Here is a 57,671-nt window from a genome sequence, read left to right as displayed (position 1 = left end):
AGCACCTGTGTAGGTGCTCTGCTGCAGCAAGGCTCCATCCGAAGTGGAAGCGTTTGCCACTTCAATCGCTTTATTGCTGTTCACGTTGATGATACTCCAGTACCCGTTACCAAGATCGTTGACCTTAAAATGCTGAGCGGTTGTGTTCAGATTGCTCATGAGTTGAACCGCTTCCCCATTGGTGAGGGTACCGTTGCGAATATCGATGACTTTGTCCGGTGAGTTCACACTTGTCAGTGTATAGTTGCCGCTACCGATCGAGGTCAGAACCCACTTCTGAGGGTTACCGCCCAGATCACTCCACTGCTGGAGCTGAAGATTATTTTCATTTTGACCACCAGGAACATCAACAACTTTGTTGGAATGCCGGGCTACGATTTTATAAGTTGCACCGGATACAAGACCCGTTGTCGGTCCGCCGCCTTGTCCACTGCCCGGGTAAGTCTGAGCACGTTCATGGTACCAGTTGAACAGGAATCGTCCCATGGCACTCCGTGAAGCATCTCCATCCCATTTCAGTCCAGCCGTTGGGTCGGCAAAGGAGCTTCGTGGTCCTTCACTTAGAATGAATCCGTTCATATGAGCTGCAATGCTGACATTACCTGATGCGTTGAAAATCGTTTTGGTATTGGTGCCAAAACCTTCATTGCTACCATTAAACAAGTTCCAATAGGCCGAATCGCCAGGTTTGTTTTTGAACCAGGTTACCTCGGTAATATTAATCGGATATTTGTCAGCAGCTGCCTTCACGTTGGTATTCCACTGGTCTTGCAGGATAGAGAAGTTGTCATATGCGCCATAACCAGGGTACCAGTGAACCGCATATCCATAGTTATTGAGCGGATCAGTCAATGGATGGCTTGCCGTCAAGCTGTAAAATTGGTTGTATCCCAGACCTGCCGCCCAGATGACGTTGTCCGCACCTTTGCTACGAATTGTTGAAATCATGGAATTTTGGAAATTACGCAAGTCATTCCAGTGATCCACAAAGTCATTTTCCCCGTTGTATCCACCCCAATGTCCATTGGCATAGGATTTCACCGGTTCGTTGATCAGTTCGAAGTGAACGTTGTCTGCACTTTTGATCTCCGGGCGTGAAGCGAGATAACCCCAGATTTCGTTGAATTTTTGCAGGTTGGCAGGTGTTGTTGCCTGATCATCCTTCAGTGTGAAGTCCAGTCCCAGGACAACATAGACACCTTTTGTTTTGGCATATTGAATGTACGGAATAATTACATTTTGCGTAACGGTCTGCACACCGGCAAAGTTATATGTACCAGCAGCCACATCTCCCATGTCCTGACGATCGATGAACAGACGCACCTGATTCATATTCCAGCCATGATTGCTTCCGTACTTCGCGCTGGTGTCAGCAAAAGTATCGGTAATGTCTTTCAGATAAGCCAGTGTAGCTGCATGACGGTTATTGCCGTGCAGATTGAGATAATAATTGCTGTCCTGATATGTCCAGTAGGCACCTGAGGGTTGATGCCAACCGTTCAGTAGCACAGGCTGGTTGTTGCTGTTCACCAGGTTTTTGCCGTTTACGTGCAGCTTGCCCATCGGCATGCCCACCCATGCTTCGGCACGGCTGCCTCCCCATGGAGCAATTGTGATCAATAAAGCCAGAATGAGTACAAGTTTACAAGATGTCATGAACTTCTTCACTTTAATTCCTCCTGATCTGATATATTGCCTTGCAATAATGCGAGGTAAGTTCCGTCAGAGTATCTCTGATCAAACAGATCGCTCAGGGTCGGCGCCCGCTCCCGCAACCCGTTCCACACCAGCAGGGGGATCCTGCGCAGGGAAGGATCGCGGTTCTGCTGTGAGCAGACGTTCATGAGATCGTTACATGCCCCCTTTTCACAGATGGAATGTTGCATGAAGTTCCTCCTCCCTCTTCCAGTCTGATCCCACTCCAAACGTACAGAAGAACTTAACTTAACCGACGATTCCCGTACGCTCTACACTCTCTACGAAATATCGTTGCACAAACAAATAGATGATGATCAAAGGCAGAATGGCAAGAAGAATTCCTGTATCCTGGATCATGCTCAGATAGAACGGATCGGCCTGGGAAGCTGCACCGTCGGTAACCTGCTGGGCCAGATTATACGGAAGGGACGATAACTGGGTCGACATGACTTTACTTGAAGTCAGATAAGTCGTCGTATAAAAGCTGTCGTTCCACTGCCATACGAAGGAAAACAGCATGACTGTTACCATGGACGGAATGGCATTGGGCAGCATAATTCTTGAAAATGTTCGTCCGATGCCCGCGCCGTCCACATAGGCCGCCTCCTCCACTTCCTTCGGAATACCTCTGAAGAATTGCCGGAAGATAAAGATGTACAAGCCGGCCTTAAGTGAATTGGCCGTAATCGCCGTCAGAATAAACGGCCAATAGGTATTAAGCAAATTAACAGGTTTGCCGGCTATAAGCGTCATAAGCCCCATGAGATCAAAGCTTTTCAGATTCAGGTATACCGGAATGAGAATGGTCGTTGGCGGTACAAGAATCGTCAGAATTACACCAGCAAACAGCCAGTTGCTTCCCCTGAATTTCAGTCTGGCGAATCCGTATCCTGCAAGTGCACAGGATGCTGTAGTCAGCAGTGTAGTCGTTGCAGACAGGGCAAACGTATTAAACAGCGTTGCCCAGTAATCCATTACGCGTATCGCCTCTTTGAAATTGTCGATGGAGAAGTTCTGTGGAATCCACACCACCACTGCCGAATACAGATCACCTTTAGCTTTGATGGATGTGGAAACCTTCTGAAATATGGGAAACAGGATAACGAAGGAAAGCCCGGTAATCAGAACGAATCGGATCATGGCCCACAGCCAGCCTTTCCAATGCTCCAGCGATAATAATCGTGATGTTGTCACGTGGGACACCCTCCTTTCTAATCTTGATAGAAGACTCGCTTCGAGAAAATGATGTTTACGATAACCAGAATGATGGCAATGGCCAGAAAGTAGACCCATGCCATGGCAGAACTTAATCCAAAGTCAAATTTGACGAAGCCGGTATCCCGGATCAGTTCCGTCATGGCGTTATTGGCAAACGAATCAATGATTGTATAGATCGCATTGACAAAAATAAGCGGGCTGACCATTGGGAACGTAATTTTCCAAAAGGCTTCATAACCCGTTGCCCCTTCCATCTTCGAAGCCTCATACAGTTGAGGGGAAATCGTCTGGATCCCTGCCAAAAAGATCAAAATCTGTACACCGGATTGACTGACGATCTGATAGATCCGATCTACGGCGCTGCTCAGATACGTAACGATCCAATCGCTCACTCCGGCGTTAACCATCAGATTTTCGAGTTCAAATGTCCCGAGTGAGCTTCCACCTGTGCTACTCTGATTAACCGCTTCAATCAGGCTGGTGCTCTCCAGTGTCATAATCACTCCCGATGCCAGAATAACGGGCAGGAAAAAGATCGACCGCGCTACAGCCCGGCCCCTGAACTTCTGATTCAGGATGACGGCAAGGAACAGACTGAATATAACGATAAGCGGTACGTTGATGAGCACGTCTGTGATCGCCTCAATTAACGCACGGTTAAAGCTTGTATTGACGGTCAGCGCCTGAATATAATTGGCAACACCGTTGAACTGAATTGCTATGCCTTCCGCGTTAGCCTGAATTGTACTCATGCTGTATCGCAGAGAGGCTAACAGCGGAATGAAGAAAAACAACACAAAACCAATGAGCCAGGGAAGCACGTAGATTACGCCCCACATGGCTTTCTGCTGAGCATACGTACGACTTCCCCATTTCCATTTCAGGAGCGTCTTCAGAGCTGCTCACCACCAGTCACATAGCTTTGGGCTTCCACTGTATCGTTGTTAACTTCTACAGGGAAGTCGTTATAATTGACGATTACGAACCCGCCACCTTCATATGTTGTCCGGAAGACGCCCTCCTCCAGGGATTCATGGGACATCATGGAACGTCCGGCAAACGGCTGGTTCACCTGGTTCACCTCGTTGTAAATCTCGGCAGCCAGATCGATCCATTGTTCATAATTCGCCGCGTAGAGATCATCATAATCCGTTTCTTTCACAACATGGTTTGGCGCATTGAACCATGCAAAGTAAGGACTGGCTCCATATTCAATCAGCTTCAACACATATTGCCTTGCATTGGTATATGTGGAGAGATTGTATGGCGTCCCCGTATAACCGATGCTGCCGTGTACAACGAGCTGATAGAACGGAATCTCTTCATCCTCCAGCTTGAAACGACTGCTTTTCATTGGCGCATCTGTCAGACCAGTTACATACGGCAGGGCATAAGCGTTCCCACCTTCAGCAACAAGCGAGCCAGACTGCTGTCCGATCTGTTCAAGTGCCTTCTTCACGGAGCCAAGCGCTTGGGTTCGGTCCACCAGCTTTTTCGGATTCATATCGCTGTTTAACTGAGCTGCCAGATCATTCAGGCTTAGTGACAGTCCATCCTTTTGAAGGGACCTCAACTCATCTAACATGTCTGCCGTCACGTCCTCCAGCATGTTGGGCGAAAGCACATAGGATGGTGAACGATCCCGGTCCCGCCGCTGTATGGCCTGGTTCATCGGATATAAGACCGCCGGTTCCTGAGTTAATGTGCGTGAAGCTTCTTTGGACGGTTTAAACCCTTTTTTGGATTGCACATTCAGCAGAGCGATATCGGGATAGAAACCGATGCCCGCTTCTTGTGTATATGCGCTGAATTCCCGCAATCCCTTTTTCCCGCCTACCGCGCCGTCTACTTGGATGGAATCCGGCAGTCGATGATGGAGTCCGCCGTTAAGCCATCCCGCATAGCGCACCTGAATATTGGATACCTTCTTCTCCGTCAAGGCGGAAAGAATGTTTTTGGCTTCATCAAACGTGGTCAAAGCCTCCGTTGAATCATACGGTATGCCCAGCATATGCTGCCTTGTTGTCATGCCACCGAACAATTGCAGATAAAAGGGAACGTTACTCTGCTCCTTGCTGGCATTCAGCTCGGGAAGTCCGCCGTTTTGCACCAGATAATCCCGATAGAGTGATGCAAGTCCCGAGTACGAGGCTTTATCCGCCCCGACAAAAGCATATCGAACGACGAAATCAGACGCGGTCGGTTTCTTCTGGAATTTCGGAAGTGTACGAACCATATCACTTGCCTGAAGCGTCACATCGCTCTTATTCACTACATAGAAGCTTGGATATACGTTGTTGTAACTGTTCAGTTTGCCGCTGATATCGGCATTCACAACTGCAACGGCATCCCCTTCTTCAATAATGCCCAGGAAAGCTCCCTCTTTCCGAATCAGTCCAAATACCGGCAACCTGGCTCTGGCTTCATTCGAACTTGCTTCCCGTAGTTTCATGGTCATATCCGGTCCGTATATATCTTGTTGATAGGCAGGATACTGCAGCTTGCCATTGTTAAAATGGATCAACGCTCCCGAACCGTCCGGCACCAGTATGGAGCCCTCTTCTTCTGAACCCCCGGCCCCGAAGTAATCCATTACAGATATGCTGTTGATCGGATATTCCTCCGGAAAATGAATGCCTGAGGACGGAACACGCACGAGCAGATCCTCTCCATCCAGCTCATATTCCATCGTAAGCATAAACAGCCGTGGTCCACTTCGTTCCTCTTCAATGCCAAACTCGGCATGATCCTGAGCCAGATCCTCCGATGTGTAACCGGCTGTGTCAAAAGCCTTCAAGGCCCGGGACAATTGCAATCCTTGCATCGCCTTATCAATCCGGACGTAAGCGCCTTCATCCTTGTCTTCCGCATAGCCGACCTTCAAGGCCCGTTGCCCGGCCTTGTCTAGCTGTGCAAGCAGCCTTTGTTCGAATCGCTCCTTGCTGATCTTCATCGGCAAGTCTTCTATGGATCGCTCAGTGCTTCCAAACTGGTAGTGGACCCGCACGCCGCTTGGCAGCACCTCGTAGCTTATCTGCTTGTGTGCAACACTATCCGTGAAGGAATTCACGGTGCTGCTCTGTCCGAGGCTGTTGAAGAAGCTGAGCTTCGTCTGTGATGACAAAAGGTCTTTGTTTATCCCGGCAGCAACCCCATCCTGCTCACGATCTGCAGGATTGCTGCGCCAGATCTGGCCGCTCTGCGTGTGAATCACTGCAATTTCGGCAGTCTCTTCGTTAATGAACAACTGCAGCGCAGCATTCTGCGCAATACCTACCATGCCGGGAAGGCGGACATCGCTGAACGATGATTTCAGTTTCTCTCCGGGAGGCAGGGAGGGAAAGTCCGTCTGATCAGCGGCAGTCACTGTCTCGTGAGCGAGCGGTGTTGGCGAGAATTGACAACCGCCAAGAAGCAGACTGCCCGCGAGCAGCATTCCTGTTATTTTTTTGGCTACGGTATAATTCATAACAAATTCCTCCTCCCTTAGCCCCGAAGCACTAATTCCTGATAGATGGTTACGACAAACGTTACAATCTGCTGTACAAGACTGAAGAATAACAGGCACAGAAATGCCATAAACGCCATCGCTACAAGTGTCAGCAGCATCGTGAGCACCGTTTTGGCTGGTGTGTACTGATGAACCGTCATATTCCCCACAAATAACAGATATACCGTCCATACAACGGCGAGTGCATTGGAGAAATAATAAAAGGCAGTTTCCTGCGCAGAGATCACAAGACTCAGCCAGATCCATGGAAAATGAATGAGTAACAACGGTACCAGTGCAAAGCACGTTGACATGAAAATCTCGGAGAACTTGCCTTCCCCGTCCATCAATGTGGTTAACGACCAGTTAGCCACACACCAAAACAGTACCGGTATAATGACATATAACATTTCGAGCAGACTGTTCAGGTACTTTGGATTACTGAGATTAATGAGAAAACCGCTGTACTGGGCATGCAAAATTTTGGTGATGACCAGAAGCACCAGGATCATGAAAGCAATCAGCAGTGAGTTTCTCTGGTTCCGTTCATACTTCAATTCCCAGTATCCGTCAAACGGATGAAAAATCAGATGCAGCGGGTACTGGTATAGTTGCTTACTTGATGCCTGCATTCGTAGTCCTCCTTTTCTGCCTGCGAACGATGATGACGGTGACAATCGCAGCGACAGCCAGGAATATACCGGACATCATCCATGAAAAATGCTCACGCATCAGCTCTTTGCGGTACAAAAGAAAAGCTTTGGAATACCCTTTGGGCTCCATGCTGCGCTTGAAATATTTCGCAGACTCGGCGTATTCCTTCTGACGAAGCAATGCTTTGCCAATTCCCGCATACGCATATTCCAAGTTAGCGTTCATCTCGGCAGCTTGGGCAAACAGCACCGAAGATTGATCTTCATCACCGTTATAATAGCTGCGCACCGCTTCGTGGAGTGTACGTCCGTATTCAGTTGTTTGAAAGACGGTGATTTCACCCAGCGCTTTATCCAGAACTAACATCCGGTCTCCCGCACGTTCCAGGGCAACAGGTGTATTAAACTGGCCCAGCCGGTTCCCGATGCCCCCATAAATATGGAGCAGATATCCGTCTCCATTGTAGGTAAAGATTCGGCCCTTGCTGGAATCCAGTACGGAATACATGTCACTGTCACCCACATCCACATCAATCAGGCGGGATGGCCCTGCTTCTTGGGTATACAGCAAATCACCCTGCGGAGTCTGATAGCCTTCTCTGCGCAAAATGTCTGTACCCTGGGCATTCAGCTTCTTGACCGGATCTTTGCCACGATCCCCGCTAGTGGCGTAGATGAAGCCCTCTTCATCCATATCCAGATTGGTAAATTCCGTTGGAGTGAACATCACCATCTGGCTCCGCTGCTCCCGTGTTGCAAACCGTTTCCACAGATACTCCACCGGGTCCACCTGAACTCTGTTCGCTCCAATGAAGGAAGAGAACGTACCATCGGCGCTGAACTCCATGAATCCATCAAATACGCCTTCGGCCATGACGTAGATACGCTCCCCTTTGTCCATAACAATCCGCATCGGTTTAAACTGGAAGTCTTCTTTTAACAGATCCGATTTTGGTTCAGACACGATCTTGACCAGCTTCCCCTGTTCATCCAGATGCACCACCCGGTGATTATCCGAATCAGCGACCAGCAGATGGCCTTTTTCCGTGACGTACAATCCCTGTGGATTTTTAAAATGATCTTCCTTGCCTTCCTGCTCAAATGAATCAATCGTCCGTACCAGCTTGAAGTTGCGATCCATCTCAATGATGCGGCCATTGCCCGAATCGAGCACAAAGACGTGCTGATTGGCGGTAACATGCATGTCGCTTGGCTCTTTCATAGGAGTTGTGTTCAACTTCTTGCCGGTGATAATGGTTGTTGCCTCATATGCCGCGGGTGAAGGAACTGCGTCACCCCAGAAGGAATAATGATACGCATCCGTTTTACCGTCTGCACTCACATAGGGCGCCTCTTGAACGAACAACAGGAGGCAGATCATGCCCATGATGATCGATTTACGTTTTTTCCATGTGCTTCTCCGCACCTCGCTGCCTCCTTTCTATTCTTTCATGCCCGAAGTGGCCATCGTCTGCATAACACTGCTCTGAGAGATGATAAACAGAGTGATCGGTACGATCATCAGCAGCAAAGCAACAGCCGCACCTACACCAGCTCTTGCAATCCCTCCCTGCACAATCTGACTGAGCGCATAATGCAGCGTTTTGAGATTTTCACTGTAAATGAAACTTCCGCCATCCGTTCCCCATAACGCTGGAAACTGCAGGATCATGAGCGTGAGCCATGCCGGCTTCACATTGGGCATCACGATGCTCCAGAATATCCGGTATTCATTGGCTCCGTCGATTTTGGCTGCCTCCAGCAAAGCATCGGGAATCTGCTCCATGAACTGTTTCATCAGGAAAAGTCCCAGCGAGAACGCAAGTGATGGCACAATAATGGACGCATGAGTGTTAATCCAGCCTAGCCAGGACATGACCATGTAGTTCGGAATCGCCGTAACATGCGGCGAGAACATCAGGGACAGAATGACAATGGTGAACAACACTTTGGAACCCGGAAAACGATACTTCGCCAGCGGATAAGCCGCTGCAGATGCAAGAAGAATATGTCCCGCTGTGCCAAGTATCGTAATGAGCAATGTGTTGGCAATATAGCGGGATAACGGCACCCACGAATTGCCCATGAGATTGATCAGATCGGCAAAATTCTCCGTTGTCGGATTGTTCACCCAGAAGCGCGGCGGGAAAATAAACAGCTCATCCAGCGGCTTGAAAGCATTGTTGACAGCATAGATGAGCGGAAGCACCATAAAAGAGCCGAACACGCCCAGCAATGCAAATAACATCAGGCTGACGGTAAATGACCGATTAAGCCTTTTTGGCATGCCAAACACGGCACGTACTTTGCTGGTCATCGTCATTCACCTATCTTTCTAAGCATTTTTTGCGTGAAAACGTTTGTACCCAGCATCAGGGCAAACAGAACCGTTGCGATGGCCGAGGCATAGCCCATCTCGAAACGAATGGTTCCGAAGTCCATCAGATGTGTGACAACTGTGTGTGCCGCATAGTTTACGCTCGGGAAACCTGCCAGTGCGATGGAGATCTCAGCTACGGCGAAGGAAGCGGTAATCTGCATTACCGCACCAAACATCAGCTGCGGTCTCATCGAAGGCAAGGTGATGTACCAGAGCTCCTGCCAGCGGTTTTTGATCCCGTCTACGGTTCCTGCTTCAACCAAAGAACGATCAATGGTTTGCAGTCCTGCAATAAAGGCCAGGAAGCTGGTTCCCAGGCTCAGCCACAGCTGTACAATAATGACGATTGCCAGTACATACTTCTCGTCTGCGAGCCATTGGATCGGTTCCAGTACGACGCCAAGGCGCATCAGGAATCCGTTCATATACCCGTAGCTGTCACCCGAGAAGATGATCAGCCATATGAAAAAGACGTTGCCCGATATGGATGGGGCATAGAAAACCAGCGTCATAACCGCCCGAATTTTAGGAGACAGCTCATTGATGATCCACGCAAACAAAAAGCAGGCTATATAACTGAGAGGGCCTGTAATTACGGCAAAAAGCAGCGTGTTTTTGAGCGCGATCAGAAATACGTCATCGTTCAGGAAAAGCCGGGAATAGTTCTGCCAGCCGACAAATCGCGGCAGCTCCAGCATATTGAAGTGAAAAAAGCTGAGCCCGAGTGAAATGCCGACCGGAATGACAGTAAACATGAAAAAAATCAGCATAAACGGTGCCATCAATACGTAATAATGCCTGCTGAGATACAGATCCCGCTTCAATAGGGACCACCAGCCGACCTGGCGGGTATGGACGGCAGGAGCGGCGGCTGTCTTGGTAGTTTTAGCTTGCAACCGTTACCCTCCCTTTCCTCTATTTCAGATTAAATTCTTTGCGTTTCAACTCTATTTCATCATCAATGTACAAGACATAATCCGATAAGGCTTCACGCGGATTTTCATTAGCATTGACCACTTTGCGGAAGGCGTTGTCCAGATGTCGTCCCGTGAAATAACCTCCAGGAAGCTGTGGGATTCCCTGTACCCATTCCCATTGTTTCTCGAGATTTTGATAATCCTTCACAGGCCAAGGCAATTGCTTCAAGGCTTCGATATTGGCCGTCGGGTAACGGGCAGCCGCTCCCATAAGACCTTCCATTTCTCTCCCATATTCAATCTGGGTCTGCTCAGCAGTCCACCACTTCATGAACTTCCACGCCGCTTCCTTGTTGTCAGCATTTTCGAGCATCATCACCGCGCTCGTAGCGCTGGCCACTTCATGCCGTATGGACCCATCCGGAAGCTGTGTACCCGGAACAATCGTAAAGTCCCAGAGATTGCGGATTTCCGGAGCCATAACCGTCAGCATGTTATACGTGGTGTAATCAGCAATTCCGATCGGCATTTCCCCTGTACGGAAGCGGTTCGGAAAATCGGCTTTGAGCGGAAACTTGTAATTGGTATAAAATTGCGTCCAGCGTTTGAACGCGTCCATTGAAATCTCCGAATCCAGTGCACTTTTCTTCTGGTCTTCGGTGTAGAACGTTCCGTCATTCTGATATAACAACATCGCAAAGGTTGAATTCGGAACCAGGTTGGCATTGTTCAGCGTATCCTCTATTGGCAGATAAAACTCCATGTTATGCTTCTGCAGCACGGCGATGGCGTTATATACGTCTTGCCACGTTTTCGGCGGTTCGAGGCCCAGTTCATTCAGAATATCTTTGCGGTAAAAGAGCATTGGAAAATGCTGCTGCTCCGGAAGGGCATATACCCCGTCGTTGTACCGGTAAGGCGTCAACCCGCTTTCACGGAACCTGCCCGAAATTTCCTCGAAATCGGGGAATTGGCTCAGATCCGCTGTTGCATTCCTCATCGCATAGTTCACCGGAATGTCTTCGCCCATCTGCATGGCAACATCCGGTCCTTCTCCCGAGAGTGTTGCGGGCAGCAAAATATTCGGCGGAACGAGACGTAACTGCACAGATACATCCGTATCCGGGGTAAACGAATCGTCGATCATGCCTTTCAGTACTTGGGCCTGATCTCGTCCGGTTGTGATCCATACGGTGATGGCATCCTTCTTTTGTTCCACGTTACCAATGCTGTCGTAATCTTCGGTATACGAGGCAACATATGCGCCCAGTTCGTGCTTCACCTGCTGGACGGTGCTCGCTTCCGCTTTTGGCAGCGATTCACCCGGCGGAGATACAACAAGGTAATCCAACGTAATCGGCTGTTCACGTACCGATAGAATCCATGTGCCGAGACCACCTACGTTAATTTTGAACGTATCCAGCCGTTTGGGAACCGTCTCTGGTCTGGCCGCCATATCTTCAAGCTGCAATACCATGGCGTGAAGTACGGCCACTTTGTCACTTTGCTCACCCGTGGCCTTTTCCAGGTAATCTGCAACAGATCGCAAGGTGTCAGCTTGTCGTTCAAACACCTCTGTCATCTCCGGAATACGCCGTTCCAGCTGGTAATCCCGTAGTGGGTCCGGACTGTTGGAGGTGATCATTAATATTTTGCGATACATCTCATTCAGTTCCAGCACGCTGGATTCCACGGTCCGCAGCAGCGGAGCGATGTCGCCAAGTGTAACCGTCATTCGGATTCGGTGTTTTCCTTTTTCCAGATGAAACTGATATGGCTGATCTTCTCCCGAACCCAAGACCTGAGTTTGCCAGGCCGGGCTGTAGTTAAATCGAATGCGTTTCATTTCCTTAAACGGAACTTCGCCGTTAATCGTCAGACTGCGGGTGGCATAGATGCCACGCAATTGATCCTGCTTCACCTTAAGCGCGATTTGATACAATCCGTCTTCAGGCACATCTATTTCCCATTCAATCCATTCGCCCGGCAGCTTCCAGTTAATGCCCCCGATGGCGTTCATCCGAATTTTCGATACATTATAAGGCTCGAGTGAAGGACTTGATCGGTCCGAGATTGGTGCCAGTGTAGGGGATGACTTGCTGACAGCTTCCTCCCCTTGTACTTTCAACATAACAGGAGCGGCTTGTTTCAAGCCGAGTGAGGCATAGGTCTGCTCCAGCTCTGCATAGGAAGGAACTTCGCTTTCTTGGTACAGCTCGATATAATCGATCGCCATGCTTTCTCTTAATGAAGTGAGCGATAACTTCTGACTGCCTTTTTCAAAATAAAACTGAAACGGTTCCTCGAAGTACCCTGCGCTGTCCTTGAAGGAAGTCAGTTGCCATTCGGGCTGCTCCACTTGTCTTGGTCTAAGCTCGTTGCCACGATCGTCCTGCCGGACGTTATCCTCGCGATTCCCCCATACCCTGTCAAACAGAAGAATATCGGCCCCTCTGAACGGGACCTTACCATTAAGCTCAAGCCTGCGTTCGATCCCGGAGCTTTTGCCTTCTACGGGATAATAGTGAATGCGAATGTTGTACAAACCGCTCACTTGAACGGGAACATCCCAGCGAATGGTTCCAGTTTCCGGCGTAATTACGGCATTTCCGTCTAATCCGGCGTACCCTTGCACAACCTCAAATTCCCCATCCTCTGCCTGAACATAAGATTCGCCTTCGATGCGTACAATTTCATCCGGTTTGGCCGTATTGTCATGAGCAGTCAGATAATGCTCATAACTGAATGAATCCTCGGTTCCCGATACCGCCTCAAAGTCCTCAAGCGCATGTACCGTTCCCGGATTACGATCCCGCGATGGATATAGTGTCCATATGGAGAGCACCAAGGCCAGGACAAGCACCAGGATTAGTCCCTTTTTCTTACGTGACCGCATGTTTGAATGTATCCCCTTTCCTGTAAGCGTTGAGAGAACTGAACGATTGACTAACCCGGACAGACCGCACCTTCACTGGTGCGTTCTGCCCGTGTAACGTGATACTTATTTGTAAACCTCATCAATCGCAGCCTGGAAAGGAGCCTTGTATTTCTCGATCAGCGTAGATACGGATACCCCTTCTTTGAGTTCCCCATCAAAATCCCAGAACGGCAAGGACGGGAATGTGTTATGGTCGAGAACCAACATACCTTCCGCAACCTCTCTGGCGTTGTTGATATCTGCTTCATCGGTCAGATGTGTCTCCAGTGTGGATTGTCCCGGATACTCATAGATCGATTCGATCTCATTAATTTTCTCCCAGATGTACATCAGTTGTTCCGGATTCTCTACTGCTTTTGGAATCGTTATAGCTTGGTAACGTGACTCACCGGAGTGATACGCTGTTGCACTTGGACCTTTTGGAAACGGTACAAAACCAATATCGTAGTCCTTCATATCCGTCATAATACCTTCAACTTCGTACATGGCACCTGAATACATCAAGGTGTTGCCTTGACGGAAGAACGTGGATGGCTCTGTCCAATCGCCGCCCTCAGAAGCTCTACCGACCTTCTCGGTAGCCAGTTTGGACAGGAAGTTCAACGCTTCTTTCGTTTTTGGATCTTCCAGGTTCTGCTTATCCTCTTTGGTCAGAGAAGCCTCGTTGGAATACAGAATCGGTTCCAGCAAGCCCGTTTGAGCGAGTCCCCAAGTGTCTAGCTTGCCATCATTGTTTCGATCCTTGTTCGCTTGCTTGGCAACGCTGATAAACGTATCCCAGTTCCATTCATCGGCATCCACATACTCCTGAAGTGGCTTCAAGCCGAGCTCTTGCATGAGTGTGCGATTATAGAAAATCCCGTTGATAAACGAGGACTGGTCCTCGGTAAAGCCGTAACCTTTGCCTTCATACTGCATGTATTCCTTGGTTGTTTTCTGGTTGAATACCTTGTCGTTTTTAATATAATCATCCACCGGCCATAACAGATCCTGTTTGGTCAATGCCGGAATGGCATAGTTTTTGCCCAGTCTAACCAGATCGCCAAGCGGTTCACCGGCCATCAGGGAAGCAACTACTTTTTCCTGATATTCACCAAAATCGATGGAAACATATTCAATATTAAAGTTGTGTTTTTTCTTCAGCGCTTCGAGATTCTCAAGGCGTTGAATGTTGTCCGGGTTGTTCCCCTGTATTTCCATGTCCCACCAAGCAACAACCTTGATCGTTCTGCCACCCATGTCAAAGTCCATTTCTGGCGTGGAGTTTTCATTCTTTGGCTCGGTTTCCGCGGGTTTTTGTTCCTCCTGTGGTGTTGTCTTTTCCGGCTCGGGTTGAGCGGTAGGTGCAGAACTGCATGCAGCAATCACCAACAAGACCGCAAATACCAGGCTCAGTAGCATGAACTTGTTTTTTCTCATCGTCTTCCCCCCTGATTGTCGTTTGCTATCACAGTGTATCGTTCAAATGAAAGCGCAAACAACCTGCCGAAATACAGATGTTTACCCGGGCTGAATATAGATTTGCGTAATTTTGCACGAGCAAAGTGCATTATAGGTTTTAATTGGTAAAGAAATGCACTGTCTACAAAAATATGCACATTGTATGCGCTTTCTTTTATTACCATAATGAAATTAAGTCAAATTTCAGTTAATCTAGCGCATTACAATTCAGCAGAAGGTGAGGTATTGCTTCATGTATGATATTTTACTTGTGGATTTCAGCCGTCGTTTGTGCGGAGAGTTGCAACAGATGTTGCTACGGAGCAAAGCTCAATATACTATCGCAAATTGTGTGTTCTCATCGGCCGAGGCTTTGACCGCATTGTCAGAACGAGACTTTTCCCTTGTTATGGTACATACAGAGAGGTTTGATACCGCGGGGCTCTGGTTATGCAATGACATTCGAAAAAAAAGTCAGATACCTATCCTCCTGATGGGTGGAAGAGATCACTTCAGGTTTGTACGCAAAGCCCTGACGTATCAGGTAAATGATTATCTCCCGTATCCTGTTAGTCCTTCTTCTTTACTTAACAGTCTGCATGGACTTAGATCCCACCTTGAAACCGACCCGGCACACAAAACGTCGTCGTTCTTCAAAACACCCGTTCAAATGAACGGTAAACCCATGCACTCCAGTCATGTTATTCGTATCGTTAAGGCCTATGTACGGGATCATCTGAGTGATGAAATCACGCTGAAGAAGATCTCTGACATGCTTCATTTTAACTGTGCGTACCTTGGACAGAAGTTCAAGCTGGAAGAGAAGATGTCTTTCAATGATTATATGCTCCAGCAACGTATGGAAAAGGCACAGCAGTTGTTGTCTTCCACGAATCTGCGAATATATGAGATTGCTATTGAGGTAGGTTATAAGGATATTGATTGGTTCTATAAAAAGTTCAAAGCGTATGCCGGATCGAGTCCCAATGCTTATAGAAGACAAAAAATCCACACGGCCTAAAGGTGGGTCGCCGAATCGGTTTGTTTATCAATTAGATAATAACCACAAAAAAACGCAGGATGTATTCTACTTCCTGCGTTTTTTTGTGGTTGTTTGGGTTTGGTCAATTCCAAAGTATTCACCGTTAACGTACCAAAAGGGATTCCCGGTATTCTTGGGGAGTCATTCCCGTTATTTTCTTAAAAAGTCGGGTAAATGAATGGGCAGCCTCGTACCCCACTTGAAGTGCGACCTCACGCACCATAAGATTTGTGTTCTGAAGCAATTCTTTGGCTTTCCGTATTCGGCAGTCGTCAATGAACTCTGACACGTTTATTCCCATTTCCTGCTTAAAGAATCGCGACAGATAGGATGGATTAAAATGATGAAGTTCTGCCAGTCTCACCAGAGAGAGATCTTTCTCCAGGTTCTCCTTGACGTAACTGCATAAGGAATGAATGACAACGTTAGCGCGTTCCTGTTCATTTGATCTTTTGTAGCGTACTAATTCATCGGCAGCACGATATAGAAATTGTACTGCATCCTTCATGCAGGTATACTCCCCTAAGTGCAGCAAGCTTCGTTGATCCGGGATTTTCTGTTGAAGACCCCAACGATTGATCGTTGAATGCAATAATAATGCCAGATTGTAGTATGTCTCCATGGCACGTTCCATCGTAATTTCCTGTTGCAGCAGTTCTCCTGCAAGCTCCTCAAATATATCGTAAAATGGCTGAATTCGTCCCGTTTCCAAATATCCTGACATAATCTCGATCCGGTTTGAGATCCGCATGGATTCTTTGGGTACATCAGATGAGAGATCATTACGATGGTCCGTGAGTACCATGGATACACCATCCCCAATTTTCATCCACTGGAGTAATCTCAGACGTTCATATTGTTTGGTTAACTCGGACCAATTGCAACTGCGACTACTTAATGAAAAAGCAATGGATACGCCGAGTGAGACCATGCATGCTTCCTGTACCAGTTCCAGTGTACCTTCTAGAAATCGCACAAGTTTATCATTTGTCATCTCTTCCTCCTGCTTCGGCTGAAGCAGCCAGATCGTATCCCCATAATGGTCCGTTACACTTGCACACACTGTACGCTCATTCATCAGAGAAGAGCCGATAATGCGCACAGATTCCTGGACTTGTGTGAGGTCCGAACCTTTTTCTGGAAAATTATTGAACCGACCCAGTATGAGATAAACAGGTGAGTTGTTCTGTAATCTTATATCTCGTTTGGATAATTCGTCCTGCATATCCATAGTAGAATCTATAACCGCCGTACAGTCTTGAAGTAACTTCCGTAAATACTCTTTTTGCTGTATCAGTGCAAGCTGCGAATTGACTTTATGAGAATGTTCCAACAACTCAACCATGCTGTGACTTTGCCGGATCTCTTCCATCACATCTTCTACAACAGACATCACCTTGTCATAACCTTCCGTTTTGAGCAAGTAACGCACATTAGCCATCTGAAAAGCTTGATATGCATAATCAAAATCGCTATGTCCTGTCAGAAAAATGACGCGACAATTCGGCCAACTGGCTTGAATCCGCTCTGTCAGTTCCAACCCACTCATGCCCGGCATACGGATGTCCGTTAGAACAATGTCAATTCTCGACCGTTGCATCCAGGACAATGCTTCTGTTGCAGAGTAGGCCTTACATACATCAAGCTGTTCGGGTATATGTCTGGCGAACGTTTCATAGAGACTATCCGTAATAATCTCCTCGTCATCTACAATCAAAAGTCGATACATTCGTTTTCCCCCTCTTTCCACTGGATTCGAATTGTGACTTTTAACCCTTGCAGTTCACTTCTGGATAGGAAAAGGCCACTTCCTTCTCCATACGTCAGGACCAGACGTCGATGAATATTTATTAACGCCGTCATTTCGTCTGTACCTCCGTCCTTATGCAAACGTTGTTGAAGAGTTTGAATGTGTTGCTCTTCCAACTCATTACCATTATCCTCTACGGTGATCTCGGCATATGAACCTTCCATAGTAAACCCAATAATTAGAAGACCGGAGTCCGTATTCTTTTCAAGGCTGTGTTCGTAGGCATTCTCAATAATAGGTTGAATAATGAGTCTGGGAACTTTAATATGTTCCATCTCAGCAGGTAGTGACCCAAAATCAACTTTGATTCGTCTGGAGAATCGTAATTGTTGAATCTCTGTATAGATTCGTGAATGCTCAACTTCCACTTTCAACTTCACATGATCTGTTTCATTCCGCGTAATGAACCTGAAATACTCTCCGAGCATGTTGGTGAATTGCTCAATACGTTCGGTTTCTCCTGTCCTTGCCAGTGAATTCAGAATAAAGAAGCTATTGTACAGAAAATGAGGATTAATCTGCGATTGAAGCTGTTTCAACTCGGCCCGCTGCATCATCAATGTTTTCTTAAAATCTCGATCGATAAGGGATTGAAGATTTTCAATCATTAGATTGAAACGGGTGTAGAGGAAGCCGAATTCATCCTTTCGGTTATGCGCAATGGGGACATCAAGCATGCCTCCCTCCATTTTTTTGAATCTTTTCACCAACAACAGCAACGGGATATGAATTAACTTGTAACTTGAATAGAGATACGCCGTGATGGCAACAAATGATGTAATTGCAAACAGCCAAGCCCAATGATAGAACTTGCTAAGTGGCTTCGTAACAATTGCCTCGGGTAGATATGTAGCTACGGATAAGCCCAGGGAGTCCATATGCAACTGACTAACATGGTACATCGTGTCCCCCACCTTCATCCGAAAGCCATCAAGTGTACCCTTTACACTGTGCTCACGGTAATTCGCGAGAATAACACTAGCTTGATGTTTATCTGTGATGGCATGCCCTGTTTTGTCCTCAATCAGAAACGTTGAACTCTCCGGGTACAAATTAAGCCGTGTGAGTTCATTCTGAAAATGGTATGTATCCAACTCCACCTGAATGACAAAAAGCGGGGGTTCTCCTCTCGTGCCTGTCAGCCTGACGGCACTTAAGTTCAAGGCGTCCTCTTTCACCGTGAAACGTGTACCTTTTCCTTGCATGCCTGAACTGAAATATAGGTAAGAACTTTTATCGAAATCATCGATGCCTTGGATCGCGGATATACTTTTGCCAACAGAAGGGATATGTACATGAACGTTTTTGATATAAGCAGTGCTATTCTTGAATGAAGCGAGTCGTTCAGTCAGGTAATTTAATGTATCACGCCGCTCAACCTGATCCATCATGTCCCAGAGAATGGCTAGACGATTGAGTTTTCGATCCTCAACGATATCAAACTGCTGTAATTCCATCCATTCTATCTCTCTGTTCAATTCCACCACATATTGGTTCAACCGTCTTTCCGTTGACAACGATATTTCCTGACTTGCATTGTCATAACTCCAATGATACAGATACACGCCAAGAAGAATAAGGGGGAGTACAAATACCAGATAGGTGATTATTAATCGCGCAAATATACTGTTAAACCATGATTTAGCAGGGATCTTGATCAATGCATTCACCTCCAATGCCAAAGGCTGAGTGGGTTCCTTGTAAGAATAAAGTGAACATTAGCGCTCCTTTGGCTTGCTGGCGCGAAACCACGCGTTAACCTCCGATGTGATCTGATCTCCCCCCAGCTTGCGCCAGTTCTCAACGAATTGATCAAACTCATCTATCGACCTGCCTAGAATAATGTTCATATAGGCTTCAAGCTGAAGATCCCGAAGAATAATTTGTCGATCAACCATTGTGTCCGTAATTCCGCCCGTGAATTGATCATAGAGAAGTTGGCCGTTCTTCTCGTAAGAATCTGCAATGCTAAAAGCACCCGAAGGCCCATAGGTTTGTTTCCAGCCCCAGCCGCTCTCTACATCTTCCAATTCATAGGCGACAATGCGTTTGTGAATGGCGAGAGCTTCATTCTGCAGAGCCGAGAAGTCTCCTGTACTTCTGGCATCACGAATTTGTTTGTATGCATCTATATTTTTATTACCGGGAAAAGGAGTTACCGGTGAAAGCATCCACACAGCTCGGGAGTCGTCATTGTAGTATGTTTCATACTGTGCCTGATCCCCCCAGTTGATGTCCAGATGCAGATTCATGAGCTTTACAACAACTTCCGGATTAGAGAACCCCTTTTTTACAGCAAAGTATTGCCCAGTGTTGGAACGTAGCGGTACGAACAGGCTCCGGTCCGACTTGGCAACAATGGGATATGCCTGCCATTCTACATCTATATCTGTATCTTTATCACGGGTGCTCTGTAGCATAAAGGATGTCCACTGTTCGCCGTAAAGCATCCCTATTTTTCCATCTTGAACTAGACGAAACGCCTTGTTTCCACTTTTATAACCAAAATCCGGATCAAGTTGGCCTTCACGATACAACGTTTGCAGTACTTTCAGAGCCTCCCGAACTTCAGGCTGTATACCTCCATAAGTGAGTTTTCCTTCTGCATCTTTAACCCATATATTAGGGTAGGCACCATAGCCGGACATGAACCCTGCAGCTCCCATAACTGGATCCCATAGATGGTTCGTTAGCGCAAGTCCGTACGTATCATGCTCTCCGTTCCCGTCGGGGTCCTCCTCTGTAAACGCTTTCGAAACCTGGAGAAGCTCTTCCATCGTTTCAGGCGGCCGTAGCCCCAGTTGCTCCAACCAGTCGGTTCTAATCCACAGGTACTGCGCTGTCTCAATGGAGGAAGATGATTCGGGAATAGCCATGAGTTTGCCATCAATGGTTGCCGCATCAAATGCGCCTCTTCCCTCCGCCTCCAATATACTCTTTGTAAGTGGGGAAGCATACTCTTGGTACACATGGGTTAAATCTTCGATCATTCCAGCATTGCTCAGTTGTCTAAGTTGATATGGATTAACTTTCACCACATCTGGAAAACGTCCTGCAGCGAGGGATACACCCAACTTCTGATTGTATACATCCCCATTAGCAGTCCAGTCATAGTGAATTTGAATACCTAGCTCTTTCTCGTACAAACGAGTCCAGCGATTATCCAGTATCGTCTCACCAGGTAACTGACTAATCATGCGCTCAAGGTCATCTCCCGTTTCCCTGACAAAAGAGACCACGATGGGAGGAGAATACCTCTCAAACGTAGCGGGAAGTTGAATCTGCTGCCCATCTTGCTGCGGATGATGTTGTTTGGTATTACCTTCGGTATGACCTGCTGGTATGGATACAGCAAGGAACAGAATGAAGGTCCATCTTGTTATGTCCAGACATCTCTTATACATGACGACATGCCCCCAGTTCGGTTTGAACAACTCTCTTCTCTCTGTCAACTTTAATCCATATCATTGTACAACAACTTGTACTCATTGAATACGAAAAGCCGCCATTGGGCGGCTTTTCGTATCTTTATTGTTTCTCATCAGGATTAATCATACGATATTCAAAATTCGAAAAGTCAGCTGTTCCTCCAGCTATTTCAGTTGAATATACAAACAACCCTGTTCGACAACCCATAAAATGATCCAGTTTATATATCATTTTGTGTACAATCCCTATATCTCTCCATTCAGTTCCATCGAAATAGGCAAAAGAGCACTCATCCAGATTGTTCTCAAAATTTCCGAATGCTTTTAGTTTAACTACTGGATCTGATACCGGGATACGTTCATGTTCAGTGGCTGGCTTCTTGTCGATCAGATTGCCAAATATGGTGGAATCCTCACTATCTCTGGCATGCATGACCAAGTAAAACTTGCTATCCTGCTTCGTGAGAGCGATCATACCGTACGAACCGATCAGAAAGCACAACCCGGCATAATCTCCTTCATTGAGACGACTGCCGTCAAGCGTAACCATTACTTCGCAAGCGGGCCCCATTGAACGCTGGGTTAGTGTGTTGACCGCAAACGTCAGATTTGGGCTGATCTGTCCCGTTCGAACACGATACACTCCCGGTTTCTCTGTAACGGACCAAAGTTCATGATTAGGTGTATGATTCCATTGCCAAAAATCACGGAGGCGGATGTTTCCATCTTCCTCGGGTTCATAATTGAAACTGTCGCTACCCACTAACGGGTTATAACGGTGCTCTGGTCTCGTGCTCGGGATATCAATCTGTTTCGGCGCTTTGTTTGCAAAGACCGGTATACCTTGATCAAAGTGTAGCGGAACCAAAACAGGAACCCGGCCAACAGCCCCATGATCCTGAAACAGCATTGCATACCAGTCTCCATCCGGCGTATCCACGATACCGCCCTGAGCAACACCTGAATTGAAATAATCCATATCGTCATTGAATACTTCTCCACCAGTGAAGACATCTTCCAGAGAGTCTGCCATATAAAACGCCTGTGTTCTACGTCCGGAAGCTTTTGTTATATGAATCAGGAACACAATATATTTACCATTGATCTTGTAAAAATGTGCTCCTTCATAACCAAGGTGATGAGGCTGCTCGTCTTTTACAATCAAGCGATGCACTCCACCATGTTTGGGCCCGGACAGATCAGAGCTTAATTCGGTCAGATAGATCTCGGTATTACCGTACACGAGATATGCTCGTTCATCATCGTCAAAAAATAAGGAGCAATCATGGTAAAACCCTTCCACGATCTGTTTCTTCCACACTCCCGAGATGGAGGTCGACGTATACAAGTATGTCTTACGGGTATCATTCGCAACAAAGATCACATAGAACATCCCTTGATGATAGCGGAGTGATGCAGCCCACATGCCTTTACTGTAAACGTGATGACCATCCACCAGCCGTTGTGCAGGTGTATCGTCCAATGTGTCGTATACATATGTGGCTACTTCCCAATGGATCAGATCATATGAACGCAGGATGACACATCCCGGCATCATATGCATGGTTGTACTGACCATATAATATGTGTCATCTACACGAATAACGTCAAGATCCGGGTAATCGGCCCAAATAATCGGATTCGGATACATGCTTCAATTACACCTCATTTTTTCTGTTAAACTTCCATTCTCTTAAAAGGATGGTTGGGCTGTCTGTTGAACTTTTAAGCTTAATATACAAGTCGTGCACACCTTTCGCACCCGTAACATTAGTTGTTAGTTCCATCCATTGAAGAGATTCGGTCGCAGGCGGAACAATGATTTCTCCAATTAACAGTCCGTCTGTACGATCAAGTCGAAGTTCTAACGTACCTTCGGTTCCTTGATTCGCAATCGTGGCTGTGAAGGTTGTGGGTCCTTCAATTTCAAAGTCCACCTTGGATATAGCTATCCAGCTGTCATTTTGCAGTTTAGCCGAAATCATATTCGAATCTGATGCAGACATCTCACCAGAGTCAAGATATTGCTCTGTTGATACTCCGCTACTCCATCCAATCGTTGAACCGCTTACCCACCCATAAGGATCGAAGCATTTGATTTGATCTACGCCCTGATAATCGGCATGTACCTTCTTGATCTTACCCGTGGCCTCATCATGTTCGACTCGATTCAGATGCGTTGAACGGTAACCTTCGGGAATATCCATGGCTTGGCATAATGTCTGGGCATGATAGGCAATGTACCATTGATCCGATAGTTGAAATATAGCATGGTGATTGTTGCCGCCAATATCAAAAAAGTATCCTGGATTCTGGAGTAGCGTACCCTGATATGTCCATGGCCCCATTGGCTGAACACTGGTCATATATGCAATCTCACCAGGTGGTGGGCTGTCATCTGGCCGATCACCCTCAATAAAATTGGAACAATACGTAAAGTAGTAACTATTATTATATTTATGTATCCCTGAATCTTCAAACATATAAGGCGCCTGAATAACCTTTGCTTTGCCAACAACGCTGATCATATCGTCTCCCAATCGCATCACTCTTGCCGTATCCGGTCTTTCTGCTTTCCCCTGTGGAATACCACCACCGAAATAGATGTAGGCCTGATGATCATCATCTACAATGACAGCCGGATCGAATAGCCAGGTTACTTCCTCCACTCCCGGAGTCTCTCTTGTAATAAGTGCTTTTCCTATAGGGTCTATCCATGGACCTACAGGTGTGGGTGCAGACAGTACACCTATTCCACTGGCATTGTTGGCGAAATAAAGAAAGAAACAGTCCTTGCCATCCAAGATTCGATGAGCAGCTGCCGGGGCCCAGGATTGCGAAGCCCATGTTGCTGCGCCTTGAGGTCCAGCCACTCTGATCTCTCCATGATCGGTCCAGTTGATTAAGTCATCCGAAGAAATGACCGTAATCCGGTTGATTGAACTGTAGCTGTTTTTCTGAGGAAGACCGTCCTTATCATATTCCAGCTTATCACTAGTCATATATAAGTAGACTCGATTGTTAAATACTAAAGCATAGGGATCGGCTCCAAATTTGTGGGCCACCAAAGGGTTACCGTTGGGACGAAGCTTTCCAATCTCCCCTGGAATACGCTCCAGATTGGCAACTTGGTCTTGCTTTTGCTCACCAGCATGTGGTGTAGAATGATGATTCATCAAAAGAATCCCCCTATAATCGTTTTTAGTTGTGTCTTTTTACGAGAAAGCGTTTGCAATACAAAAGGTATCATGATAGGATGATTACATTTTAAGGTAAGCTGAGTACAATTTCATTGCGTTAACCGCTCTATTTATTGCGTGAAATGACGGGAGGTACTTCATGAGTGGATCCTCTGAGTGTTTTTATGATCCCATCCAGCCTGAGCTCTTATATCTGCACAGCGTAACGAAGTATAAGCTGGAAACGATCTATCATCGCCATAATGCATACGAAATCTACCTGTTTCTTCGTGGAAACGTTCACTTTTATGTAGATAATCGATGTTACCATGTACAGCCTGGTGATCTGCTTGTGATGTCACCCGAGGAGATGCACCGAGCCTTTATTCTGGATGAATCTGATTATGAGCGAATTACAATCAATCTCAAAAAAACATATCTATTTCAGCTTTCCACACCATCAACCAATCTATCGTCATGTTTTGATCATCGCCCCAAAGGAACAGGCAACATCGTACATTTAGACGACGATAACTTGAAACAGATGCTGCAATGTACAAACGAACTGGAAGGATTGCTTGCTTCCGATGCTTATGGCACCGATATCAAAATAAATGCAGCCGTAGCCCAATTGTTGGTCATGATTAACGTCTGGTTTCATAACAATTCCTTTGTTCCCAATGACATTATGCCTGAACTGGTTCGTGAAACCATGGATTATATTGAAACACATCTGAATCAAGATATTACGCTTCGCAAACTTGCCGAAGTGTTCTACATGAACAGTACTTATATCAGCCGCCAGTTCAAAAAGCATACTGGATTGACCATCCGTTCCTACATTTTGGGTCGTCGTATTGAACGGGCCAAATTCCACCTGTCTGAAGGAATGAGTATTACGGATGCATGCTTTCAATCGGGCTTTAGTGACTATGCCAATTTTATTCGCAGTTTTACCAAAATGGTCGGCATCTCCCCCGGTAGATATATCAAACAAAGACGTGATGCAATGGAAGCACTGCCAAGATAATGATGAGCTCATTTAATGTAAACTAAAAAACATCAAGCCATCCTGCATGGCTCGATGTTCTTTTAGTTCTTGATATACTTCGGATCTGCAAACAATGCATTATTGTAATTATATCCGTAAGTTAATTGATCTCTTTCCCCGTCCACAATCGAACGCGATCTTTAATCCACTCCGTATACTGCTGTTCCATGGCTACTGCACCTGCATTATCAAGTTCGGTAATCATATTGTCGTATATGTCTTCAAAGGCACTCGGAGAGGATGTAATCGCTTCGGCGATCCGTTTCTGAATAATATCCTGCGTTTTCTGGTACACAACGTTATAATCCCCGCTATCCGAAGGAATCGGCATATTGTAAGCCGCGCCCCACTCTTTCACCGGAAACTCCTCTTCGGAAGGGAACAAGTCCTTCCATGTGGTGATGCCATAACCTTTCAAAGCTTCTTTTTCCTCATCGGAATAACTTTGCTGAATCTGTTCAGGATAATTCGTTGTATAATAGTTATCCGTTGAATCTTTGACGCCATCCCCGTAGTGAGCACCAAAAATGTAATACAAGCCTACTCCAGTTTCTTTGGTGAATGTGTTATTTTCTTTGTTTTTACGTTCCTGTACATCGGCCGGGATGGTGCGAACACCGTCTTCCACATTATATTGCTCGCCTTCAACGCCCCAGTTTCTCAATACTTGCCCTTCTTCAGAAGACATCCAATCCAAAAATTTGATGGCACGGACAGGATCTTCACAATCGACTGTTATGCCAATGCCATAACCATCAAAGCCGATATTCTGGAAGTCTTTCCGCTGAAAACTGTCATCTAGCGTGACCGGATAGAATCCGTAGGTCATATCATCTTTTCCTGCGCTTTTCAAAGCATTTTCCGCATCACTGAATCCCCAGCTTGGATCAAGCAAGGATAACACGCGACCACTGGCGATTTTGGACTTATACTGGTCATCCTTCTGAACAAAACTGTCCTTGTCCAGCAAGCCTTCATTGTACATCTTGTTCAACCAACGGAAATATTCTTTCTCCTCGGGACGTTTGTAATGCAGAACGGCTTCGTAGGTATCCGGATTGATGAAATATTCACCATCTCCAGGTCCTCCAGTAGACATGACAGCGGGATCAGTAACAGTGATCATTCGCCGCCATCCATCTGCACTAAGCGTCAGCGGAATTGTGGGTTGCCCCTCATCTGTGGTCGGATGTTTCTCGTAATATTCACGTAGCACATTTTCGAAATCGTTTAAGGTTTTGATCTCAGGATATCCGAGTTCCTTGACTACACGATGTTGAATGGCAGTACCATTCGTCGCATCAAAGCTGACCTGATCGATCGCACCATTCGTTGGAATCCAATAGATTGAAGGATCGTCATTGCTGTATTTCAACCGATTGAAGTGCTCACCGTAGATCTTTTTCAAGTTGGGGGCGTGTTCTTCGATCAGATCCGTCAGATCAATCATTGCCCCGGCATCAACGAGTCTGGTCAAGTTACCTTTGGGGAAAATCAAATCCGGATAATCACCGCTTGCAGCCATCAAGGAAATACGGTCGTTTCCGCCTCCGCTCGAAATATCGAATTCAGCATCAATGCTTACACCGGTTTCTTCCGTAATTTTTTTCCCTACCGCATCCTGCATTTTGTTCCAGTTGGGACTTGCATCTGCGCCGAAGAAGGTAAATGTGATCGGGCTGTTGGGGTCACTCGTATTTGATTCGGAATTCTCTCCAGCATTTCCGCAACCGGCGGAAGCTAACACAACACTTGTTACGAGACATGCTCCTAGCACTTTTGATACGGCTCTCATTATTTTTCTGCCCCCTAAATGATGTTAGTCGTAATAACCAATCCAGACATTACGATGGTTCACTTTGAGATAGTATACGCTTACATATTCAACCGTTAGTAAACGACTACAATCCTGCCTACCCTATTCCATGTTTAAAGTATAAGGAAGTCTAATCACCCCAACCTTGATTATTAAGCCATGAAAATAGCATGATCTAGACATGAGTCTCAGTAAAAATGTGAAGACCAAAAAAGCGATGGTTGCCCATCGCCTCATAAAGCCAAACCTACTTTTCAATAATATAGTTCTAACGTAAATCCTTGGATTTCTGCTTCAACTTCCCGCAACAATTCCATGACTTGATCAGCGTATTCTCCAAGAATTTCTTTACTTTTCTCGAAGCCAATCCATTGAAAAGTAAGCGGCATGCTTACAGCCCCAGTTAAGACATCCCATAGTGCGTCCAAATTGCCTCCATAACTCTCGTCTAACTCAAGCTGGTTCTGCAAAATTTGATGAAGCTCTTCCTTGCTGTGAAAGTCGTTTCCGTTAATCTGAATGATGCTCATATCATTTCCTCCGTTTATTTTAACTGTTCAAATGACTTGTAATGATCTGTCGTCTGGTAGATTAGACCGTCATTCGAGTATAGAATTCGGTCGCTTCCGCGCCGTCCTCCTGAGTAATTTATATCGGCTTCGTACCAGATCCGGCCTTTTTTGTTGGGGAGTAATCCTTCCCGGTTCCTGAACACGTCGCCGCCGATGCTTTTTCCTGGAGCAACTTCTCGCAGGTTACCTTCGCTTGGTTCCCATCCCAGATCTCTGGCCTCTTTCTTGGTAATGTAATTTGGTGGGAGTTCATTGTGTTCCGAGATATAATTGGCAACCTCATCAAATCCCATATCCTCCGAAACTTGAGGTGATCCGAGATCACGCAAAGACTCTGACGTACAACCTGAGAACAATAATGCAGCGAGGATGATCACTAACGTGTAAGCAAATTTTCTGAAAAACATAATCTTTTCTCCTTTTGATGTTCTTGCTCTTGCTGTCTTCCGTTTTGGTGCTATTTCGATGACAATGCTTCTAATGTTAACGATTTGTGGTAATTAAAGCAATTCTGTAAGCCTATTATGGAGTTGAAATTCAATCAATTAAAGCTGTTACCCTGCTCCATTGAAGCAATATTTTTATTCTACAATAAAAAAAGCCGCTAAAATAGCGACTTTAATCGTACCACGATCATTACCATTCAATACATTCATTTAATACATTATTTTAATTTACCCATCCAGTTCTCTAGGGCTATAACTACCTCTTCCAACTGCTTATCTTCCGTAATGGCAGGTTGATTATCTCCTTTTTGCATGCCGTATGAGCCAAATTGACCGTGATTTCCACCCTCAATACTCACATATGTCGTGTCTTCCGGAAGATTTGCTTTGGAGTTCTCCCAGTCTTCCCAGTTAAGCACTCCGTCATCCGAGCCTGTAATCTGTAAGATAGACAAGTCCGTATTCTTAACGCTCCCCCCTTCATCTGCATAAGAAGCCAAGAAAAAGACTCCTTCCAACTTCTCATTGTGCTCCGTAGCATACCGTGATGCAAATGACCCTCCCAACGAATGGCCACCAATAACAAACGCTTCGTCAGGATGTTCCTCGATAAAGGAATCAGCCTTGTTCTGACCGAAAATCGCCAAGTTTATTGGCATGTTCGCGATATATACGCGGTGACCCTGTTCTGCCATTTCTCTGGCAAGTGGAGAATAACTTTCAGGTTCAACCAGACCACCTGGATAAAAAATAATATTCGGTTTGGTTATCTCTGTACCCACGGGTTCAAATCGGTAACCGTCCTTAATCTTGGCGACAATAACCTGAGCATCACTTGTCATCGCCGTTTCAGCTCGCTCAGTCGGACTATACGTAACCGAATTGAGATATACGTAAACGCCGGCCACGATGATAACAATGGACAAGATGGTCCACATAATTATTTTCTTCCATTTGTTAGTACGTTGTGCTGTTTTCAACCTTAAAACCACCTTAGTATGAGGATAATGATATGCCTTTTTTAACTCTTCATAATTATACTTACCGGTAAGTATAATTACAAGATGATTTTGCTTACTATCGTTATTTGTCATAAAATATTCATGGAGGGAAGTCCAATGACAGAAAAATCACCCAAACGATTGCCTGGAAGACCCAAACATGGAAACGACGATATCTCAATTCAGCAAACCATTATTCAAACTGCTTCACAGTTATTCATGGAGTATGGCTACGAAACAGTCACGCTTCAGCAGATTGGCAAAACATGTAGTGTATCAAAACCAACCATTTATTATCATTTCACCAGCAAACCAGAGCTTTTTAAGGTTGCCTTTACAACGATGTTACACAATGTGAGCCGTTTAACCTCGCATATCCTTGATCAGGCCGAGAATCTGGAGTCGGGGCTTGTGCGATTGGCAGAGGCCAGACTGGGCAATCCACATGCGGAGATTGAAACCATGCTCAGAGAAGCTGAGCCTTTTCTTGAACCAGCTCAAATTCAGGATATACGCAACGCGGAGCATCAGATTCACGAAGTGTTAGCCTCCCATTTCCAACGGGCAATGGATGAAAACAGACTGCGAACGGACGATCCATTTTTCCTCGCAGAGACTTTCTCGACATTGATGTTAATGGGTAACCGGGAAGATAACCTGCATAAATATGGTTCCAATCTTTCATTGGGCCAAAAGCTAGTAGATATTTTCATTCGCGGAGCGCAGTAAAAATTCAGGGCAACAAGGAGAGCTGACATGAATATCCCTAAAGGAACCTATGGGTTTCGATTTGCGGAAGACAAGGAGCTCCAACTGTGTGTACTGTATGCGGCTGGGTGTGATTCAATAACCGATCCTTCTTATCATTGGGATGGACTCGAACGTTCGGACGGGCCTCTCCTGTTATTCCAATATACAATCTCGGGTGAAGGTGTGTTTGAGTCGAATAATCGCATTCATCATGTTACCGCAGGACAAGCTTTTTTGGCAGAAATTCCAGGGCAACATCGCTATTACTACCATTCAGCATCAAAAGAACCTTGGGAGTTTCTGTTCCTGCTGTTCAGGCCCACTCTTATTCTGCCCCATTGGAGAAAATTTCTTCGTGAAGCGGGAGAAGTTCCCTATCTTCCCGCTGATTGTACACCCATCCGACTGTTGCGGATGATCGTGACTGATGCGGCGGCAGGCAGAATCACTGATCCTCTGATCGCATCATCCAGCGTATATCAGTTCATGACAGAATTGACTCGATTGCAGAAAACAACATTGCACAACAGGGAGAATTGGTCTGAAAACATTCAAATAGCCGTTGAATACATAGAAAACAACTACTCCAAGATGATCAGTATCGATCACCTAGCGGAGCATGTTTCCCTTTCCAAATATCACTTTATACGTCGCTTTTCCTCCAGTACGGGCTTGACGCCTGGTGCTTATCTAACCCGTGTACGTACCGAGAAAGCAATGGAACTGCTGCGCGGAACTTCTCTTAGCATTGAAGTCATCGCCGAGCAAGTCGGGTATTCCAGCGGAAGTTATTTTATCAAAGCCTTTCGCAGCATAACAGGCGTTACGCCAGGTGAATTTCGCAGTGGCGGAGAAAGCCTTGTGTACCGTAAATTGTTTTTCGACTAACCGCAATATTTTGCTATTCGACACTCAACATTACTGTAGATATTAATAAAATCCTTTATTATGATGAATTGAGCGAGAGCAATAATTAATCCATAAAGGAGCATTCCCATGAATCATACACTTACAGCATCAACTCCACCGCTTGGCTGGAACAGCTGGGATTGTTACGGCGCAGCCGTTACGGAAGACGAAGTTCGTGGCAACGCCGAGTACATGGCAGAACATCTTAAAGACTTCGGCTGGAGCTATATTACGGTGGACATTCAATGGTACGAGCCTTTGGCCAATTCTTCGCAATATCGTCCGTTCGTTCCACTCATCATGGATGAATATTCGCGGCTTATGCCTGCCGAGAATCGGTTTCCCTCCGCTGCAGGTGGACAGGGATTCAAGCCATTAGCCGACTACGTTCATAGTCTGGGGCTGCAATTCGGCATTCACATCATGCGCGGTATTCCACGTCAAGCTGCACATGCGGCTACTCCGATTCTGGGTACAACCGCCACTGCGAACGATATTGCTCATCCGAACTCCATCTGTCCGTGGAATACAGATATGTATGGTGTTGATAGCTCAAAAGAAGGCGCACAAGCCTACTACGATTCGCTTTTTGAACTGTATGCACAATGGGGCGTTGACTTGGTGAAGGTTGACGATATTGCTGCTTCAAGGCTCTATGACACCCATCAACCTGAGATCGAAATGATATCCAAAGCGATTGAGCGCTCCGGTCGGCCCATGGTACTAAGTCTCTCTCCTGGCCCTGCTCCAGTAGAATACTCAGAATTCTTGGCTGATCATGCCAACATGTGGCGTGTCACGGACGACTTCTGGGACCTCTGGCCACTGTTATTGGATATGTTCGACCGCTGCCGGACGTGGCAGAGCGTTCCCAAAGCAGGCTGCTGGCCAGACTGTGATATGTTGCCTTTGGGTCATATCGGTATCCGTTCTGTAGACGGTGGTGGAGCAGATCGCTGGACTCGGTTCACGCCTGACGAGCAATTGACGATGATGTCACTGTGGAGCATCTTCCGTTCCCCGCTCATCTTTGGTGGTGAACTGCGAGATAACGATGACTGGACACTATCCCTGCTAACTAATCGTGAGGTTCTGCGAATGCATCGCGAGAGTTACGGAGCCAGAGAAGCCTTACGCAAAGAAGATCTTATTGTGTGGACTGCCCAGCATACGGATGGTTCCTCTTACGTCGCTGTGTTCAACATCGGCGAGAATGCTCTACCTGTGGATCTGTCCATTGATGAGGTCGGACTGTTCGGCATTACCGAAGGTACCGAATTGTGGAGCCAAGAAGCAGCTCAATTAACAGAGAATTCCTTAGTTACTACTGTACCTGTGCACGGTGTGCGTCTCTATCGGTTTTCCTAAGCTTGCAAAAGAAAAAGAGAGGTCTGTCGTTCATTAGACAGACCTCTCTCTCATTTCATCAGTATGTATCCATGGCTTGAACGGCCAGATGAAATGCTTTAATCCTTCTTTCCAGAAGAGTCTTTTGCGGGCTACCTTCTTTGGACTTGGCATACATGTTCTCAAGGGATGGAAACAATCCCATCAAGACAAGGCGGGCTTCTGTTATATCTTCCTTGGTGTATGAATGAGCTTTTTGATTCCAGTGTTTTTCCAGTACTGCTAGGCCGATGTATAAAGCTTGGAGACGTTTCTGTAACAATGTCGTGTTATTCCTTTTCTCAGTCATATTCACTAAGGCATTTTCCGATTTGCGGATCGTTGATTGAAAGGCTTTGATGGATTGCAGTTGATCTTCTTGTGACACGTTTTCCATAGAGTACTGACCTCTCTTTCTTGGCTTAGTTTGATCCGTCTTTCTATTAAATCACCTCACAAATATAACAAAAAAAGCCGCTTAAATAGCGACTTTCAATGTATTACCTGTATCAATTGTTTGATTCAGTGCTAGAGTACCTTCTCCAAAAAGCTGATCGTCCGCTCATTCTTCGGATTTCCAAATATCTCTTCAGGAGTGCCCTGCTCAACAATATAACCACCGTCCATGAAGATCACACGATCAGCTACTTCACGAGCAAAACCCATCTCATGGGTAACAATCATCATCGTCATGCCTTCGCTCGCGAGGTCCTTCATAACACCGAGGACTTCTCCTACCATCTCAGGGTCAAGCGCCGACGTCGGTTCATCAAATAACATAACATCCGGATTCATAGCAAGCGCACGAGCGATAGCAACCCGTTGCTTTTGTCCACCTGACAATTGTGTTGGGAAGCTATCTGCTTTATCAGACAAGCCCACACGCTCAAGTAATTTGAGTGCTGTATCACGCGCCTGCTGTGCATTTAATATCCCGAGTTCTCTGGGCGCAAACATGATGTTTTTAAGTACACTAAAATGAGGGAACAAGTTAAAATGTTGAAATACCATGCCAATATTTTCGCGAGCTTTGTTCAGGTTCGTTTTAGGGTCATTCAGATCCTGATCATCCACAATAACCCGGCCTGCCGTAATCACATCTAATTGGTTAATGCAGCGCAAGAAGGTACTTTTTCCCGAACCGGAAGGCCCGATGACACAGACAACTTCTCCTTCGTTGACCGCCACATCAATTCCCTTGAGGACCTGATTCGAGCCGAAACTTTTCTTCAAACCTTCAACTTTTATTTTAGCCACGACGAACCTTCACCTCCAGATAATCAGCAATTTTGGTCAATGTGATAATGACAATCAGGTACATAACCGCAACCGTTAACCATATGTCAAAAGAGGAGAACGTTCTTGCAATAACAATTTTACCCGATTGTGTCAACTCTACGAGACCAATAACGGATAAGATTGACGTATCCTTCAACGTGATAACCATCTGGTTAATGAAGGACGGAATCATAACCCGCACTGCCTGCGGAATAACGATCTTTATCATCGCTTTGCGATAAGGAATGCCCAATGAACGGGCAGCTTCCATCTGACCACGATCAATCGATTGAATCCCGCCTCGGATAATCTCGGTTACGTACGCCCCTGCATTCAGACTAAGTGTCAGAATAGCCGCCAGGAACAATGGCATCGTGAAGCCCATCGCCTGTGGAATCCCGAAATAGATAAAGAATGCCAGGACAATCAGCGGAATACCGCGGAAGATATCCACAAATACGGTGGCAACAACTCGAAGGAATTTGTTCTGTCCCACCTTCATGAATCCGAAAATCAGACCGATGATAAACGCGAAGAACAGGGATACAATCGTGTATAAAAGTGTTTTTCCCAGACCTTTAAAAAGTGCAGGAAGAGATTTCTGTATTAACTCCCAACGCCCCAGATTTGCGACTTGGGAATTCTCTCCAACATATTCTTCGATAATGCGCTTGTACTCACCGTTTGCTTTGATATTCACAAGACCAGCATTGAACATCTCCAGAAGTTCCTGATTTTTACCCTTACTTACCGCAAATCCGTAGGAAGCCCCGTCTTCTTTGGCGGTAACGATTTTCAAACCATTATTCTGCTTTACCCCATATCTTAGAACGGGTTCATCTTCAAAACAGGCCACCGAATTACCGGTCTTTACATCATCATACATTTGATATGATTCATCGAATGGAACAACGGTAAAGCCATATTTTGAGGCGATGGACTCAGCAAAGCTGTACCCTTCTGTTCCCGTTTTTACAGCGACCTTTTTACCACGAAGATCTTCGTAACTTTTAATGGTATCATTATTGGAACTAATCCCCATAACAACGCCTGAATCATAATATGGCTCTGAAAAATCAAATTTTGCTTTTCGCTCATCCGTAATACTCATCCCTGCGATTACACCATCGACTTGATTCGCCTCAAGTGCCTGTACAGCTGCGTTAAATCCCAGGGATTTGATTTGATACTTGAAATTTTGATCTTTGGCGATGGCATCCAGCAAATCCATGTCGATACCAACAAAATCACCATTCTCATCTTCATATTCGAATGGAGCAAATGTGACATCAGTTCCGATAACATAGGTTTTACCGGAATCGGACGCTGCAGCAGCGTTCCCTACCCATCCCGATAGACCGCTCACCAGGAGCAGCATCAGTGAAAGTATAAAAAATGAGATCTTCGTTGTTTTCATGTGTCCTCCCCGTCTCGGTATTGTCCGAATAATCATTATTTTCTTTGGAATCGGTATTACGGTTATGCTTATTGTCGATCTTCTGCCCATTTGATTGTTATTATTTACTGTATATTAACAATCAATGCTTTGCCTTTCCACTTGCAACATTTTCCTCCATCATTTTTTTCCAACCAGTAAAAGTCCTTTTAATACTTACCCTTTAGGTAAGCTTCGCGAAACCCAATATTACATTGTGAATCGGAAAAAAGGTACATTTACTTTAAAACGTATTATTTAAAATTTAAAACTCAAAAAAAGCCGCGATTTCCGCGACTTTTTATTGTACAGTTTTTTATAATCTATTAATTTGCTCTGGTTGTCAATACAATCTCGAACTTCGAACCAGCTTCACCCGCGAATACAATAGTTCCGTTCTCAGGCAACACAATTTCGTTTTGTCCACTGACCACTGTATGATTAATGCCTATGCCAGCTTGGTTATATACAGCAAATGCGCTGTTTGCAGACATCTTGACCTTCATTTCTTTACCTGCAGCTGATGCTGGAATCGAATACCATGTGGCATGACCATTCGCTTGAATGGTTGTTTTTGATTGTTTCCCCGCATAGATCGGTTTTATAATATCTTGAGCAGCATAAACGTTGCCTCCAGCTGTAACGTATTCCACGCCATTTTCCTCATAGAAATTAAACTCCATCGTGTCACGGCCCGCTAATCCAGGAATTTGCAATTGGTTCACAGCTTGGTTAGCTCCGATAATTTTGTTGGTGTAGATATAACCAGGCAGCTCGTTAAAAGTATGAATGGGAATCATCGGCATGGCTGTGTTGTACAGTGTTGATGTGTATTTTTCATTGACCAACACGTAGGCTTTGCCTACCCGTTTCTGCCATGCGGCCTTTACTTCTTCCGACAATTCATTGGTTTCAAGCTTTTCTGCCTTATATTCAGAGGAAGCAACTTGCCCAAGCCCAGGAACAGACTGATACGAGCGAGACCACAAATATGTGTTCCCGTTGACTTCCTGAACGAACTTCAGCTTTTCCGTAGCCGCATCATTAACAAATGAGCCATCAGGGGTGTACGTATAGGTCTGATCAGGACTGTTAGGAGTCGACAGATTAGATAGCGTTAATTGCCCATCATCTTTTACGTCCATCTTCATTAACATGTTTGCCCCACCCGCGTACATGCCTGTGTGCTGTGTAAGTTCCTTCGGCATGGTTGTTTTCACCGGTGCATCATGTGACTTCTCCGGTTTACGCTCTGGAATGATATTCTTCTCCTCAAGCGCACTAAGCAACAGCTCAGTTGCCAGCAATTGATCCGTTGAACTATGACCACCCGAAGAGGTTACGGCAGCAGCCATATTGTACTCCGGAAGTACAATCAATGAGGAATGATAGGTAATTGTATTGCCACCTTTGCTTACTGCCTGGATGCCGTAATCATTAAAAGGAAACAGGTTCACGCTGTCCCAGCCTAAGCCGTAACCAATAGAAGAATCGCCTTCTTCTGGCCACATGCCTCTCTTGTATTCTTCTTGCTCCATGGCCTCTACGGATTCCTCCGAAAGAACACCTTCAACCTCACCTGTAAAGATTTTCGAGAACTGAACCAGATCTTCAGCGGTAGAATAGATGCCTCCCGAGGCAATCATATTTGTAGTCTCTAATGGGAGTTGCTCCTCATGCGAAGGGGCATATGTTGCTGCCATCTGGCTAAAGTCCACAATATCCTGCGGTGTTTTGGTATGCTCCATACCAAGGGGTTCAGTTATGTACCGGTGCATGAAAGTTGTGAAGTCCATGCCGCTGACCCGCTCAACCAGAATCTCAGCTAATGTAAAACCGTCATTACTATACACCGAGTATGCGCCAGGATCGGCCTTCAGATGTTGCGTCGCCAATTGTTCCAGTAACGTATCATGTGCATAGGTATCATTATCTCCAAACAGTATTGCACTGTTACTTGACGTTCCTAGAAGTCCGGATGAATGATTCAGTAACATGCGTGGTGTAATCTGTTGGTAACGCTTGTCTTTCATTTTAAAGTCCGGAATATACTTCACGACAGGCTCATCAAGATTGATCTTGCCCTGGTCCACTAGCTTCATTACGGCGGTTGTGAGCATCATTTTGCTGGTTGAACCAATACCATACATGGTATCTGAAGAAAGCGGGATGTTGTTTTTCAGGTCGCTTTTGCCTGCCTGACCGGAGATCACAATCTCACCCTCATCCATCAGTGCGTACTGCACACTTGTCGTAGCGTATGATTCAGTGAGTACCTTGGCCTTTGCACTTACTGCCTTTTTAGTTAGATCATACGTAGAGCTACTACCGTTACTGCTAGCGGGTGTGGCCATGGCCGACATTGGGGACATCATTGCAAACACCAAAGTTATGGCGGCGATAGACGTTCGTTTCTTTCGTGTCAATCTCATCTTCTCCTGTCTAGTCTATGGATTGGGAATCTCTGTGTTTGTACTCCCGTAGTGTAACCGAAGAAGATGAACTGTCTGTGGCTTGAATATGAATCGAGTATGAACCAAGCAGGACCGACCGAAATAAGTTAGACACACGGTAAAAATCGCTTTAGTCCAGCTTTGTTTTGTTTGCAAATTAAACTTTTGCTATAATGGTATATCAATCAATGGAGTGCCAATAAAATGGCTAAGTTCATAAATAAATGCAGTCCATAATTCAGCATGAGTAATGGAGTTGAAGCAATGCTAAAAGTTAATCGGAATGACCAACGCCCGATCTGGCAGCAACTTTTGGATCAAGCGATTCATAATATCACAACCGGGAAATGGCAACCAGGCGAATTGCTGCTTCCATCACGTGAACTTGCTCAATTAATTGGTGTTTCACGCTCAACCATACAGATTGTGTACGAGGAATTATTCAGCCGAGGGTATACGGTAACTTCCCGTCGGGCCGGAACAAGGGTTAGTGATTGGACATATGCACCTCGTTCATCAGAAGGCATCACGATGCAAGGGCCTATTCCGCCCGATCTGCCTACACTAAACGAATCGATTGGTCATCTGCATAGTTGGTTTGGCAATAGAGACAATCGCAAAATAGAAATTGATTTTAATCCCCACGAGCCTTATCTGGATGAAAGTTTCACAAAAGCCTGGAGGCAATCCTTTTTACAAGCTTCTACTGAACCCAATCTAGATCTTTGGGCTTATGGCGATGCCAGAGGGTTATTGGCGTTAAGAGAGCAGATTCAACGTTACTTGTCACTTGAACGAGGCATTCATATCGATGTTGATCAAATCTTGTTAACCTCAGGTGCACAACATAGCATTGATTTAATTGCCCAGGCTCTCTTAAGTGAGGGAGACAGAGTTTCGGTTGAAGATCCCGGCTTCCCTGCCGCTTGGATGGCGATGAAATACCGCCGGATGCAAGTCGATCCCGTTCCGGTTGATGAGTATGGATTATGTGTAGATCATATTCACCCACAGACGAAACTCGTATTTGTCACACCTTCTCATCAATGCGCCGTTGGTGTTATTATGTCGGAGCCACGCAGGCAACAATTGATGCACTTGGCAGCTCATCATCGATATTGGATTGTTGAGGATGACTACGATAGCGAATTTAGGTACCGTGGAGATCCACTTCCAACTATATTTAGTCAGCAACCTCAGAATACGCTTTATATGATGAGTTTTTCCAAAATGGTTGCACCTGGCATTCGACTATCCGCTATCATCGGCCCCAAAATAGCCATCGATCGCCTTACCCAAGTCCATGAATTAACCTATCGTCATCTGCCGATTATGGAACAATTAACGCTAACTCATTTTATTGAGCGTGGTCATTTTATGCGCCATATGAGAAGAGTTCGGAACATATATCGACGCAGACACGAAGTTATGACCAAAGCCATTGTTGCTTCTGGGTTAGGCTCACGATTTACATTAAGTGGTGTGGAAACGGGATTACATATGCTTCTAGAATCTGAAACGTCATTTGACGAAGAAGCGCTGACAAATGCTGCCCTTGATCAAGGTGTACGCGTGTATCCGCTTAGTAAATATTGCTTGGAGAGTCATCGAAAAGGATGGATATTAGGTTTTGCGAAAGTGGATGAGGAGCAGATTGAGGAAGGCATACATCGACTTGCAAAGATTGTATTATGATGGAGACATGCTCTCCAATCGGATTCGAAAGGATGTTTTTTGTAATGAAAATTTTAGTGTTAGGGGCCACCGGACGAGTTGGAAGTCATTTCGTCTCTCATGCCCTACGTTCCAATCATCATGTAACTGCACTGGTTAGAAGCCCGGAAAAGGTACAAATCAACGATGACAATTTCGTTCTACATCAAGGAAACGCTTTAGTCAAAGAAGATATTCATCACGCCATACAGGGTGTGGATCTCGTTGTTAGTTCCTTAAGTACCGATGGAACAACTACATTATCGCAATCCATGGGACATATTGTTGAGGTTATGGCTCAGGAGCGTATCAAAAGAATCATTACCATTGGTACAGCAGGAATATTGGAAAGTCGAACGGATCCTGGCTTGCTTCGTTTTCAATCCCCTGAGTCCAAACGTAAGTCCACGCGAGCAGCTGAAGAGCATCTGGAGATGTACAACATTCTGAAGGCTTCAGAGTTAGAATGGACCATCGTGTGTCCTACCTACTTATTTGATGGAGAATCTCTTGGTAAGTACCGGGTTGAACGCGACTATTTGCCTGACGGTGGAACTTCTATATCTGTAATCGATACTGCGGAGTTTGCTTATCAGCAATTAATGTCTGATGAGTATGTACAGTCTCGTGTAGGTATAGCCTACTAGGGCTGTCTTAAGTTTCAATATAAACAAGCACATTACGAGCCTGCAATTGTTATCCATTAGGAACAATTGCAGGCTCTATTTGTGTCTGCTGTTGAGCTATTTAAGCCCTTCATATAGAGGAAATTGCGAAGTGATTTCACGGACACTACCTAATATTTGATTTTTCACATCCGAGTTCTTTGGATTTTTAAAAGCAAGCCCTATCAGCTGAGCAATTTCTTTCATTTCCCTGGCTCCAAGCCCTCTTGAAGTCATAGCCGGAGTTCCAAAACGAATACCGCTTGTAACCAAAGGACTTGCCGTATCGTGAGGAATTGCATTTTTATTCGCCGTAATCCCTACTTCATCCAGTAAAGCTTCGGCTTCTTTGCCTGTAAGGCCCATAGTCCGTAAGTCAACCAACACGATATGATTATCTGTTCCTCCCGATACAAGGGTAAGTCCTTCATTCATTAAAGTTTCTGCCAATACGTTGGCGTTATTCAGAACACCTTCAATATATGTTGTGAACTCGGTTTGCAATGCCTCGCCTAATGCCACCGCTTTCCCCGCGATAACGTGCATGAATGGCCCGCCCTGAGTCCCCGGGAATACAGCTTTGTCTATCGCCTTTGCCCAGGACTCCCGGCACAAAATGGCTCCCCCTCGTGGTCCTCGTAAGGTCTTGTGTGTGGTGGTTGAAACAAAATGGGCATGTGGTACCGGGTTAGGATGCAAACCTGCCGCAACAATTCCTGCTATATGCGCCATATCTACAAAGAAAAGAGCTCCCACTTCGGCGGCAATCTGGGCAAATAATTCAAACTCAATGGTCCGCGGGTATGCACTTCCACCTGCAACAATCATGCGTGGACGATACTTATAAGCAAGTTTACGTACTTCGTCAAAGTCAATGCGGCCCGTCTGTGCATCGACACCATATGAAACAAAATTGTAAAACCTACCTGAAAAATTAACAGTACTTCCGTGTGTTAGATGACCACCCTGGGATAGATTCATGCCAAGTATTGTGTCCCCAATCTCAACCGAGGCAAAATATACTGCCATGTTGGCCTGAGAACCGGAGTGAGGCTGCACATTCGTATGTTCAGCGCCAAAAAGTGCTTTAAGGCGGCTATTTGCTATCTCTTCGACTGTATCGACATGCTCACACCCGCCATAATATCTTCTGCCCGGATACCCCTCCGCATATTTATTGGTCAATACCGAACCTGTTGCTTCCATCACAGCTTGACTTACAAAATTCTCTGATGCAATCAGTTCTATCTTATCCCGCTGCCTTCCAAGCTCTTGCTGGACAGCCATTCCTATTACTTTATCTTGCTTCTCCAAATGTTTCATGAACATCTTCCTCTCCATATTACGGTTATTTATTCGTTCCAAGTTGTTTTTTGGGAAATTTACTATTCATCAGTAGATGTGCCATCATTCCTGCAAACAGTCCCCAAAATGCACCACCCACACCAAGCAAAGTCACATTCGCTGCTGTCGCCAAAAACGTAATCAATGCAGTTTCACGTCCCTTAGGGTCCGTTAATGCATTGGCAAGACTGCCACCGATCGTTCCAAGTAAGGCTAATCCCGCTAATGTTGCAATAAAGGTAGCAGGAAGAATCAAAAACAGAGCAGCCAATGTTACGCCAAAAATGCCGACAAAAATATAAAAAACACCACAAGCAATACCTGCAATATAACGTTTGGTTGAATCCTCATGTGCATCCTTTCCTGTACAAATCGCTGCTGTAATAGCTGCCACATTAAAAGCATGTGATCCGAATGGGGCTGCAAGAAGCGAACCCAAACCTGTTACAGCTAAAATAGGATTGGCACTTGTCTTGAATCCATCATTACGCAGAACAAGCATTCCGGGCATATACTGCCCCGTCAAGGTAATAATGAACAGCGGTAAGGCAACGCCAAGTAAGGCGTTTAACGAAAACGCTGGAACAACAAATACAGGCGATGCTACAGCCAATTGGATTGTACTGAAGTCTGTTTTCCCCATGCATATCAAATAAATCAAACCGATTGCCAATATGCCAACAATGGCGTAACGGGAAGTAAACCTTCTTAGCACGATATAGCCTGCAAACAGTACAATCACAAGCAAAGGATCTACCTTCGCCCCTCCAAAGGCCGAAATACCAAACTGTAGTAAAATACCAGCTAACAATCCGGAAGCGATGCCTGGGGGAATAAGTCGAACGAAACGTTCAAACATGCCTGACAAACCTAAAATAATAAATCCGACTGCTGAAATCATGTAAGCGCCAATAGCTTCTGGATAAGGAGTTACCGATAATGCTGAAACGAGAAACGCCACACCCGGTGTAGACCAGGCTGTAATAATCGGTTCCTTATATCGATAACTGAGCCAAATTCCCGTTACGCCTACCCCAATCGAGATGGACCAAATCCAGGAAGCGGTCATTTCCGGGCTTAAACCAGCCACTTTTGCAGCTTGAAAAACAAGGATAAACGTACCCCCGTAATTAACAATTACGGATATTAAAGCGGCGATCACCGGAGATATCAAATCACGGCCGCGTAACGAAGGGGATGCTGTCTTCATATTTAACACTACCTCTCACTTAATCATCGATGCGTGTGTTTTCATTCCAGTAATACTCGTCCGGTAAATAGCGTTGACCAAATACACTTGTCCCTACACGTATCATTGTAGCTCCTTCTTCAATGGCGACTTGGAAGTCACCAGACATACCCATCGATAAAATATCCATTTCTACGCGTGGAATATTTTTCTCTTTAATCTGTGTACGGATCTGGTTTAACAATCGAAAACAATGTCGTGTTTCTTCGTTTGTCGCATTCAGTTTTCCAATCGTCATTAGACCTTTCACGTTTAATGTCTCGAATTGAGACAACTGTTCTACAAGCTCAACGGCTGTTTCTGGAGAGGCACCAAATTTACTTTCTTCGTAGGACGTATTAATTTGCACAAGAATGTCTAAGGTCTTATTCTCTTTGAGAAGCTGGTTATGTAACGCTTGACCCAGTTTCAGACGATCTACGGAATGGATGAGAGTAACATATTTAACTACGTCCTTTACTTTATTTGTTTGCAGATGTCCGATAAAATGCCATTCCACCTGCTTGCTTTGTTCCATGAGTGGGAATTTGTCTCGGAGTTCTTGAGCTTTGTTTTCTCCAAACAAGACCTCACCTGCTTGAATAGCTATTTGTAATTTCTCTAGCGGTACCGTTTTGGTCGCGAGCAACAACTTGATGTCCTCTATGTTGCGACCTGAAGCCTGGCAGGCCAATGCCATTTGCTGTCTTACAGCTTGAAGATTTTCTTCTACTAGATGTTTCATGTCAGCCACCTTCTTTCTATTCCGAACAGGAATGAATCAATGAGATTAGCTCCTCCTTATGTATTGTGAAGACTGTGTGGAACGTCATGCTAGTATAGCAACGCATGGATTGGATATACATATCCAAAAATGCTATTTTGGAACAGTCCAAAACGACAAAGTAGACATTAATTCAATTGGGGTTCCTTTAATATGCTTTTAAAAAGTCAATAATCTGATTGATGTGATCCCCGCACGCTTCTTCCAAAATGAAAAAAGCCGCTAAATTAGCGGCTTAGTATAGTTCTATGTTCATGTCCAAGAAGATACATGTTTTATGATGATTTACTCATTCACATTTTCCTTGGTTACCAGCTTCAATTCAGCGGGGATCGATGACTCCACCTGCTTGCCACTGAGCACATCCAGAGCTGCTTGCAGCGCCAATTGGCCAATCAGTATAGGCTGCTGAGCGACTGTTGCTGTCAATTTCCCATCCTGAATGGATTTGATTGCATCATCATTGCCATCGAATCCGATGACCGGAATGTCTTTACCTGAGCTTTGAATCGCTTCAATTGCACCAAGTGCCATCTCGTCATTATGGGCAAATACCGCTTGCACGTCAGGATTACCCTGTAGCAAGTTCTCCATGACATTTAATCCTTTGGACCGATCGAAATCAGCAGATTGTTTGGAAACCACATCAAGTTGCTTGTCAGCCACTTCATGGAAACCTTTACCCCGTTCTCTTGTTGCGGAAGCACCAGGCACACCTTCAAGTTCAATGACTTTTGCTCCCTCACCCAGTTGTTCCACAAAATATTCAGCTGCCATGCGTCCACCTTTAACGTTATCCGATGCCACTAGTGCCGCCACTTCGCCTTTATCTGCGGAGCGATCCAGCGTGATCACAGGAATGCCCACACTATTAGCGGATTGAACCGCTGTGGAGATCGCTGCAGAGTCCGCGGGGTTAATCAGAAGTGCACTAACACCTTGCTGAATGAGATCATCCACATCATTGGTTTGTTTGGCCGAATCGTTCTGCGCATCCACCACGATGACCTGTATTCCCTGTTTTTTGGCTTCAGCCATTACCCCGTCCTTCAGTGATACAAAGAATGGATTGTTTAGTGTAGATATCGACAAACCTATTTTCTTCTGTCCGTTACTTTTGTTTGGGTTAGGTTTCGCCCATTCCGGTGGCTCCAGAGAGCACCCGGCCAGAACGATGATCATCAGCATACTTATGAGTGTTACAGTCCACTTTTTCATATTCGCTTCTCTCCTTATGCTGTTTTCTTGCGGTCCAGCAGGACGGCAATGGCAATGACGATACCTTTTACAACCATTTGATAAAATGAGTTTACTTCAAGCAAGTTCAATCCATTATTCAACACGCCGATAATCAGAACACCGATCAGTGTACCAACGATGCGTCCGCGTCCTCCAGCAAGACTTGTACCACCCAATACAACTGCTGCGATCGCATCCAGCTCGTAGGATGTACCTGCCGTTGGTTGCGCTGAATTCAAACGCGATGTCAGAATTGCACCTGCCAGAGCAGCGAGCATACCTGTCAGGGAGTAGATCATAATTTTCACGCGATTAACTTTGATACCCGAGATAATGGAAGCTTTCTCATTACCGCCGATGGCATACGTTTTACGACCAAAAGCCGTTTTATGCAAAACAATCCACAGAATCATGAAGGTAATCAGCATCGTGATTGCAGGTACCGGAATTCCCAGCAGGTAACCGCGGCCAAATAGTTGGAACAACAGGTTATCCCCGAGTCCTGTAATTGGATTACCATTGGTGTACACCAATGTCAGTCCTCTGAATATCGTCATGGTTGCCAATGTAGCGATAAACGGAGCCATTTTACCTTTGGTAATCATTAGTCCGTTCACCATACCCATGACACCACCAAGTGCTACACCAATAATGATGGACAAGATCGGATCGAGACCAGACAACATCATATTTGCTACAAAAGCACTGGATAAAGCCAGGATTGAGCCGACCGACAGATCAATTCCACCCGTCAGGATAACAAACGTCATACCAAAGGCAATCAGCGCATTAATCGAGACTTGACGCAATAAATTCAAGATATTGAGCGGTTCCAAGAAACTTGGATTCAACACCGATACGATGAGAATAAGAATGATTAAGCCAAGCAGCGGTCCCAATTTTTGTATCACGTTTGAGAAACGGAATCCGCTTTTAGCCGTTTTGTTTTCCTGCATTGTTGTCATATCACTGTCCCCCTGTGGCCAATGTCATAATGTGTTCTTGTGTTGCTACTTCCCTTGCAACCTCGCCACTGATGTGTCCCTCATGCACAACCGCGATCCGGTCGCTCATGCCAAGCACTTCAGGCAGCTCCGACGATACCATGATGATTGCAACGCCGCGGTCAGTCAGTTCATTCATCAATTCATAGATTTCGCGCTTCGCCCCGACATCCACTCCGCGGGTAGGTTCATCCAGGATAAGTACGCTTGGTCCGATACCAACCCATTTCGCGATAACCACCTTCTGCTGGTTACCCCCGGATAGATTCCTTGCCGCCGTCTCGGAGGATTGCGTTTTGATCTGTAGACGTTTGATCAGTGTATCTACGAAGTCTTGTTCTTTTGAAGTTGAGATGAAACCTTTGCTTGAGAAACTGAACAGATTTGGCAACGCCATATTCTCGCGAATAGAGAAGTCTAATACCAGCCCTTCATCCTTGCGGTCTTCTGTAATAAACCCGATTCCATGTTTCACTGCATCTGCCGGTTTACGAATGTTCGCTTTTTTGCCGCGGATGAAGATTTCACCGCTATCCAACGTATCCAAACCAAAGATGGTTCTCATGATCTCTGTTCGTCCAGAACCCATGAGTCCTGAGAAACCGAGTATTTCCCCCGCTCTCACGGTGAAGTTAATATTCTCGAATAGACCTTTGCTACTTGCATTCCTTACTTCGAGGACAACTTCACCATAAGAAGGATTCCGGACAGGATAACGCTCGGTAAGTTCACGACCTACCATTTTCCGCACCACTTCATCAAAGCTTGTCTGCGGAATAGCTTGTGTGTCTACCGTTCTTCCGTCACGCATGATGGTAATCCGGTCACAGATCGTGAATATCTCCTCCATTCGGTGAGAAATATAGACGATGGATACGCCTTCCTTCTTCAGCGAGCTGATTACACCAAACAGCTTCTGGATCTCACGCTCCGTAAGTGCTGCTGTTGGCTCGTCCATAATGATGACCTTGGCATCTGTCATTAGCGCTTTGGCAATCTCGATCATCTGTTGCTGCCCGACAGAGCACTCTCCCGCAGGACGTTCCAGTGGTATGTCTACGGAAAGCTTGGCGAACTGTTCTTTGGCAAGCGCTTTCATTTGTCTTGTGTTGAGCAATCCGAATGATGATGTCATTTCCTTACCAATAAAGAGATTATCCAGCACCGTCATTTCAGGCCATACATTCAGTTCCTGATGTATGAATGTGATACCCAGTTTCTCGGCTTCCTTCGGACTTGCAAAATAGTTTTCTTCTCCGTCTATGGTGATGGTTCCCTGATCACGCTGATGAAGACCAATCAGGATGTTCATCAGTGTGGATTTGCCGGCTCCATTCTCCCCCATCAGGGCATGAACTTCACCATCCTTTAGTTCAAAATCCACTCCGCTCAGCACCTGATTCGTTCCAAACGCTTTATAAATGTCTTGCATCTGAATGTGCATTACGCAACCTCCCTTTAACCGAAATGGACTCCCGATTGTAAAATGCAATTGGCATAAGGTGTGGCTTCACCTGTGCGGATAACAGCTTTCACCTGCCGTGTTAATGCTTTGAATTGTTCGTGGCTGACGGAAGCATCGATTGCTTCTACCCCGAATTTCTCTGTGATGAATTGCATGGCTACGGGATTGCCTTCGCAAATCTCTTCAGCCACAATGACTTTCTCAATGACCATATCTTCAGCGATCGCTTCCACCACTTCGCGAAAACTTGGTGTTCCCAGTTTGAGGGCCAGATCAATTTTGAGTACCCCGTCCGGTACCGGCAGACCTGCATCCGCAATCGCAATCATGTCCGTATGGCCCAGATCCGACAAAATCTTGGAAATGTGACTATTCAACATGCCATTTCTTTTCATTACAAGCTCTCCTCTACTTCATCACGCGTCGGCATGCCACCCTGCGCTCCGAACTTGGTGACGGACAACGATGCAGCCCGATTGGCGAAGCGTATACTCTCTTGTAACGCTTTTCCTTCAGCCAAAGCAACTGCAAATGCGGCGTTGAACGTATCCCCTGCCCCCGTAGTATCAACAGCCTCAACTTTATAAGTTGGGACTAGAATTTCGTCAGTGCCATCAAAGTACCGTACACCTTTACTGCCCTCCGTAATGAACAACTTGTTAGGATACTGACGTAATGCCTGTACAGGACTCATGCCCTGAAACAAAATCTCGGCTTCATGCTCGTTTGGCGTGATATATGCGGCATTGTCGATCACTTCTTGGGGCAATGTTCTCGCCGGAGCGGGATTAAGCAGCAGCGGTGTTCCGAGTTCTGCACACAATGTACTTACATGAACAACCGTTTCCTCCGGAATTTCCTGCTGAATTAATACGATATCTGCATCGCGGATCACTTCAGCTGCTTCATCGACATACGCAGGAGTGACTTCCCGATTCGCCGCTTCAACCACTACGATACTATTATCACCTTCTGCCAGAATGATATGAGCCGTTCCACTTTCTAAATGTGTAACCGGTTTCACATTTTGCGTATTTACAGCATTTGCTCTAAAGTTCTCTACAATATCTTTACCAAAAGCATCGTCGCCTACCCGGCCGATCATTGCAACCTCTGCACCCAATCGTGCAGCGGCAACAGCCTGATTGGCTCCTTTGCCACCAGGAACTGTTTTGAAGCTATCGCCAAGAACGGTTTCCCCCGCTCCCGGCCGTCTTGACGAAGTAACAACCAGATCCATCGAACTGCTTCCAATTACACATATTTTAGCCATCTGATCTCACCTTTCTCGTAGTGCCCCGTTCGATGAAACTTACGGGCAACTGTATGTTTTTGTTCTCTACTGCAGCTTGTTCCACAAGCTGGATAAGTAATCCCGCCGCTTCTCTTCCCATCTCGTATGCTGGCTGATGGATGGTGGACAATGCCGGCGATAACAGGCTGCTCATCGGAATATCATCGAAACCAATCACTTGTACGTCATCAGGAACCTTTCTTCCGATCCGTGATGCCTCATGCAGTACTGCCATGGCTGCGATATCATTGCTCGCAATGACCCCGTCTGTATCCGCATACTTCCTGAATAATTCTTCAGCCCACACACTTGCCTCATTAATTGAAAATGAGGTCGTCTGGATTACCCGGTAGTCTAACCCAGCATCACGGATGATTTCAATCGCCCCTTCAAAACGATCCTGAGCGGGTCTGATCTGTGACGGTCCCTGCATAACTGTGATCCGGCGACTGCCGCGTTTGATAATCTCCCTTGCAGCTAGTCTTCCACCTTCCCTGCCATCCGCATACACGGATGGACGATCCAGTGAAGTTCTGTCCAGAAACACGACGGGAATCTTCAGGTTTTCATATATTGAAGAATGAGGATAGTTCGTTGAAGAGATCACACCGACCACATTGTTCTGGATAAACGTCTGGATGTAATCCTGCTCCTTCCGTTCATCCTCATCACTATTTCCAAATATCAGTCTGTAATCCTGCTCCTGCATCCGGTCCTCTACGCCGCGGGCCAACTGCGGGAAATAAGGGTTCGTAATATCCGGCAACAACAGGCCAATCAGTTTGGACTTGCGCTTATATAATGAGCGGGCCACTTCATTTGGCGAAAAATTAAGCGCCTTCACAGCATCTTCCACTTTCTTGCGTGTGTCGGCATGAACATAACCTCTATCATTAATGACTCTGGATACGGTGGCAACAGATACGCCAGCCAGTTGAGCTACATCTTTAATTGTTGTCATAAGTTGCTCTCCTCTATGTGTAACCGGTTACAGACATTAAATTATCATATTATTTTCAATTTGACAAGCGTTTTCATTCTGGAAATTTCTCCAAGTATACATAAAGTGCACTGGAATCCATCTATATCATGGTTTTCTCCTGTCAGGAAGATCGATACTTCATAGACGTAAAGAGGCCATCACTCGATTAAAACTCAGAGTGATGGCACCCAGATCAACATAAAATCAGCAAGCTCCTGAACTTAATTAGCCTTTAATTTAACAAATTAGATAGTACCATTTTCGAATAAATCAATTCATAGCGTTTATTTTTATAACTCCCCATAAACTTCATCTGTAACAGGTTCCAACCATTCTGGTGTACCCGAAGTGATTGCAATGTGTTCAAACCAACTATTTTTAGCGGCCCCATGCCAGTGTTTTACACCATCATGAGTCACAATAACATCGCCGGCTTTGAGGAATTGGGCAGGTTTTCCTTCTTCCTGATACCAACCTTCCCCACCAGTCACTAACAACAGCTGAAATCCACCACGATGGATATGCCAGTTATTTCTGCATCCCGGTTCAAACGTTACATTCCCAACACCCACATTCACTTTGGGATCAGCAACCAAGGATTGGAGATAACTTTGCCCTATGAAATATTGCGAAAATGCTTCGTTTTTTTCTCCTACCGGGAATATCACTCCATCTTTAACTTCTTCATGTTTAGCCATTTTATTTCCTCCAGTGTGACCTTATTGATTAATGCGTCCTGCTCCTATGTTGACCTAAGAGTGATTACACACATACGTGCGATATCGCACATTTGTGTATAATATAAAATAATTGCACTGCCTCTGCAAGGATCAAATGAACCCGATCTGTGCCTTATGGCGCAAAGGAACAACATTTGTGCAATTACTCTCTGGAAAGAATGGTGATTACTATCGTTTCTGTCACAGATCGAAGAATACTTAAGTCTCAGGAAGCGATCAAATCCGCCTTTATCAAACTCATGAACGAGAAACCTTTTGATACCATTACGATGCAAGATATCTCTGATTATGCAAATGTCGGCCGCAGAACGATATACCATCACTATTCGGACAAATTTGACTTGCTGGATAAATTAATTGAAGAACATATCGATGAACTACGAAGATTGTGCAAGGAAGCATCCGATCTGGATTTTATAGAAAGCAATGTACTCTGGTTCGATTATTTTGAAGTTCACTATTCATTTTTCTCGGTTATGTTACTGAGTAAAGGAGCCCCTTTTTTCCGCAATCGCTTCCTGGCTCTCGTCATTGAAGAACTGGAGGATGAGGTGAATGTGACGGAGGGAAAAAATAAAGGACTAACAAAAGAAGTGATTCTCACGTTCTTTGGTACAGCAATCGTTGGTATCGTGGAATCCTATTTCACGAATGGATTACCCCGGCAACCTCACATTGTCGCAGAACAAGTAGGGATGTTACTAGAAAGGAATCTATAACATAGACTCCTCATGAAGCGTCCCTTCTTGATATTCTTATCAGCTGAAGAGCGGTTTATTAATTATCATTACAAAGATTAGCGATATGTGATATGGTCAGTGAGGATATTAATAGATTCATACATACATATGTACATGAAATGTGAGGAGAAGATCGAAAGTGATAGAGAGAAATACCCTTGAGAAACCGAGTAAATTTAGTGATCCCATTTTTGTCATGCTCGTGGCAAGCCTGTGTTGCTTGTTATGGGGAAGTGCGTACCCATCCATCAAACTTGGATATATCGCGTTTAACATTCTGCCGGAAGATATTGCTTCCAAGTATGTATTTGCTGGATACCGGTTTACACTGGCGGGTATGCTGCTCTTGCTCCTGTCTCGTATCGTTAGAAAACAGAAGCTCCAATTAACCAAGCCTCAGTGGACAGGCCTCATCATGTTAGGTATATTGCAAACCGGTTTGCAATATATGTTTTTCTACGTTGGCGTAGCCAATACGACAGGTGTCAAAGGCTCCATTATGAACGCAACTACGACCTTTTTCAGTGTTGTTCTGGCCCATTTCATCTATAAAAACGACAAATTAAGCAGAAATAAAATCGTTGGTTGCTTGCTTGGATTCGTTGGTGTAATCATCGTAAACTTCCATACGGATCTGCTTGCTTTTTCCTTTTCATTCACAGGCGAAGGGTTCGTTATTATAGCAGCACTTGTTTTTTCTGTTACGGCCCTTTACGCAAAACGTCTCACCGCCACCATCGATGTTCTGATCATAACAGGTGTCAGCTTATTCGTCGGGGGACTGGTACTTACGCTGTTAGGTCTATCACTCGGCGGTCGTGTCACCCATTTCACCTTGGAATCCACCAGTAACTTAATCTACCTGGCTTTGCTGTCATCTGTCGCATTTTGTCTATGGAATATGCTTCTCAAGTACAACAAGGTCGGAAGAGTGTCTGTCTATAACTTCCTAATCCCTGTATTTGGAGCTTTATTATCAGCGTTATTTCTGGGGGAAACGATCATGGAACTGAAAAATCTGGTCGCATTACTGTTCGTGTCAGTCGGCATTTATTTAGTCAATCGTGTACGTTCTGTGCAAAGCTCTAATAACACTCCAATGAAATAGACTACGCGTCCCACTTTCATGGATAACAAAAAAAGCCGCTAATTAGCGGCTTTTCATGTAAATGTGATTAAGCTATGCTTCATTTCTTTACGATGTTATACCTTAATATATATTCGTAAAGTCAATTAAGTCTTCTTCTTCCAAATAATTAAAAACTATAGTGTGCTTACCCAGCTCATATTCCATCTCATAACCACCCACAACTTCATTATAATATTCCGAGGTGGGTTTTCCCATCCATCGTTTCACATTCCATGGTGAGAGATACTGCTTTTCATTGTACAGCTGGATAACCGCAATACGTGATTTCTTGCTAAGCTCGTGCATGTATGAATCAAACCCGATGCCGAATTTAGAATAATAATAGTACGCTCCCCATTCCCCGTTTGAACGAGAATTGGGTTTCCCCAATTTTTTTTGCATTGCTTGAAGCGTCATACCAATCTTGATGTCCGTCCGGCCTGGCAACACACCCTTTAAAGCGGCTTCCTTCAGGCTTTTCAGGTAAGCGCGATCGCCAACACCCGAGTTCGGCCAACCTTTTGAACGAAGGTTACGCGTATCTTCCAACCGCATTTCCAATTTATTCACATTCAACTTAAATGTATCAACCCCATAGACGAATTGAAGGTTGTTGTAATTTTTGAACTGCACTCGAGCACCTGAAAGAGTACGGATTCCATCATCTCTGCTTGCAGAGTAGGAATCGTCGATTTTTTTCCCCTTATTATCGACATATGTTACACGGCGCAATTCCCCGGAACGAACAATATACGTTTTCACCTCATTGAAATTAGAAGTTCCCCAATCGGTGATCATCAGCATGTCTGGTGTACTAGCCTCTTTGCTTTTCACAACAAAGTTCCAGGTTTGAGGCAAAATAATCGTACTCAGATCCAGTTTTGCTGCCTGAACAGTTCCGTATGCTGCACCTTTTTTCAGCAAGGCTGCACGATACGTTCCTGAATAACTCTTGTCGCCTTTTTTATTGTTGGTCCAACCATTTTCTTCGGTTAGTGTACTCTTCTGTTCATCATAAGCAAAAATATAAACGGTGTAAGCCGTTTGCTTGGCATCACGAAGCGTAAATGAAAGCCGGCTCATACTTTCGAGCTGTTTGGCGGAGATTTGCTCTCCTTTGGCAGCGGCATTAGGTGGTAGCAGAAGCAATGCGCTCAGAACATAGGCGATTAAGGTAAGTAAGGCCAGAGAAGCCCATTTTGCATTGTGTTTAGGGTGTATCATCGATGACTCTCCTTTGAGTAAAAAAATAAAAATCTAACATCGCTTTTCTAATATTAAACCGTGCACAATCTCAACATTCAAACAGGTACTTGCTAGAGTATAATCTTGATCAAACTATGTAATGAATTTAAGTTCATGTTCAATAAGCATATCCTCCTACTAGTACTATTTTCCTAAGAATGATAACATACCCTTTCTAATAAAGAAATAACAAACTAATTAATAGATTTCGACTCATATAACATAAAAAAGCCGCTATTTAGCGGCTCTTCAAGTAACTTCGAATACGATATGATTTACAGGCAGGAGTATACCACATTTCGTAAGCGTCGTTGAACGTACGGCTCCTGACTGTTCAGCAGGTGCTGTGCATACATGACTGTAAGCTCTGAATCCGGATCAATAATAGCCATACAACCAGCAGCGCCGCTCCATCCAAATTCGCCAATTGGACTCAGTGAGCCGCTTCCTGCTTTGGAGATATGTGTGCGAACACCCAGTCCATAGCCGTATCCATACATATGATCCCAGGAATAATCAGCACGAGTCATCTCGTTCAGGTGGTCCGTTCGCATCAGTTCCACTGAAGCTTGTGACAGAATGCGCACGCCTTCGGGACTCGTACCATGCCCAGTAAGCGCGTTCAGAAAACGTGCATAATCGCTAACGGTTGATAGCAACCCTGCACCGCCGCTTTCCAGCTCCGTACCCACACGGAATCCATTGCCGTCCAAACGTACAGCCTTTTCAAGCTCATCATTGTAAGCATACTGTGGAATCAGACGTGTCTGCTGCTCATCGTTCAGATTAAACGTTGTATCGTTCATGCCAAGGGGTCCGGTGATTTCGTCCCGCAGATACGTACCAAAGCGTTTGCCACTTACCACTTCCACCAAGGCTCCTAGCACATCATGGCACATACTGTAATTCCAGTGTGTCCCTGGTTCAAACAGCAACGGTTCTTTCGCAAGCGCTCTCGCGAAGTCACGTGTTGGCAATGTTCCATCGGTGCTTTTTACAGCTTCTTGAATGCTTGGACAACCAACGTCATACGAGAACCCGGCAGTCATGGTGAACAAATCACGTACTGTAATGGCTCTTGTCGCCTTTTCCAGTCGGATCTCCCCGTTCGGCATCGTTTTCTTAACCGTCATCTCAGCGTACTCTGGCAGATAATCAGATAAGGGATCGCTTAACAGCATTGCCCCTTTCTCCACCAGTTGCAATCCTGCCACGCAGGTCATAATTTTGGTCATGGAATATAGATTGAAGATCGCTCCATCACCGATAGGTGTTTTCTCTTCCAGATTGGCGTATCCATTACGATAATGGAAAACGGTATCATTTCGATGCATCACCAGCACCTCTGCCCACGGTATACGCCAGGATGTAATGCGGTCAATAAATGAAGCAAGCGGTTTAAAGTCCATTTTTTCCCGTCCTTCTATGTAAAATCTTTATCATTTTGCGATGTGGTACATGTTCCCTCCCACAATCGACATATTATTAATATACGACCTTTTACAACGATTGACTACCATCTATATTGCTTCAATGATCGTAACAGGAACAGCTGGTTAACTGAGATTCTCTTCCTGTAATACAACAAGCCAGACAGATGATCTGTCTGGCTTGTTGTAATTTCATAAGTTCGTCTACAATGAGCACGATATTGAATAAGTTGGATTACAGTCCTTTCTTGCCATAGTCAGTCAAGAATTCTACGGTTTGAGGATCATAATGTGAGAAAAAGGAGCTTGTTCCTGTATCCAGTGCTGCTACCTTTTCCATATCCTCCAAGGTCAATTCAAAATCAAATACATTGAAGTTCTCTTCCATTCTATTTTTGTTGACCGTTTTCGGAATAACAACCACTCCTCTTTGAATCAAGAAACGCAGAGCGACTTGGGCCGTCGATTTGTTGTATTTTTGACCTACTTCATGCAACGTCGCATTCGTGAATAAGTCATTTTTGCCTTCCGCGAATGGTCCCCAGGATTCAATCTGCGTATTATATTTTTTCATGATCTCATGTGCCTCTGTCTGCTGATTGAACACATGGGTTTCAACTTGATTAATTGCCGGTACGACTTCGCTGAACTGAACAAGATCGATATATCGGTCCGGATAGAAATTGCTTACTCCGATAGCTTTGATTTTCCCCGCTTTATATAACTCTTCCATAGCTCGATATGTTCCATAATAGTCATTAAACGGTTGATGGATCAGGACCAGGTCCAGATATTCCAGTTGGAGTTTCCGCAGAGATTCCTCTATGGATGCTTTGGCTTTTTCATACCCTGCATTTGAAATCCATACCTTGGTCGTGATGAAAAATTCATCTCGAGGTACTCCGCTTTTTTGAATAGCGCGGCCCACGGCTTCTTCGTTACGGTAGGCTTGTGCTGTATCAATAGAACGATACCCAACGCTGATTGCATCAAGCACACATTTCTAGCATTCTTCCTGATCAGCAATCTGGTACACACCATATCCCAAAATAGGCATCTGAACTCCGTTATTCAACGTAACATATTCCATCGAGTGACACTCCTTGTTAGTTATAATTTTTTGAGATTTACAGTCTAATAACCTTAAACTATACTTAGGGTATCACCTTCGAGTAACTCGAAGTCAATCTTTTTCTATCATTTTTCATTCCATACTTGAAGACATAAGGAGTTTCGTCATGTATAACGTCAAAGAAGTCGCCAAACTGCTCGACCTTTCCGAACATACGGTTCGTTTCTATACAGATAAAGGGCTCGTTCCAAATCTGCAACGCGACAAAAACAATAACCGTCTTTTTGACGAAGAATCCGTAAACTGGCTTACGGGTGTAAAATATCTAAAACAGTGCGGTATGTCTGTGGAACAAATTAAAGCTTATGTGGATCTCTGCCTTGAGGGGAACTCAACCATACAAAAGCGCTATGAGATCATTTTACGGCAGAAGGAAGCCGCGTTTGCTCAGTTGGAAGAAGCCCAACAACGAGTCCAATATATGATCAATAAAGCAGACCATTATCAGGATATTATTAACTTAATCATCCCAGATGATACCAATCCGGGACATTGGAACAAAATGAAAGCCTGACTGTTACGCAAAATTCAAAGATCGCCAAAAAAGCCGCTAATTTAGCGGCTTGGTGAGAAATATTCTATGAATTTTTGAACATCTGATAGTACGTTACTAATGGCAACTAATGCTGTTGCGCGTCTTCTCCTGCCACCGAGACACAGGTCAATAACTCTTCTGCTGGAGTACGAGGACGAGGCTTGGGAATCTTATCCTGATCAAAGTACCCCAGATGAAGTGTGCCAACAATTCTCTCCCCTGGTCTCACACCGGTCTTGAAGTAGAAATCAGGATCGAAATTATATTCATTTGTCTTCCACACTACGCCGATATCCTGCTCCCATGCCAGGAGTTGAATATTTTGAATAAGGGCAGCACTAGCCCCCACAGCATCTTCCCATACCCGTTGTCTCGGATCAGTCTCAATCACAACCAGCAGATGGGCTTGGATAGATTCGCAATAGTCCTTTTGCAACTTCTCTGTCCAGCGCTCCCGCTCATCTTTGGAAAACGTATGTAGCACCGCATCAGCAAATTGCTTCCGACCTTCTTCTACAAATAATATGAAGCGCCATGGCTCTTTACGGGAATGAACAGGTGCCCACACGGCCGCTTCCAGCAAGTGCATGATCGTTTCTTTCGCTAGCGGTTTGCCATTGAACTGACGAATGGTTCTTCGTTCACGAATGAGCTTCTCTACGACGGACGTTTCCATATGCATTAATCCTCCTGTCTAGTTTCCTTATTTATTGGGTAAGGAAATTTACCGCTTCGTCGATAATCTTGCTCTGTCCAATGGGTCCTCCCGGACCTTGGAACCACAAGCCGTAGTCAACGATGTAGACATTGTTGTTTTTAACAGCATTCAGGCTTTTCCACACTGCTGTTTTTTGCAATTCTGTCGTTTCATTCTCGTCTGATGACAACAGGAAAATATGATCGGGATTAATCGATGGTAACGACTCCATGGAGATTACTTTCATTGAATCTGTCGGGTCAGGTATGGATACAGGAGGTGTCAGGCCTAGATCGTCGTACAGAACCTCATAGTTTCTTTTACTGTAATAACGCACTTCTTTATCGGATAAACGCAGGAACATCACGGTCTCGTCTCCGATGGATTGCTTGATTTTCTCACGGGCTTCTGCAGCTTTCTTTTCGTATTCTTCAATGACCTGTTTGGCCTGATCCGTCTTCCCTAACATATCTCCCATATGTAACAGGCTTGTCTTCATACGAATAATACCTTGCTCGTCCTGCAGCTTCTCTGCCAGCAAGGTAGGGGCAATTTTGCTGAGGCTGTCATAGGCATCACTCATGAAATCCTGACCGATAATCAGGTCTGGCTCTGCCGCCAATATGCTTTCGTAGTTGGGATCAACCTGCCAGCCCAGATTTTCTTTTCCTTGTAGTTGATCGGACAGGTAGGTAGGAAACTGATCACTCCCCTCCTCATTACTGGATGCTGCCTGGGGTACAATACCGAGTGCTAACAAATAGTCAGTTGCAGCCGGGAACAACGAAATAATATGCTGAGGATCACCTTTGATGACCGTTTCTCCCCAAGGATGCTTAACAACACGCTCCTGTACTGCTGATTCGGTGGATTGCGCGAATTCGGTGGTTGGAGCATTGTTACCGCTTGTTCCATTACTGCTTGTTGCTGAACTGCCCTGAGAAGGGGAACAGGCTGATATTAATAAAGTAAGGCTGAGCATCAAAAGCAATGCAACGGGTTTTCTCGATCTCAT

Annotated in this window: 48 protein-coding genes and 1 pseudogene (2 of these 49 only partly in view); 10 read left to right on the top strand and 39 right to left on the bottom strand. The window is 45.3% G+C overall.

What is annotated here, in order from left to right; genetic code table 11:
- From MHI48_RS14990 to MHI48_RS14940, 11 genes are all read right to left on the bottom strand, one after another.
- Positions 1-1,668: the 5' portion of an RICIN domain-containing protein gene (locus tag MHI48_RS14990; protein ID WP_076253040.1), read on the bottom strand. Its footprint begins 39 nt before the window's first position; the window shows 1,668 of its 1,707 coding nt (coding positions 1-1,668); its start codon is at positions 1,666-1,668; its stop codon lies off the left edge, out of view.
- Positions 1,665-1,886, bottom strand: coding sequence for a hypothetical protein (locus MHI48_RS14985; RefSeq protein ID WP_076253039.1), 222 nt, complete (start codon positions 1,884-1,886; stop codon positions 1,665-1,667). Before MHI48_RS14985 ends, MHI48_RS14990 begins: the two co-directional genes overlap by 4 nt.
- Before the next feature lie 58 nt (positions 1,887-1,944).
- On the bottom strand, positions 1,945-2,892 hold the full coding sequence (locus MHI48_RS14980) for a carbohydrate ABC transporter permease (protein WP_036615897.1): 948 nt from the start codon (positions 2,890-2,892) through the stop codon (positions 1,945-1,947).
- A gap of 17 nt (positions 2,893-2,909) precedes the next feature.
- Positions 2,910-3,755 carry a carbohydrate ABC transporter permease gene (locus MHI48_RS14975; protein ID WP_082219083.1) on the bottom strand — a complete coding sequence of 282 codons (846 nt, stop codon included), beginning with the start codon at positions 3,753-3,755 and terminating at the stop codon, positions 2,910-2,912.
- Positions 3,756-3,808: 53 nt separating this feature from the next.
- Positions 3,809-6,385: a DUF5696 domain-containing protein gene (locus tag MHI48_RS14970; protein ID WP_076253038.1), complete on the bottom strand. Its 2,577-nt coding sequence runs from the start codon at positions 6,383-6,385 to the stop codon at positions 3,809-3,811.
- A 17-nt stretch (positions 6,386-6,402) separates the two neighbouring features.
- Positions 6,403-7,038 (bottom strand): YIP1 family protein, encoded by a 636-nt coding sequence (locus tag MHI48_RS14965; RefSeq protein ID WP_076327595.1) that lies wholly within the window; start codon positions 7,036-7,038, stop codon positions 6,403-6,405.
- Positions 7,022-8,485, bottom strand: a complete 1,464-nt coding sequence (locus MHI48_RS14960) for an NHL repeat-containing protein (RefSeq protein ID WP_076253037.1) — start codon at positions 8,483-8,485, stop codon at positions 7,022-7,024. The genes MHI48_RS14965 and MHI48_RS14960 overlap by 17 nt, the downstream gene beginning before the upstream one ends.
- 15 nt (positions 8,486-8,500) lie before the next feature.
- Positions 8,501-9,376 carry a carbohydrate ABC transporter permease gene (locus MHI48_RS14955; protein WP_026081082.1) on the bottom strand — a complete coding sequence of 292 codons (876 nt, stop codon included), beginning with the start codon at positions 9,374-9,376 and terminating at the stop codon, positions 8,501-8,503.
- A gap of 2 nt (positions 9,377-9,378) precedes the next feature.
- Positions 9,379-10,335: a carbohydrate ABC transporter permease gene (locus tag MHI48_RS14950; protein ID WP_036615906.1), complete on the bottom strand. Its 957-nt coding sequence runs from the start codon at positions 10,333-10,335 to the stop codon at positions 9,379-9,381.
- 19 nt (positions 10,336-10,354) lie between these two features.
- Positions 10,355-13,252 (bottom strand): extracellular solute-binding protein, encoded by a 2,898-nt coding sequence (locus tag MHI48_RS14945; protein ID WP_076327596.1) that lies wholly within the window; start codon positions 13,250-13,252, stop codon positions 10,355-10,357.
- A 105-nt stretch (positions 13,253-13,357) separates the two neighbouring features.
- Positions 13,358-14,713: an extracellular solute-binding protein gene (locus tag MHI48_RS14940; protein ID WP_074095065.1), complete on the bottom strand. Its 1,356-nt coding sequence runs from the start codon at positions 14,711-14,713 to the stop codon at positions 13,358-13,360.
- Positions 14,714-14,987: 274 nt separating this feature from the next.
- Between MHI48_RS14940 and MHI48_RS14935 the strand changes: the two genes are divergently transcribed.
- Positions 14,988-15,755: a helix-turn-helix domain-containing protein gene (locus MHI48_RS14935; protein WP_047842955.1), complete on the top strand. Its 768-nt coding sequence runs from the start codon at positions 14,988-14,990 to the stop codon at positions 15,753-15,755.
- Between the two features lie 124 nt (positions 15,756-15,879).
- Here the strand turns inward: MHI48_RS14935 and MHI48_RS14930 are convergent, their stop codons facing one another.
- From MHI48_RS14930 to MHI48_RS14910, 5 genes are all read right to left on the bottom strand, one after another.
- Complete coding sequence (locus MHI48_RS14930) at positions 15,880-17,505, bottom strand: response regulator (RefSeq protein ID WP_076327597.1); 1,626 nt, start codon at positions 17,503-17,505, stop codon at positions 15,880-15,882.
- Complete coding sequence (locus tag MHI48_RS14925) at positions 17,490-19,256, bottom strand: sensor histidine kinase (RefSeq protein WP_405144660.1); 1,767 nt, start codon at positions 19,254-19,256, stop codon at positions 17,490-17,492. The genes MHI48_RS14930 and MHI48_RS14925 overlap by 16 nt, the downstream gene beginning before the upstream one ends.
- A 48-nt stretch (positions 19,257-19,304) precedes the next feature.
- Positions 19,305-20,990, bottom strand: a complete 1,686-nt coding sequence (locus MHI48_RS14920; protein WP_083677356.1) for an extracellular solute-binding protein — start codon at positions 20,988-20,990, stop codon at positions 19,305-19,307.
- Positions 20,991-21,114: 124 nt separating this feature from the next.
- Entirely contained in the window at positions 21,115-22,665 is a 1,551-nt protein-coding gene (locus MHI48_RS14915) for a glycoside hydrolase 43 family protein (protein WP_076327599.1), read from the bottom strand.
- A gap of 7 nt (positions 22,666-22,672) precedes the next feature.
- Positions 22,673-24,190: a glycoside hydrolase family 43 protein gene (locus MHI48_RS14910; protein WP_076327600.1), complete on the bottom strand. Its 1,518-nt coding sequence runs from the start codon at positions 24,188-24,190 to the stop codon at positions 22,673-22,675.
- Between the two features lie 163 nt (positions 24,191-24,353).
- On the opposite strand from MHI48_RS14910, the gene MHI48_RS14905 reads away from it, so the two are divergent.
- On the top strand, positions 24,354-25,223 hold the full coding sequence (locus MHI48_RS14905) for an AraC family transcriptional regulator (protein ID WP_076327601.1): 870 nt from the start codon (positions 24,354-24,356) through the stop codon (positions 25,221-25,223).
- Positions 25,224-25,344: 121 nt separating this feature from the next.
- Here the strand turns inward: MHI48_RS14905 and MHI48_RS14900 are convergent, their stop codons facing one another.
- The 4 genes from MHI48_RS14900 to MHI48_RS14885 form a co-directional block, all read right to left on the bottom strand.
- Positions 25,345-27,039 carry an ABC transporter substrate-binding protein gene (locus MHI48_RS14900; RefSeq protein WP_076327602.1) on the bottom strand — a complete coding sequence of 565 codons (1,695 nt, stop codon included), beginning with the start codon at positions 27,037-27,039 and terminating at the stop codon, positions 25,345-25,347.
- Between the two features lie 275 nt (positions 27,040-27,314).
- Complete coding sequence (locus MHI48_RS14895; protein ID WP_076327603.1) at positions 27,315-27,590, bottom strand: barstar family protein; 276 nt, start codon at positions 27,588-27,590, stop codon at positions 27,315-27,317.
- A 14-nt stretch (positions 27,591-27,604) separates the two neighbouring features.
- Positions 27,605-28,039 carry a ribonuclease domain-containing protein gene (locus tag MHI48_RS14890; RefSeq protein ID WP_101313754.1) on the bottom strand — a complete coding sequence of 145 codons (435 nt, stop codon included), beginning with the start codon at positions 28,037-28,039 and terminating at the stop codon, positions 27,605-27,607.
- A 257-nt stretch (positions 28,040-28,296) separates the two neighbouring features.
- A complete protein-coding gene (locus MHI48_RS14885) occupies positions 28,297-29,058 on the bottom strand; it encodes an alpha/beta hydrolase (RefSeq protein ID WP_405144511.1) in 762 nt (253 codons plus the stop codon).
- Between the two features lie 138 nt (positions 29,059-29,196).
- Here MHI48_RS14885 and MHI48_RS14880 point away from each other — a divergent pair, with 138 nt between their 5' ends.
- The 3 genes from MHI48_RS14880 (at position 29,197) to MHI48_RS14870 (ending at position 32,106) form a co-directional block, all read left to right on the top strand.
- On the top strand, positions 29,197-29,808 hold the full coding sequence (locus MHI48_RS14880; protein WP_405144509.1) for a TetR/AcrR family transcriptional regulator: 612 nt from the start codon (positions 29,197-29,199) through the stop codon (positions 29,806-29,808).
- A 27-nt stretch (positions 29,809-29,835) separates the two neighbouring features.
- A complete protein-coding gene (locus MHI48_RS14875) occupies positions 29,836-30,717 on the top strand; it encodes a helix-turn-helix domain-containing protein (RefSeq protein ID WP_405144507.1) in 882 nt (293 codons plus the stop codon).
- 108 nt (positions 30,718-30,825) lie between these two features.
- Entirely contained in the window at positions 30,826-32,106 is a 1,281-nt protein-coding gene (locus MHI48_RS14870; RefSeq protein ID WP_405144505.1) for a glycoside hydrolase family 27 protein, read from the top strand.
- Between the two features lie 58 nt (positions 32,107-32,164).
- Here MHI48_RS14870 and MHI48_RS14865 read toward each other — a convergent pair whose 3' ends face one another.
- The 4 genes from MHI48_RS14865 to MHI48_RS14850 all read right to left on the bottom strand — a co-directional run bounded on the left by MHI48_RS14865 (position 32,165) and on the right by MHI48_RS14850 (position 37,269).
- On the bottom strand, positions 32,165-32,521 hold the full coding sequence (locus tag MHI48_RS14865; RefSeq protein ID WP_405144503.1) for a hypothetical protein: 357 nt from the start codon (positions 32,519-32,521) through the stop codon (positions 32,165-32,167).
- Positions 32,522-32,652: 131 nt separating this feature from the next.
- Positions 32,653-33,381, bottom strand: coding sequence for an amino acid ABC transporter ATP-binding protein (locus MHI48_RS14860; protein ID WP_076327608.1), 729 nt, complete (start codon positions 33,379-33,381; stop codon positions 32,653-32,655).
- Positions 33,374-34,819, bottom strand: a complete 1,446-nt coding sequence (locus tag MHI48_RS14855) for an amino acid ABC transporter substrate-binding protein/permease (RefSeq protein ID WP_340032950.1) — start codon at positions 34,817-34,819, stop codon at positions 33,374-33,376. Before MHI48_RS14855 ends, MHI48_RS14860 begins: the two co-directional genes overlap by 8 nt.
- 344 nt (positions 34,820-35,163) lie before the next feature.
- Positions 35,164-37,269: a serine hydrolase domain-containing protein gene (locus MHI48_RS14850; protein WP_405144501.1), complete on the bottom strand. Its 2,106-nt coding sequence runs from the start codon at positions 37,267-37,269 to the stop codon at positions 35,164-35,166.
- Between the two features lie 285 nt (positions 37,270-37,554).
- On the opposite strand from MHI48_RS14850, the gene MHI48_RS14845 reads away from it, so the two are divergent.
- A complete protein-coding gene (locus tag MHI48_RS14845) occupies positions 37,555-38,985 on the top strand; it encodes a PLP-dependent aminotransferase family protein (protein WP_405144499.1) in 1,431 nt (476 codons plus the stop codon).
- 44 nt (positions 38,986-39,029) lie between these two features.
- A complete protein-coding gene (locus tag MHI48_RS14840) occupies positions 39,030-39,650 on the top strand; it encodes an NAD(P)-dependent oxidoreductase (RefSeq protein ID WP_405144497.1) in 621 nt (206 codons plus the stop codon).
- Positions 39,651-39,746: 96 nt separating this feature from the next.
- Here the strand turns inward: MHI48_RS14840 and glyA are convergent, their stop codons facing one another.
- The 10 genes from glyA to MHI48_RS14790 form a co-directional block, all read right to left on the bottom strand.
- Complete coding sequence (gene glyA, locus MHI48_RS14835; protein ID WP_405144495.1) at positions 39,747-40,991, bottom strand: serine hydroxymethyltransferase; 1,245 nt, start codon at positions 40,989-40,991, stop codon at positions 39,747-39,749.
- Positions 40,992-41,016: 25 nt separating this feature from the next.
- Positions 41,017-42,222, bottom strand: coding sequence for a benzoate/H(+) symporter BenE family transporter (locus MHI48_RS14830; protein WP_405144493.1), 1,206 nt, complete (start codon positions 42,220-42,222; stop codon positions 41,017-41,019).
- Between the two features lie 19 nt (positions 42,223-42,241).
- Complete coding sequence (locus MHI48_RS14825) at positions 42,242-42,985, bottom strand: YggS family pyridoxal phosphate-dependent enzyme (RefSeq protein WP_076212076.1); 744 nt, start codon at positions 42,983-42,985, stop codon at positions 42,242-42,244.
- A 324-nt stretch (positions 42,986-43,309) separates the two neighbouring features.
- Complete coding sequence (rbsB, locus tag MHI48_RS14820) at positions 43,310-44,242, bottom strand: ribose ABC transporter substrate-binding protein RbsB (RefSeq protein ID WP_036615972.1); 933 nt, start codon at positions 44,240-44,242, stop codon at positions 43,310-43,312.
- 14 nt (positions 44,243-44,256) lie between these two features.
- Positions 44,257-45,219, bottom strand: a complete 963-nt coding sequence (locus MHI48_RS14815) for an ABC transporter permease subunit (RefSeq protein WP_370511443.1) — start codon at positions 45,217-45,219, stop codon at positions 44,257-44,259.
- A gap of 10 nt (positions 45,220-45,229) precedes the next feature.
- Positions 45,230-46,711, bottom strand: a complete 1,482-nt coding sequence (locus tag MHI48_RS14810; protein ID WP_405144490.1) for a sugar ABC transporter ATP-binding protein — start codon at positions 46,709-46,711, stop codon at positions 45,230-45,232.
- Between the two features lie 14 nt (positions 46,712-46,725).
- Entirely contained in the window at positions 46,726-47,127 is a 402-nt protein-coding gene (gene rbsD / locus MHI48_RS14805) for a D-ribose pyranase (RefSeq protein ID WP_017688515.1), read from the bottom strand.
- Positions 47,127-48,005 carry a ribokinase gene (gene rbsK, locus MHI48_RS14800; RefSeq protein WP_405144487.1) on the bottom strand — a complete coding sequence of 293 codons (879 nt, stop codon included), beginning with the start codon at positions 48,003-48,005 and terminating at the stop codon, positions 47,127-47,129. Before rbsK ends, rbsD begins: the two co-directional genes overlap by 1 nt.
- Positions 47,998-48,987 carry a LacI family DNA-binding transcriptional regulator gene (locus MHI48_RS14795; RefSeq protein WP_405144485.1) on the bottom strand — a complete coding sequence of 330 codons (990 nt, stop codon included), beginning with the start codon at positions 48,985-48,987 and terminating at the stop codon, positions 47,998-48,000. Before MHI48_RS14795 ends, rbsK begins: the two co-directional genes overlap by 8 nt.
- A 311-nt stretch (positions 48,988-49,298) precedes the next feature.
- The gene (locus MHI48_RS14790; protein ID WP_405144483.1) at positions 49,299-49,706 is read right to left on the bottom strand and encodes a cupin domain-containing protein; all 408 of its coding nucleotides are present in this window, start codon (positions 49,704-49,706) and stop codon (positions 49,299-49,301) included.
- A 200-nt stretch (positions 49,707-49,906) separates the two neighbouring features.
- Between MHI48_RS14790 and MHI48_RS14785 the strand changes: the two genes are divergently transcribed.
- Together MHI48_RS14785 and MHI48_RS14780 are read left to right on the top strand one after the other, a co-directional pair.
- Complete coding sequence (locus MHI48_RS14785; protein ID WP_405144481.1) at positions 49,907-50,467, top strand: TetR/AcrR family transcriptional regulator; 561 nt, start codon at positions 49,907-49,909, stop codon at positions 50,465-50,467.
- Positions 50,468-50,627: 160 nt separating this feature from the next.
- The gene (locus tag MHI48_RS14780) at positions 50,628-51,596 is read left to right on the top strand and encodes a DMT family transporter (protein ID WP_340936012.1); all 969 of its coding nucleotides are present in this window, start codon (positions 50,628-50,630) and stop codon (positions 51,594-51,596) included.
- A 102-nt stretch (positions 51,597-51,698) separates the two neighbouring features.
- On the opposite strand, the gene MHI48_RS14775 is transcribed toward MHI48_RS14780, so the two are convergent.
- The 3 genes and pseudogenes from MHI48_RS14775 to MHI48_RS14765 all read right to left on the bottom strand — a co-directional run bounded on the left by MHI48_RS14775 (position 51,699) and on the right by MHI48_RS14765 (position 55,382).
- Positions 51,699-52,841 (bottom strand): DUF4309 domain-containing protein, encoded by a 1,143-nt coding sequence (locus MHI48_RS14775; protein WP_405144479.1) that lies wholly within the window; start codon positions 52,839-52,841, stop codon positions 51,699-51,701.
- 296 nt (positions 52,842-53,137) lie between these two features.
- Positions 53,138-54,271: a serine hydrolase domain-containing protein gene (locus tag MHI48_RS14770; RefSeq protein WP_405144477.1), complete on the bottom strand. Its 1,134-nt coding sequence runs from the start codon at positions 54,269-54,271 to the stop codon at positions 53,138-53,140.
- Positions 54,272-54,527: 256 nt separating this feature from the next.
- A pseudogene (locus MHI48_RS14765) lies at positions 54,528-55,382 on the bottom strand (aldo/keto reductase).
- 148 nt (positions 55,383-55,530) lie between these two features.
- Here MHI48_RS14765 and MHI48_RS14760 point away from each other — a divergent pair.
- Positions 55,531-55,938: a MerR family transcriptional regulator gene (locus tag MHI48_RS14760; RefSeq protein ID WP_036615998.1), complete on the top strand. Its 408-nt coding sequence runs from the start codon at positions 55,531-55,533 to the stop codon at positions 55,936-55,938.
- A 106-nt stretch (positions 55,939-56,044) separates the two neighbouring features.
- On the opposite strand, the gene MHI48_RS14755 is transcribed toward MHI48_RS14760, so the two are convergent.
- The gene (locus tag MHI48_RS14755; protein WP_405144474.1) at positions 56,045-56,635 is read right to left on the bottom strand and encodes a nitroreductase; all 591 of its coding nucleotides are present in this window, start codon (positions 56,633-56,635) and stop codon (positions 56,045-56,047) included.
- A gap of 31 nt (positions 56,636-56,666) precedes the next feature.
- On the bottom strand, positions 56,667-57,671 hold the 3' portion of the coding sequence (locus tag MHI48_RS14750; RefSeq protein WP_405144472.1) for an ABC transporter substrate-binding protein. Its footprint extends 966 nt past the window's final position; 1,005 of the gene's 1,971 nt are visible here — the last part of the coding sequence; its start codon lies off the right edge, out of view; its stop codon occupies positions 56,667-56,669.

This window comes from Paenibacillus sp. FSL H7-0942 (genome assembly GCF_045040715.1).
GTDB lineage: Bacteria > Bacillota > Bacilli > Paenibacillales > Paenibacillaceae > Paenibacillus > Paenibacillus amylolyticus.
Note: the sequence above shows the minus strand (reverse complement) of the source record. Positions and strands in the feature narration are given on the sequence as shown.

Bases quoted from the DNA above. Each gene is read 5' to 3' on its own strand.
- MHI48_RS14935 (WP_047842955.1), top strand. From the start codon at position 14,988: ATGTATGATATTTTACTTGTGGATTTCAGCCGTCGTTTGTGCGGAGAG.
- MHI48_RS14940 (WP_074095065.1), bottom strand. From the start codon at position 14,713: ATGAGAAAAAACAAGTTCATGCTACTGAGCCTGGTATTTGCGGTCTTG.
- MHI48_RS14790 (WP_405144483.1), bottom strand. From the start codon at position 49,706: ATGGCTAAACATGAAGAAGTTAAAGATGGAGTGATATTCCCGGTAGGA.
- rbsD (WP_017688515.1), bottom strand. From the start codon at position 47,127: ATGAAAAGAAATGGCATGTTGAATAGTCACATTTCCAAGATTTTGTCG.
- glyA (WP_405144495.1), bottom strand. From the start codon at position 40,991: ATGAAACATTTGGAGAAGCAAGATAAAGTAATAGGAATGGCTGTCCAG.
- MHI48_RS14975 (WP_082219083.1), bottom strand. From the start codon at position 3,755: ATGTGGGGCGTAATCTACGTGCTTCCCTGGCTCATTGGTTTTGTGTTG.
- MHI48_RS14900 (WP_076327602.1), bottom strand. From the start codon at position 27,039: ATGAGAGCCGTATCAAAAGTGCTAGGAGCATGTCTCGTAACAAGTGTT.
- MHI48_RS14910 (WP_076327600.1), bottom strand. From the start codon at position 24,190: ATGAATCATCATTCTACACCACATGCTGGTGAGCAAAAGCAAGACCAA.
- MHI48_RS14775 (WP_405144479.1), bottom strand. From the start codon at position 52,841: ATGATACACCCTAAACACAATGCAAAATGGGCTTCTCTGGCCTTACTT.
- MHI48_RS14845 (WP_405144499.1), top strand. From the start codon at position 37,555: ATGCTAAAAGTTAATCGGAATGACCAACGCCCGATCTGGCAGCAACTT.
- MHI48_RS14795 (WP_405144485.1), bottom strand. From the start codon at position 48,987: ATGACAACAATTAAAGATGTAGCTCAACTGGCTGGCGTATCTGTTGCC.
- MHI48_RS14890 (WP_101313754.1), bottom strand. From the start codon at position 28,039: ATGTTTTTCAGAAAATTTGCTTACACGTTAGTGATCATCCTCGCTGCA.
- rbsB (WP_036615972.1), bottom strand. From the start codon at position 44,242: ATGAAAAAGTGGACTGTAACACTCATAAGTATGCTGATGATCATCGTT.
- MHI48_RS14965 (WP_076327595.1), bottom strand. From the start codon at position 7,038: ATGCAGGCATCAAGTAAGCAACTATACCAGTACCCGCTGCATCTGATT.
- MHI48_RS14895 (WP_076327603.1), bottom strand. From the start codon at position 27,590: ATGAGCATCATTCAGATTAACGGAAACGACTTTCACAGCAAGGAAGAG.
- MHI48_RS14840 (WP_405144497.1), top strand. From the start codon at position 39,030: ATGAAAATTTTAGTGTTAGGGGCCACCGGACGAGTTGGAAGTCATTTC.
- rbsK (WP_405144487.1), bottom strand. From the start codon at position 48,005: ATGGCTAAAATATGTGTAATTGGAAGCAGTTCGATGGATCTGGTTGTT.
- MHI48_RS14785 (WP_405144481.1), top strand. From the start codon at position 49,907: ATGGTGATTACTATCGTTTCTGTCACAGATCGAAGAATACTTAAGTCT.
- MHI48_RS14850 (WP_405144501.1), bottom strand. From the start codon at position 37,269: ATGAGATTGACACGAAAGAAACGAACGTCTATCGCCGCCATAACTTTG.
- MHI48_RS14875 (WP_405144507.1), top strand. From the start codon at position 29,836: ATGAATATCCCTAAAGGAACCTATGGGTTTCGATTTGCGGAAGACAAG.
- MHI48_RS14825 (WP_076212076.1), bottom strand. From the start codon at position 42,985: ATGAAACATCTAGTAGAAGAAAATCTTCAAGCTGTAAGACAGCAAATG.
- MHI48_RS14870 (WP_405144505.1), top strand. From the start codon at position 30,826: ATGAATCATACACTTACAGCATCAACTCCACCGCTTGGCTGGAACAGC.
- MHI48_RS14830 (WP_405144493.1), bottom strand. From the start codon at position 42,222: ATGAAGACAGCATCCCCTTCGTTACGCGGCCGTGATTTGATATCTCCG.
- MHI48_RS14865 (WP_405144503.1), bottom strand. From the start codon at position 32,521: ATGGAAAACGTGTCACAAGAAGATCAACTGCAATCCATCAAAGCCTTT.
- MHI48_RS14945 (WP_076327596.1), bottom strand. From the start codon at position 13,252: ATGCGGTCACGTAAGAAAAAGGGACTAATCCTGGTGCTTGTCCTGGCC.
- MHI48_RS14905 (WP_076327601.1), top strand. From the start codon at position 24,354: ATGAGTGGATCCTCTGAGTGTTTTTATGATCCCATCCAGCCTGAGCTC.
- MHI48_RS14985 (WP_076253039.1), bottom strand. From the start codon at position 1,886: ATGCAACATTCCATCTGTGAAAAGGGGGCATGTAACGATCTCATGAAC.
- MHI48_RS14770 (WP_405144477.1), bottom strand. From the start codon at position 54,271: ATGGACTTTAAACCGCTTGCTTCATTTATTGACCGCATTACATCCTGG.
- MHI48_RS14920 (WP_083677356.1), bottom strand. From the start codon at position 20,990: ATGTATAAGAGATGTCTGGACATAACAAGATGGACCTTCATTCTGTTC.
- MHI48_RS14815 (WP_370511443.1), bottom strand. From the start codon at position 45,219: ATGCAGGAAAACAAAACGGCTAAAAGCGGATTCCGTTTCTCAAACGTG.
- MHI48_RS14855 (WP_340032950.1), bottom strand. From the start codon at position 34,819: ATGAAAACAACGAAGATCTCATTTTTTATACTTTCACTGATGCTGCTC.
- MHI48_RS14760 (WP_036615998.1), top strand. From the start codon at position 55,531: ATGTATAACGTCAAAGAAGTCGCCAAACTGCTCGACCTTTCCGAACAT.
- MHI48_RS14755 (WP_405144474.1), bottom strand. From the start codon at position 56,635: ATGGAAACGTCCGTCGTAGAGAAGCTCATTCGTGAACGAAGAACCATT.
- MHI48_RS14915 (WP_076327599.1), bottom strand. From the start codon at position 22,665: ATGTATCCGAATCCGATTATTTGGGCCGATTACCCGGATCTTGACGTT.
- MHI48_RS14930 (WP_076327597.1), bottom strand. From the start codon at position 17,505: ATGTATCGACTTTTGATTGTAGATGACGAGGAGATTATTACGGATAGT.
- MHI48_RS14970 (WP_076253038.1), bottom strand. From the start codon at position 6,385: ATGAATTATACCGTAGCCAAAAAAATAACAGGAATGCTGCTCGCGGGC.
- MHI48_RS14810 (WP_405144490.1), bottom strand. From the start codon at position 46,711: ATGCACATTCAGATGCAAGACATTTATAAAGCGTTTGGAACGAATCAG.
- MHI48_RS14880 (WP_405144509.1), top strand. From the start codon at position 29,197: ATGACAGAAAAATCACCCAAACGATTGCCTGGAAGACCCAAACATGGA.
- MHI48_RS14955 (WP_026081082.1), bottom strand. From the start codon at position 9,376: ATGACCAGCAAAGTACGTGCCGTGTTTGGCATGCCAAAAAGGCTTAAT.